This is a genomic window from Burkholderia reimsis (assembly GCF_003294055.1).
In the GTDB taxonomy this organism is placed as follows: domain Bacteria; phylum Pseudomonadota; class Gammaproteobacteria; order Burkholderiales; family Burkholderiaceae; genus Burkholderia; species Burkholderia cepacia.
Genome location: NZ_QMFZ01000047.1, coordinates 1 through 56,829 on the forward strand (window position 1 = coordinate 1; position 56,829 = coordinate 56,829).

Sequence of the window (56,829 nt, forward strand, 5' to 3'; positions counted from 1 at the left end):
GCTGAGCGGCTGAGCGGCTGAGCGGCGGTTCGGCGGTTCGGCGGTTCGGCGGTTCGGCGGTTCGGCGGTTCGGCGGTTCGGCGGTTCGGCGGTTCGGCGGTTCGGCGGTTCGGCGGTTCGGCGGTTCGGCGGTTCGGCGGTTCGGCAGTCGATACCCCGACTTGTCACCGACTGCGCGACCGATCGGCACCGGACCAAGCTCCAGGATCCGATGTCGCCGACGCTTCGCCAAATCCCCCGGCCCTGACGGCACCACACCGCCCGTTCCTGCCGCGCACCGCGCAATACCCGCGCCTACGCGGCCTCGGCCTCTTCCCCGCCCGCCGCCGCGCGCTGCTGCTGCAGCGCCCACATCTGCGCATACAACCCGTCGGCGCGCACGAGTTCGTCGTGCGTGCCGCGCTCGACGATCCGCCCGTGATCCATCACGAGGATCTGCTGCGCGTGCACGACCGTCGACAGCCGGTGCGCGATCACGAGCGTCGTGCGATGCCGCGCGATCTGGTCGAGCTCGTGCTGGATCGCCCGCTCCGAGCGCGAATCGAGCGCCGAAGTCGCCTCGTCGAACAGCAGCACCGGCGGATCCTTCAACAGCGTGCGCGCGATCGCGACGCGCTGCTTCTCGCCGCCCGACAACTTCAGCCCGCGCTCGCCGACCGGCGTGTCATAACCCTTCGGCAAGCTTTCGATGAAATCGTGGATGTGCGCGGCGCGCGCGGCCGCGATCACCTCGTCGCGGGTCGCGCTCGGCCGGCCGTACGCGATGTTGTAGTAGATCGAGTCGTTGAACAGCACGGTGTCCTGCGGCACGATCCCGATCGACGCACGCAGCGAATCCTGCGTGACGTCGCGGATGTCCTGGCCGTCGATCAAGATCGCGCCGCCCGCCTGCCGGTCGAGATCGTAGAAACGGAACAGCAGCCGCGACAGCGTCGACTTCCCGGAGCCGCTGTGGCCGACCACCGCGGTCGTCGTGCCCGCATCGATCGTGAAGGAGACGTCGTGCAGGATCGGCCGCGCCGGCTCGTACGCGAAATTCACGTGCTCGAAGCGCACCTGCGCGCCGGCGACCGCGAGCGGCCGCGCATCGGGCAGGTCGGCCACTTCCTTCGCGGCCGACAGCAACCCGAACATCCGGTCCATGTCGGTGAGGCTCTGCTTCAGCTCGCGATAGACGACGCCGAGAAAGTTCAGCGGAATGTACAGCTGCAGCATGAACGTGTTGATCAGCACGAGATCGCCGAGCGTCAGCTTGCCCGCGAGCACGCCCTGCGTCGCACGCCACAGGATGAACACGAGCCCCGTGCCGATGATCGCCTGCTGGCCGAAGTTCAGCACCGACAACGAATTCTGCGAACGGATCGCAGCCTTCCGGTAGCGCTTCAGGTTCTCGTCGTAGCGCTGCGCTTCCCACTCCTCGTTGCCGAAGTACTTCACCGTCTCGTAGTTGATCAGCGAATCGATCGCCCGTGAGTTCGCGCGCGAATCGAGTTCGTTCATCGTGCGGCGGAAATGCGTGCGCCAGTTGGTGACCTTCACCGTGAACACGATGTACGTGACCAGCGCCGCAAACGTCACGTACGCGTAATAGGCCTCGTACTTGACCACGAAGAAGCCGAGCACGAGCCCGACCTCGACGAGCGTCGGCAGGATGCTGTACAGCGAATACGAGATCAGCTGCTGGATGCCACGCGTTCCGCGCTCGATGTCGCGCGACATGCCGCCCGTCTGGCGTTCGAGATGGAACCGCAGCGACAGCCCGTGCAGGTGCCGGAACACCTGCAGCGCGAGCTGGCGCACCGCGCTCTCGGTGACCTTCGAGAACAGGATCTCGCGCAGCTCGGTGAACAGCGACGTCGACAGCCGCACGAGCGCATACGCGACGACCAGCAACCCGACGCCGCCCGCGAGCACGATGCCGGCCGACTGTTCGGCGCGGCCGAGCGCGGTGATCTGCTGCACGTAGGACAGGTGGTCGACGATGCGCTTCATCACGACCGGCACGCCGAGGTTCGCGACCTTCGCGCCGATCAGGCAGGCGAGCGCGAGCGCGACGCGCCATTTGTAGGTGGTCAGGTACGGCAGCAGCGACCGGATGGTCTGCCAGTCGTTGCGGGGCCCGGTCGAAGCCGGCGCGGGCTCGCCGGAAGCGGGAAATCGGCGCATGGGGGAAGTCTCTGTGGCGGTGCACGACGCGTGTATCGGCGGCCGGCTTGCGCACTTTCTCGTACAATTTGCGAACGTTGTATTGTCGCAGAAGCCGCTTCGCGCCGCTGCCGGCGCCCTCGCCGGCCGGCCTGCGCACGGCGGCATGTTTCTTACAGGATGAAAGCACCCGCCATGACCGATTCGACCCTCGAACTCCCGCAAAAGCAGCCCGCGCTGCGCGTCGTCCCGCAACCGCACGACGCGAACGTCCACGGCGACGTGTTCGGCGGCTGGATCATGTCGCAGGTCGACATCGCCGGCTCGATCCCCGCGAGCCAGCGCGCGAACGGTCGCGTCGCGACGGTCGCGGTCAACTCGTTCGTGTTCAAGCAGCCGGTGTTCGTCGGCGACCTGCTGAGCTTCTACGCGACCATCATGCGCACCGGCAACACGTCGATCACGGTCGACGTCGAGGTGTACGCGCAGCGCATGCGCCTGATGGGCGAAATCGTGAAGGTCACCGAAGCGACGCTCACCTATGTCGCAACCGGCCCCGACCGCAAGCCGCGGCAACTGCCGCCGCTCTGACCGGCGAGCGCCGCGACCGTGCGGCGCACGGCCACCTCAGTGCGTGGCCGTCAGCCCGAACTCCCGCATCGCGGGCAGGAAATCGTGGTTCAGCTTCGGCTTGCGCGACAGCTTCACCAGCACGTAGCGCTGGAACGGCGCAAGCTGCTGCCACTGCGCGAGCCCGGGCGCCGTCAGCCCGGCCAGCGCGCTCTGCTGCACGAGCGACTCCGGCACGATGTCGGTGGCACGCCAGGCCGGCTGCTGGTCCGGCTGGAACCACGAGGGTTCCAGATCCGCGTGCGTGCGCAGCATTTCGAACAGCGCGTGATCGAAGTTGGGCTCGATCGCGGTGTCATCGTCGGCCGGAAAGCGTGCGAGCAGCTTGCGGTCCTCGAGCGGCAGCAGTTGCCACTGCTCCAGCGAAATCCGCAGACCGAAACGGTCGAGATTGAAACGCACGATCATCGGGATGTACGTGAAGTTTTCCGACGATTCGTGTTCGAAGGCGAATAACAGTGGAGCGTCGCTGAGTCCCATGGTCGTTACCTGATGTGGCGGATGCCGGCGCGGCCGGCTTGCCTGGGGTATTTTAGAACCTCTGCGCGCGGGCGGCGGATACGAATGCCGCCGCCCGCGCGCCGAATCAACGGGAGTGCTCGTGAATCCGACCGAATCCGGTGAAATGCGCGACGAACCGCGCGGCGCGATCGAACTGTCCGTGCGCCGCACGCGCGGGGGCGCCGTCGAAACCGCGCACGACTACGTGGGCCAGGAATGGCCCGTCGCACTCGTCTTCAACGGCATCTCGCACGCGGTGATGATGTGTACGCCGTGCGACCTCGAAGCGTTCGCGGTCGGTTTCGCGATCTCGGAAGGGATCGTCGCGCGCGGCAGCGACATCAAGGACATCGAGGTGATCCTGCACGCCGACGCCCCGCTGCCGCATGCGGAGGTCCACCTGGAGGTCGTCCAGCAGGCGTTCGCCGCGCTGAAGGACCGGCGCCGCGCGCTCGCGGGGCGCACCGGCTGCGGCGTATGCGGGATCGAAAGCATCGACCTGCTCGACCTCGCGCCCGAGCGCGTGCCCGATACCGGCTTTCTCGCGCGCCTCGCCCCCGACGCGCTGACGCGCGCGGCGCAGGCGCTGCCGACGCATCAGGCGCTCACGCGGCTCACGGGCGGCCTGCACGCGGCCGCGTGGTGCGACGCAACAGGCGCGATCCGGAAGGCGTTCGAGGACGTCGGCCGCCACAACGCGCTCGACAAGCTGATCGGCTCGCTCGTGCTGTCGCGCGCCGACCCGACCGATGGCTTCGTGTTCCTGTCGAGCCGCGCGAGCTACGAGCTCGTGCGCAAGGCCGCCCGCGTCGGCATTCCGATGGTCGCAACGATCTCCGCGCCGTCGTCGCTCGCGATCGAAATCGCGAAAGCGGCCGGCTTGCGGCTCGTCAGCTTCTGCCGCGAAACCGGCCACGTCGACTACGGCACGGCCTGATCGCGTTCGCGGCGGCGCGCCGGCGAGCCATCGCCGGCGCGGCCTGCTCCGTCAGTCGAACTGACGGAAATCCGGCTTGCGCTTCTCGAAGAACGCCGTCATCGCCTCGCGCGCTTCGGGCGCGCGCAGCATCGCGGCGAAGTGGCCCGCCTCCTCGGCCATCCGCGCGGACGTCGCCACACCGCCCGTATCCTTCAGCAGCGCCTTCGTCACGCGCAGCGATGCCGCCGGCAGCGCCGCGAGCTTCGCCGCCTGCTTCGCCGCGAACGCGTCGAGCTCGGCCGCCGGCAGCACGCGGTTGACGATGCCGATCCGGTGCGCTTCCAGCGCATCGAACGCCTCGCCGAGCAGCAGCTTCTCGGCGGCGACCTGATGGCCGGCCAGGCGCGGCAGCAGCACGCTCGACGCGGCTTCCGGGCACAGGCCGAGCTGCGCGAACGGCAGCGAGAACGTCGCGGTGTCGGCTGCGTACACCAGATCGCAGTGCAGCAGCATCGTCACGCCGACGCCGATCGCCAGGCCCGGCACGGCGGCCACGATCGGCTTGCTCGCGGTGCTGATCCGTGCAAGGAACTGGAACACCGGGGCGGTGTCGTCCTTCGGCGGCGCCTTCAGGAAATCCTCGAGATCGTTCCCCGCGGTGAAATTGCCGTCGCTGCCGCGCAGCAGGATCACGCGGATCGCCTTGTCTTCCTGCGCGTCGGCGAGTGCATCGGCCATCGTCTGGTACATCGCCGCCGTCAGCGCATTCTTCTTCGCCGGGCGTGCGATCGTGATCGTCATCACGCCTTCGGCGCGTTCCACTTGAATTTCGGCCACAACCGTCTCCTTGACTTTCCTCTATCGGAATGAAAAAACGGTGCGCGAGCTTGTGGCCCGCGCACCGTCGTCGCTTTGCGTCGCGTCCTGCTTACAGGCGTTCGATGATGCCCGCGGCACCCATGCCGGTGCCGACGCACATCGTGACCATCCCGTACTTAAGGTTACGGCGGCGCAGGCCGTGCACGACGGTCGCCGCGCGGATCGCGCCGGTCGCGCCGAGCGGGTGGCCGAGTGCGATCGCGCCGCCCATCGGGTTGACCTTCGACGGGTCGAGGCCGAGGTCGCGCATCACCGCCAGCGATTGCGCGGCGAACGCTTCGTTCAGCTCGATCCAGTCGAGATCGTCCTGCTTCAGGCCAGCGGCCTTCAGCGCGGCCGGAATCGCTTCCTTCGGGCCGATGCCCATGATTTCCGGCGGCACGCCGCGCACCGCGAAGCTCACGAAGCGCGCGAGCGGCGTCAGGTTGAATTCCTTCAGCACCTTCTCCGACACGACGAGCAGCGCGCCCGCGCCGTCCGACGTCTGCGAGCTGTTGCCGGCCGTGACCGAGCCCTTGTTGGCGAACACCGTGCGCAGCTTCGCGAGGCCTTCGATCGACGTATCCGCGCGCGGACCTTCGTCGAGCTTGATCTCGCGCGTCTTCACGTCGACTTCGCCGGTCGCGAGGTTCGGGAAACGCTCGGTGATCGTGTAAGCGGCGATCTCGTCGTTGAACTCGCCGGCCTGCTGTGCGGCAAGCGCCTTGCGGTGCGACTCGACCGAGAACGCGTCCTGGTCGTCGCGGCTCACCTTCCACTGCTCGGCGACGCGCTCGGCCGTCAGGCCCATCCCGTACGCGATGCCGAAGTCTTCATTGCGATCGAAGATGTGCGGCGACATCGACGGCTTGTTGCCCATCATCGGCACCATGCTCATCGATTCGCAGCCGCCCGCGAAGATCGCGTCCGATTCGCCGACGCGGATGCGGTCGGCCGCCATCGCGAGCGCCGTGATGCCCGACGCGCAGAAGCGGTTGACCGTCACGCCGCCGACCGTCTGCGGCAGGCCCGCGAGCAGCGCGCCCATCCGCGCGACGTTCAGGCCCTGTTCGGCTTCCGGAATCGCGCAGCCGATGATCGCGTCCTCGATCAGCTTCGTGTCGAAGCCCGGCACCTGCGCAACCGCCGACTTGATCGCGTGGACCAGCAGCTCGTCCGGGCGCGTGTTCTTGAAGACACCGCGCGGGGCCTTGCCGATCGGCGTGCGGCTGGCGGCGACGATGTATGCGTCTTGCAATTGTTTGCTCATTTGAGACTCCTTGCCTTATCGCTCGCTCAGTTACGCACCGGCTTGCCGGTCTGCAACATACCCATGATCCGTTCCTGCGTCTTCTGCGTGCCGAGCAGCTCGACGAACGCACGGCGCTCGAGCGCGAGCAGCCACTGCTCGTCGACGAGGCTGCCGGCTTCGACGTCGCCGCCGCACACGGCTTCGGCGATGCGGCTCGCGATCAGGTAGTCGTGGTCGCTGATGAAGCGTCCGTCACGCATGTTGACGAGCGATGCCTTGATCGTCGCGATCGCCGAGCGGCCCGCGACCGGCACGTCCTTCGCACGCAGCGGTGCGCGGTAACCGGTGGCGGCCAGCGCACGCGCTTCCTTCTTCGCGGCGTCGAGCAGTTCGAACACGTTGAAGACGATCGTGTCGGACGGCTTCACGTAGCCCATCGCACGTGCATCGTGCGCGGACGCCGAGACCTTCGCCATCGCCGCGTTCTCGAACGACTTCGTGACGAACTTCAGGATGTCGGTGGTCGCGTTCGCGGCCGTCGCGGCGTCCGCCGCGCGCAGCGCCGCTTCCTTCAGGCCGCCGCCCGCCGGCACGAGGCCGACACCCACTTCGACGAGGCCGATGTAGCTCTCGACGTGCACGACGCGCTTCGCGCTGTGCAGCATCAGCTCGCACCCGCCGCCGAGCGCGATGCCCGACACGGCCGCGACGACCGGCACGTTCGCGTACTTCACGCGCAGCATGCCTTCCTGGAACTTCTTCACGAACGGCTCGATACCCTTCGCGCCGCCCATCATGAACGCGGGCATCGCCTCTTCGAGGTTCGCGCCGGCCGAGAACGGGCCGCCCGGCGTGCCGAGCTTCAGCGACGTCGGCTGCCAGATCACCACGCCCTTGTAGTCCTTCTCCGCGAGTTCGATCGCCTGCACGAGGCCGTCGATCACGCTCGGTCCGATCGTGTTCATCTTCGACTTGAACGACACGATCACGACGTCGTCTTCACCCGCACGATCGTCGACCCATGCGCGCACCGCGTCGGTTTCGAACAGTGTCTTGCCGTACGTCTTCGGATCGGCGCCCGCTTCGCCGAGCAGCGGCGCGCGGAATACCTGCTTGTCGTAGACCGCGAGGTCCGAACGCGGCACGAAGCGCTTCGCAGCCGGTGCCCACGAGCCTTCGGCCGTGTGCACGCCGCCCTTCTCGGCAACCGCGCCTTCGAGCACCCACGACGGCAGCGGCACGTTCGCGAGCGCCTTGCCGGCCGCGATGTCTTCCTGCACCCACTCGGCGACCTGCTTCCAGCCGGCGGCCTGCCAGCCTTCGAACGGGCCTTCGTTCCAGCCGAAGCCCCAGCGGATCGCGAGGTCGACGTCGCGCGCGTTGTCGGCGATCGACTCGAGATGCACGCCGATGTAGTGGAACACGTCGCGGAAGATCGACCACAGGAACTGCGCGTGCGGATGGTCCGTCTCGCGCAGCAGCTTCAGGCGTTCCGCCGGCGGGCGCTTCAGGATGCGGCCGACCGTTTCGTCAGCCTTCGCGCCCGAGTCGACATAGGTGCCCGTCTTCGCGTCGAGCACCTTGATCGCCTTGCCTTCCTTCTTGTAGAAACCGCCGCCCGTCTTCTGGCCGAGCGCGCCCTGCTTCACCAGTTCGGCGAGCACGGCGGGCGTCTGGTAGACCGGGAAGAACGGATCGTCGGCGAGGTTGTCCTGCATCGTCTTGATCACGTGCGCCATCGTGTCGAGGCCGACCACGTCCGCGGTGCGGAACGTCGCCGACTTCGCGCGGCCGAGGCGGCTGCCCGTCAGGTCGTCGACTTCGTCGAAGCGCAGGCCGAACTTCGCGGCCTCGGTGATCACCGCGAGGATCGAGAAGATGCCGACGCGGTTCGCGATGAAGTTCGGCGTGTCCTTCGCGCGCACGACGCCCTTGCCGACGATGCTCGTCAGGAAGGTTTCGAGCTGGTCGAGGATCTCCGGGCGCGTATGCGCGGTCGGGATCAGCTCGACGAGGTGCATGTAGCGCGGCGGGTTGAAGAAATGCACGCCGCAGAAGCGCGACTTCAGCTCGTCCGAGAAACCTTCGGACAGCTTCGTGATCGACAGGCCCGACGTGTTGGTCGCGAAGATCGCGTTCGGCGCGATGTGCGGCGCGACCTTCTTGTACAGGTCGTGCTTCCAGTCCATCCGCTCGGCGATCGCTTCGATCACGACGTCGCACTCGGCGAGCTTCGCGATGTCGTCTTCGTAGTTCGCGGCCTCGAGGTATTTCGCGTCGTCCTTCACGCCGAACGGCGCGGGCGACAGCTTCTTCAGGTTCTCGATCGCCTTCAGCGCGATCGCGTTTTTCGGGCCTTCCTTGGCCGGCAGGTCGAACAGCAGCACCGGCACGCGCGCGTTGATGAGGTGCGCGGCGATCTGCGCGCCCATCACGCCGGCGCCCAGCACGGCGACCTTGCGAATCAGGAAATTGCTCACGGGATGTCTCCGGATAGTGTCGTGCAGCGCGGAGGTTGGGGCTGCACGGAGAAGTGAGTACCAGGAACCGATGCATCCGGGCGGCGCGCCTCGCGCCCCGCCCGGACTCGCGTCAGAACAGCGATTCGTCGACTTCCATCATCGTCTTCGAACCGGCGCGCGCGGCGCGGATCGTCGACGCCGTCTCGGGCAGCAGGCGCGCGAAGTAGAAGCGTGCCGTCGCGAGCTTCGACTTGTAGAACGGATCGCCCGACGCTTCGTTGTCGAGGGCGAGGCGTGCCATGCGCGCCCAGAAGTACGAGAACACCAGGTGGCCGACGGTGCGCAGGTACGGCACGGCGGCGGCACCGACTTCGTCGGGGTTCTGCATCGCCTTCATGCCGATTTCCATCGTCAGCTTCTGCACCTTGTCGCCGATGTCGGCGAGCGGGTTGATGAACTCGGCCATTTCCGGCTTCACGCCTTCGGCTTCCGCGAATTCCGTCACGAGCTTGCCGAACTTCTTCAGCTTCGCGCCCATGTCGCCGAGCACCTTGCGGCCCAGCAGGTCGAGCGACTGGATCGAGTTCGTGCCTTCATAGATCATGTTGATCCGCGCGTCGCGCACGTACTGCTCCATGCCCCACTCGGAGATGAAGCCGTGGCCGCCGTAGATCTGCATCGCGTGGTTGGTCGACTCGAACGCGTTGTCGGTCAGGAACGCCTTGATGATCGGCGTGAGCAGCGCGACGAGATCGGCCGCTTCCTTGCGCACCGCTTCGTCGGCGTGCGACAGCTCCTTGTCGATCTGCAGCGCGGACCAGTACGTGAACGGGCGCGCGCCTTCGGCATAGGCCTTCTGCGTGAGCAGCATGCGACGCACGTCCGGGTGCACGATGATCGGGTCGGCCGGCTTGTCCGGTGCCTTCGGGCCCGTCAGCGAACGCATCTGCAGGCGTTCCTTCGCGTACGTGAGCGAGTTCTGGTACGCGACTTCCGTGAGGCCGAGGCCCTGCATGCCGACGCCGAGACGCGCGGCATTCATCATCACGAACATCGCGTTCAAGCCCTTGTTCGGCTCGCCGACCATCCAGCCCTTCGCGCCGTCGAGGTTCATCACGCACGTCGAGTTGCCGTGGATGCCCATCTTGTGCTCGATCGAGCCGCACTTGATGCCGTTGCGCTCGCCCGGCTCGCCCGACGCGTCCGGAATGAACTTCGGCACGATGAACAGCGAGATCCCCTTCGTGCCCTGCGGCGCGTCCGGCAGGCGCGCGAGCACGAGGTGGATGATGTTCTTCGACATGTCGTGCTCGCCGCTCGAGATGAAGATCTTCGTGCCGCTGATCGAGTACGAGCCGTCGCCGTTCGGTTCGGCCTTGGTGCGCAGGATGCCGAGGTCGGTGCCGCAGTGCGGCTCGGTCAGGCACATCGTGCCCGTCCATTCGCCCGACACGAGCTTCGGCAGGTATTGCTTCTGGAGTTCCGGCGCGCCGTGCGCGTGCAGGCATTCGTACGCGCCGTGCGACAGGCCCGGATACATCGTCCATGCCTGGTTCGCCGAGTTCAGCATTTCGTAGAGCGCGTTGTTCACGAACGCGGGCAGGCCCTGGCCGCCGTAGTCCGGATCGCAGCCGAGCGCCGGCCAGCCGGCCTCGACGTATTGCTGGTAGGCCTCCTTGAAGCCGGTCGGGGTCTTCACGACGCCGTCGCCTTCATACGTGCAGCCTTCGCGGTCGCCAACCTGGTTCAGCGGGAACAGTACCTCGGAGCAGAACTTGCCCGCTTCCTCGAGGACCTGGTTGATCGTGTCGGCGTCGAGGTCCGCATGCTTGGGCATTTGCTTGACTTCGGCTTCGACGTTCAGAAGCTCGTGCAACACGAATTGCATGTCGCGCAGCGGCGCGGCGTACTGTCCCATGACTCTCTCCAAAGGTGGGCAAAACGGCTCGAGCTCCTGGCGGGCGGATCACGCGCCGCTAACGGCTCTCGCTCTGATACGAAACAATCGTCTTTTCCAGCGCGGCCCACGTGAGGCGCACCGCATCCGGCGAATGCAGGAAACGTGCGTCGTGATGCAGGCCGAGCGTGAAGCTGTACAACTCGAAGAGCATGAGGTCCGGATCGGTATCCGCACGCAGATGGCCTTCTTCCTTCGCCTGCGAAATGGCACGCAGCATCGCGGCACGCCAGGCCGTCACGCTCGCGATCAACTGCTCGCGCACGGGGCTGTCAGGCCGGTCGTCGTACTCGACGGCCCCGCTGATGTAGATGCATCCGGTCGTCACCTCCTGGATGCGCTTCTCCGTCCAGCGGGCCAGCATCGCCCGAAGGCGCGGCAAGCCTCGCGGCTCGCGCAGGCTCGGAAAGAACACCTCGTTTTCGAAACGATGGTGATACTCGCGGACGACCTCGACCTGCAGGTCCTCGCGCGATCCGAAGTGCGCGAACACGCCGCTCTTGCTCATCTGCATGCGCTCGGCCAGCAGGCCGATCGTCAGCCCCTCCAGCCCGTCACGGCTGGCGAGGTCCAAAGCAGCTTCAAGTATCGCGGCACGCGTCTGTTCGCCTTTTCGCATAGCTATTTCTGTAACCGTTCGGGGGTTCGAATAAAATCGAACGGCCGTACTATTATTGAGTGCGGCCGCTCGCGAAACAAGGAAATTATTAGAAACCGGTGTCTAACCGAGCCGCTATTTTGCGCGATTCCGGCGGGACCGGAGCGGCTTTTCCGCACGAACGTGCGGACAGATTTTTGAAGCGAACGCTTAGTCTGCGTCAGTCGTAACCGCCGACCGTCAGCGCCTTCATCACGACGCGATACGCCGTATAGGCGAGCCAGTTCAGCATGCGCTCGATGCGCGGGCGCGCGGCGAATCGGGCGGGGTCGATTTCGCGGCCGTCGGCGAACGCGGCCGCGATCGCGTCGCGCAGTTCGTTCGTGACAGCATCGTAGCGCACCAGCACGACATTCGCCTCATTGTTCAACATCAGGCTCAGCGCGTCCAGATTCGACGAACCGACCGTCGCCCAGTTGTCATCGATCACGGCCACCTTGCCGTGCAGCATCGTCCTGTCGTACTCGGCCACGCGCACGCCCGCGCGCAGCAGCGCGTGATACAGGAACGGCACGGCCGTATCGAGTGCCGCGAATTCCTTGCGGCCGATCAGGATCCGCACGTCGACGCCACGCCGCGCGGCGCCCGTCAGCGCTCGGCGCAGCTTGCGCCCCGGCATGAAGTACGGATTGGCCAGCAGGATCCGCTGGCGCGCCTGGCCGATCGCCGCGAGATACGCCTTCTCGATCGCGCGACGGTTCACGACGTTGTCGCGCGCGACGAACGCGACGCTCGGCTCCGTCACGACCCGCAGCGCGCCGGCCTTGATCCAGCGATGGCTGCGCATCCAGCGCCGGAACATGTCGGGGAACGCTTCCCCGCCATGCAGCCCAGCCGCGTATTGCGCATAGGGCTTGTGGCCGAACATGATCCGGTGCCACTGCAATTCGAACGCGGCGCGCACGTCCGACACCGCGGGGCCCGCCATCTCGACCGCGAAATCCCAGCGCGGAAACGGCAGCGTCGTGCCGCCCTGCGCGTAGTCGTCGACGATATTGATGCCGCCGCAGAATGCAACCGCGTGATCGATCACCGCGAGCTTGCGATGCGTGCGCGAGAAACCGAAGCGGCCGAACAGGAAACGGTTGTAGATGCAGTGCTCGACGCCGGCCGCCACCCACGTGTCGAACAGCGGCAGGCGCGCGGTGCCGATGCCGTCGGTGATCACGCGCACGCGCACGCCGCGCTGCGCCGCGCGGATCAGCGCGTCCGACACCGGCCGGCCGGCCGCGTCGTCGCAGAAGATGTAGGTTTCGAGCATCACCTGCTCGCGGGCGGCATCGATCCGCTCGATCAGTGCCCGAAAGAATGCGCCGCCGCCCTCGCACAGCCGCACGGTGTTGCCCGACGTAAAGGCGAGCCGCGACGCGGAACCGCGTTCCTGCAGGAACATCTGCCGCAATTGCGCGAAGCGCTTGCGGGCCTCCGCCGTCATGCGGACGAGCCGTGCGGCGCGCGCGACAGTGCCACGCGCGCGGGCAATTGCAGGATCGCCTCGGCATTCGACGGCGAGAAGCAGCGCGCGGCCGCCTCGCGGAACGGCAGCCACGCATGGTCGACGTGCTCGCGCGGCGACAGCGTCACGTCGACGCGATGCGGCACGCACAGGCCGAACCAGTGCTCGGTGTTGCGCGTGACGCCCGGTGCATAGCGGTGCAGGTATTGCGGATAGATCGTGTACTCGATCCGGTGGCGCCAGTCGACGAGCGCGCTGGCCGGCACATCCGCGGTGCCGATCGCGATGCCGGTTTCCTCGGCCACTTCGCGCGCGGCGGTGACCGCGAGCGGCTCGTCGAGCGCGTCCTTCGAGCCGGTCACCGATTGCCAGAAATCGGGCTGGTCGGCACGCTTGATCACGAGCACATCGAGGTCGGGCGTGTAGATCACGACAAGAACGGATTCGGGGATTTTCGGCGGCTTCGTCATCTTTGTTTCATGCAGCACAGGGCCGCGCGACGGGCACAGGCTCCGAACGGACGGCAAGTGCTGCGACTGTACCGCAAAAAACGAAAAAGGCGCATCGCTGCGCCTTTTTCATGAGCGTCGTGTGCGCGCGAACGCACACACGACCGGATGCGAAGCGCGTTACGCCTTCGGTTGTTCCGGCTGACGCAGGCGGATGTGCAGTTCGCGCAGCTGACGCTCGTCGACCGGGCTCGGTGCCTGCGTGAGCAGATCCTGCGCACGCTGCGTCTTCGGGAACGCGATCACGTCGCGGATCGAATCGGCGCCGGCCATCATCGTGACGATGCGGTCGAGACCGAACGCGATACCGCCGTGCGGCGGCGCGCCGTACTGCAGTGCATCCAGCAGGAAGCCGAACTTGAGCTGAGCCTCTTCCGCGCCGATCTTCAGCGCACGGAACACCTTGCTCTGCACTTCCTCCTGATAGATACGCACCGAGCCGCCGCCGATTTCCCACCCGTTCAGCACCATGTCGTAGGCCTTCGCGAGGCAGCGGCCCGGGTCGGTCTCGAGGTACTCGAGGTGCTCGTCCTTCGGGCTCGTGAACGGGTGGTGCGCAGCGACGTAGCGCGCATCTTCGTCGTCGTATTCGAACATCGGGAAGTCGACGACCCACAGCGGCTTCCAGCCGGCCTGGACCAGACCGTTCGCCTTGCCGAATTCCGAATGGCCGATCTTCAGGCGCAGCGCGCCGAGGCTGTCGTTGACGACCTTCGCGCGGTCGGCCGCGAAGAAGATGATGTCGCCGTCTTCGGCGCCGGTGCGCTCGAGGATCGCCGCGATCGACGCGTCGTGCAGGTTCTTGACGATCGGGCTCTGCAGGCCGTCGCGGCCCTTCGCCTTCTCGTTGACCTTGATCCATGCGAGGCCCTTCGCGCCGTAGATGCGCACGAATTCGGTGTAGCCGTCGATGTCGCCGCGCGACAGCTCGCCGCCCTTCGGCACGCGCAGCGCCGCGACACGGCCGTCCTTCGCGTTGGCCGGCGTGCTGAACACCTTGAAGTCGACGTCCTTCATCGCGTCGGTCAGCTCGGTGAATTCGAGCTGCACGCGCAGGTCCGGCTTGTCCGAACCGAAACGCGCCATCGCTTCCGAGTACGGCATCACCGGGAATTTCGCGTCAAGCTCGACATCGATCGTCGTCTTGAAGATGTGACGGATCATGTCTTCGAACAGGTCACGGATTTCCTGCTCGCCGAGGAACGACGTTTCGCAGTCGATCTGCGTGAATTCCGGCTGACGGTCGGCACGGAGGTCTTCGTCGCGGAAGCACTTGGTGATCTGGTAGTAACGGTCGAAGTTCGCGACCATCAGCAGCTGCTTGAACAGCTGCGGCGACTGCGGCAGCGCAAAGAACTGGCCCGCGTTCACGCGCGACGGCACGAGGTAGTCGCGCGCGCCTTCCGGCGTGCTCTTCGTCAGCATCGGCGTTTCGATGTCGATGAAGCCCTGCTCGTCGAGGTACTTGCGCGCTTCGATCGCGACGCGGTAGCGCAGGCGCAGGTTGTGCTGCATCTGCGGGCGGCGCAGGTCGAGCACGCGGTGCGTGAGGCGCGTCGTTTCCGACAGGTTGTCGTCGTCGAGCTGGAACGGCGGCGTGACCGACGCGTTCAGCACGTTCAGTTCGTGACAGAGCACTTCGATCTTGCCGCTCTTCAGGCCGGCGTTGACCGTGCCGTCCGGACGGTTGCGCACGAGGCCCTTGATCTGCACGCAGAACTCGTTGCGCACGCCTTCGGCGGTCGCGAACATTTCCGCGCGATCCGGGTCGCACACCACCTGCACGAGGCCTTCACGATCGCGCAGGTCGATGAAGATCACACCGCCGTGATCGCGGCGGCGCTGCACCCAGCCGCACAGCGACACGGTTTGGCCCAGCAGGTGTTCGGTCACGAGACCGCAGTATTCAGTACGCATCGACATGATGTTTGCTTTCGTTCGGTTTGATCAACGGGCGCCGCAACGCGCGGCCCGGGCGATGATTCTTTACTTACAGCGGCGGCTCGACGGGGCGGCGCGCAGGCGCCGGAACCGGCGCCGGGGGCGCCACCACGCCCATCGAGACGATGTACTTGAGCGCGGCATCGACCGACATGTCGAGTTCGATGACTTCGCTCTTCGGCAGCATCAGGAAGAAGCCCGACGTCGGGTTCGGCGTCGTCGGAATATAGACGCTCACGTATTCTTCCGTCAGATGATTGAGCACGTCGCCGCCCGGCGTGCCGGTCAGAAACGCGATCGTATACGAGCCGCGACGCGGGTATTCGATCAGCAGCGCCTTGCGGAACGCATTGCCGCTGCTCGACAGCAGCGTGTCCGACACCTGCTTGACGCTCGTGTAGATCGGCCCGACGACCGGGATGTGACGCACCACGGCGTTCCACCACGTGACGAGCTTCTGGCCGATGAAGTTCCGCGTGGCCAGCCCGACGACGAAGATGAACGCGAGCGTCAGCACCGCGCCGATCCCCGGCAAGTGGAAGCCGAGCATCCGCTCGGGCTGCCACGATTCGGGCAGCAGCAGCAGTGTCTGGTCCATCGTGCCGATGATGAGACCGAGCACCCACAGCGTGATCGCGAGCGGGACGAGAACCAGCAGGCCGGTCAGAAACACCGATTTCAGGGTCGTCTTTTTCATCATCTGCCGTCAATGAACCGCGCCGGCGGCGCGGGTTGGTCGCAGCCCGGCCGGGCCGCGACGGTCAACTGCTGGCGGCGGGCGTGGCTGCCGGGGCAGGCGCAGCGCTCGTCGTCGTGCTTTCGGAACTGCTCGATGCAGCCGGCGCGGCCGCGGCGGGCGCGGCTTCCGCCGGTGCGGCCGGCGCTGCGTCGCCCGACGCCGTCGCCGGCGCGCTGGTGCCGCCCGAACCGCCGCGGAAATCGGTGACATACCAACCCGAACCCTTCAGCTGGAAGCCCGCCGCGGTGACCTGCTTGCGAAATGCATCCTTCCCGCATTCCGGGCACTGTGACAGCGGCGCATCGCTCATCTTCTGGAGCACGTCCTTCGCGAAACCACACGCTTCGCATCGATAGGCGTAGATCGGCATGATATTTTTCCCGCGGAAACTGGAAACGGCTTGCAAAACCTTGAATTATAGCCGAAACCCTGCTGCGCTCCGGCAATGTCCGCGACACCCGCGCATCAGCGGCGGCGCCACGTGAGCCAGCGCTCGTGACCTTCGAACACGGGCAGCGAATCGGTTACCGGCAAATCCTCGATCAGTTCGAAGTGCGGCGTGAGCAGCGCATCGAGTTCGGCACGCTCGATTCCGAACGGCGGCCCCTTCGGTTTCGCCATCAGGAAAAAATAGCCGGCCAGCAATCCGTCCACGGGCAGCAGCTCGGCCATGCGCGCCGCGTAGCCGGCGCGCATGGCCGGCGGCAGCGCGCACAGGAACGCACGCTCGTACACCCACTGCACGTCGAACGGCGGCCGGTACGAAAAGAAATCGGCCTGCTCGACGACTTCCGCGTGCACGCCGAGCTGCGCTTTCGCAACTGCCACTGCCTGCGCGGAGAAATCGATCGCACGCACGGGCCAGCCGGCCTGCGCGAGCCACCCGGCCTCCTGCGCACTGCCACAGCCGGGAATCAGCACCGCGCACGGCTCGAGCCGGTGCGCGAACACGCGAAACCCGTCGGGCACGCCACCGAATTCCCACGGCGTCACGCCACGCGCGAAACGTTCGTCCCAGAACGATGCGTTACCGGGATCGCGCGTCGCGAAATCGGCGGCTGCCGGTGTGGACGGTTGCTTCGGATCGGACATCGCCCTGCTCCTTTCGGTCATGTGCCGTACGCGAGCGCGAGCAGCACGCGCGCAACGAGCGCCCCGACGCCGACGGCGAGACCGAAGATCAGCAGCGCCTGCAGCAGCCGGTTCGTCCGCTTCTGCTCGACGAGAATCTGGCGCATCAGGTCCTCGCTCGCCGCGCGCGGCGCGTCGTGGCGCGCCGCCATCGCATGATGGATCAGGCGCGGCAGTTGCGGCAGCGTCTTGCTCCACTGCGGCGCTTCGACCTTGAAGCGCTCGTACCAGCCGCGCAGGCCGATCTGCTCGGTCATCCAGCGCTCGAGGTACGGCTTCGCGGTCTTCCACAGGTCGAGCTCGGGGTCGAGCGAGCGGCCGAGCCCCTCGACGTTCAGCATCGTCTTCTGCAGCAGCACGAGCTGCGGCTGGATCTCGACGTTGAAGCGGCGCGACGTCGAGAACAGGCGCATCAGCACCTGGCCGAGCGAGATGTCCTTCAGCGCACGATCGAAATACGGCTCGCACACCGCTCGAATCGCGCTTTCGAGCTCCTCGACGCGCGTCTCGGGCGGCACCCAGCCCGATTCGAGGTGGAGCGTCGCGACGCGGTGGTAGTCGCGCTTGAAGAACGCCAGGAAGTTCTGCGCGAGGTAGTTCTTGTCGAAATCGGACAGCGCGCCGACGATCCCGAAATCGAGCGCGACGTAGCGGCCGAAGGTGTTCGGATCGAGGCTCACCTGGATGTTGCCCGGGTGCATGTCCGCATGGAAGAAGCCGTCGCGGAACACCTGCGTGAAGAAGATCTCGACGCCTTCGCGCGCGAGCTTCTTGATGTCGACACCGGCCGAACGCAGCGTCTCGACCTGGCTGATCGGCACGCCGGTCATGCGCTCCATCACGAGCACCTGCGACGTCGAGAAATCCCAGAACATCTCGGGCACGAGCAGCAGGTCGAGGCCCGCGAAGTTGCGGCGCAGCTGGCTGCCGTTGGCGGCCTCGCGCATCAGGTCGAGCTCGTCGTGCAGGTACTTGTCGAACTCGGCGACGACTTCGCGCGGCTTCAGGCGCCGGCCGTCGGCCCACATGCGCTCGGTCCAGATCGCGATGTCGCGCATCAGCGCGAGGTCGGAATCGATCACGGACAGCATGTTCGGGCGCAGCACCTTGACGGCGACGGCCTTGCCCGCGTGCTGGCCCTGTTTGAGCTTCGCGAAATGCACCTGCGCGATCGACGCGCTCGCGACCGGCTCGCGCTCGAATTCGTCGAACAGCTCGTCGACCGGCGCACCGAGCGACTTCTCGATGATCCCGATCGCGACCGCCGAATCGAACGGCGGCACCTGGTCCTGCAGCTTCGCGAGTTCGTTCGCGAAATCGACCGACAGCAGGTCGCGGCGCGTCGACAGCACCTGGCCGAACTTGACGAAGATCGGGCCGAGGCTTTCGAGCGCGTGGCGCAGCCGCACCGCAGGCGGATCGGAATAACGGCGGCCGATCGTCGTGATCCGCAGCAGCAGCTTCACGCGCCGGTCGTCGATCCGGGACAGCATCACTTCGTCGAGACCAAAGCGGATGACGGTGTAGACAATCTTGATGAAACGGAAAATGCGCATGCCCTGCGGCCCTCAGTGCGCGCCGCGCGGGCCGGAACCCGTGCGCGCGCCGATTTTTTGTTCGAGTCGCTCGACCCGCTTTTCGACCCGCGCGAGCGCATCGCGTGCGCGCGCCAGTTCGGCGTCGAAGCCGCCGAGCGACGCGCGCCGGACGACTTGCGGGTTCTCGTCGAGCCAGTATTCGGCAACGGAATCGAGCACGTTGCGGCCGGTACGTCGCGCGCGCGCACCGGCGTCGCGCACGACCGTCGCGATCCGGTATGCCGCCGCGTCGCCGACCAGCTTCGCGAGATCTTCTTCAGGTTCCCAGCGCAGGTGCTCGGCCAGCTTCGCGATCTGCGTCGCGAACTCCGCATCGCCCTCGATCTTCACGTGCTTCATCACGGCCGCCTGGCCGCCCTGCAGGAACGCGGCGACCGTGTCGCCCGCGAGCGCGATCGACACGTCGACCTGTTGCGCATCGTGCGCGTCGACGGCCGACAGATAGCCGTCGGGCTGCACCAGCAGCGTGAGCGTAACGGGAGGCACGTCGATCCGGGCAGTCTTGCCCGCATACGGAATCAGGCGGTCGCGCGCCCACGATTCGCGGGCGAGCAGGTGATTGACGGCAGCAGCAAAAGGCTTGGCGGCAAAGGTCATCGGGCTGGGAAAGAAAAAACCCGCGCAGGCCGGGCGCCCACGCGGGTTTCTATTGTAACGTCGGATCGTCGGCAGGCCGTACCTGACCGCACACCCGGGTGGCAAGCGGTCGCACTGCGACGGCCGTTGCCCGGATGTCCGGCGGTGTGGCCGCCGGACACGCTCAGTGCGTGTTGATCTGCTGGATGCCCGCGAGCAGCCAGCCCTGACTGCCCGACTTCGACAGGTTCCACACCTCGTCGAACGGCGCGGCCGACGCATTCGCCGATTCGCGGATCAGGCCGTGGAAACGCACGCTCGCCGACTGCTCGATGCCGCGATCCTCGATCGCGACCAGTTCCGCGTCGAGCTGCACGACGTCGGTCTGGTTCGACTCGTTGCCGCGCGAATCGAGGTCGATCTTGATCTCGGCGAACATTTCGGGCGTCGTGAACTCGCGGATGTCGGCCAGGTTGCCCTGGTCCCACGCGGCCTGCAGGCGCACGAAATAAACCTTCGAGCTGCGCAGGAACGCTTCGGTGTCGAAGCCGGCCGGCACCTGGAGCGGTGCTGCCGCCGCCGCTGCCGCGCCTGCGCCCACGGCACCGCCGCCGAACACGCCTTGTGCTTCGTTCGCGTAGCTGCTGCCGCTACCCGCATAGTTGCTGCCGGTGCCGCCCTGCTGGAACGACGGGCTCTGCGAGTAGCCGCCCGACGACGACGCCGAGCCGCCGACCGAGTATGCCGGCTCCTGCGGACGACGGCGGTTCATGAACTTGCGGATCAGCCAGATGCCGACCATCGCGAGCAGCGCGATCACGATGACGTTCGCCATCATGCTCGCGAATGCGCCGCCCAGGCCGAAGTGCGACAGCAGCGCCGCGATGCCGAGGCCGGCCGCGAGGCCGGCGATCGGCCCGAGCCAGCGCGAGCGGTTGGGCTGCGCGGCCGGCGCGGGCGCGGCCGGGTTCGCACGCTGCGCCTGCGACGGCGCGGCCTGCTGCATCGGCTGCTGCGCAGGCGGCGTGGCCTGGCGCTGCGTGACGGTGGAATTCTGGCGGCCGATGCTGCGCCCGCCGCCCATGCGCTTGGCTTCAGCGTCGAGCGATGCGAACGTGCCGGCCGTGAGCAGGCCGACCATCAGCAGTGTGCCGACTCGTCGAGCCCACGGCTTCGACGGCTTGCTACGGTTGAACAACGAACGCGTTTCGGACATCAGCTTCTCCAGATGTAAGACAAATGTATGGAAAGAGCCCCTTAGTACTTGGCTCCCATGTGTAAAGCTACCACGCCACCTGACAAATTGTAATATTTGACGGCATCGAGGCCCGCTTGTTCCATCATCGTCTTCAGCGTGTCCTGATCGGGGTGCATCCGGATAGATTCAGCAAGATACCGGTAACTTTCAGCATCTTTCGCGAACTTGTCGCCAAGCCACGGTAATACTTTGAAAGAATACAGATCGTACGCCTTTTTCAGCGGATCCCAGACTTTCGAGAATTCCAGCACCATCACGCGGCCGCCGGGCTTCGTCACGCGGCGCATCTCCGCCAGCGCGGCATCCTTGTGCGTCATGTTGCGCAGCCCGAACGCGACCGTGACCAGATCGAAGTAGTTGTCCGGGAAGGGAATTTTCTCCGCGTCGCACAGCAGCGACGGCGTCACGATGCCCTTGTCGAGCAGCCGGTCGCGACCGACGCGCAGCATCGATTCGTTGATGTCCGTGTGCCAGACCTCGCCCGTCGGCCCGGCTGCCTTCGCGAACGCCTTGGTCAGGTCGCCGGTGCCGGCCGCGATGTCGAGCACCTTGAAGCCGGGACGTACGTTCGCCTGCGCGATCGTGAACGCCTTCCACGCGCGGTGCATGCCCGCCGACATCAGGTCGTTCATCAGATCGTAGTTGCTCGCGACCGAATGGAACACACCCGCCACTTTCTTCGCTTTTTCGTTTTCCTCGACGCTTTCGAAGCCGAAGTGGGTTTTGCTCATCGCGTTGATCCTCAGTAAATGGCAAGACGGCGCCGAGCGGGCGCCGTCGAATTTCAGTGGCAGTGGCCGTGCGACGCGGAGGCCGCCTGCATCGGGGCGTCGCGCTCGACGCCTGCCGCCTTCAGTTTGTCGAAATAGTCGCGCCACAGCGCGTCCTGCTGCGTGGCCAGCTCGTACAGCAGGTCCCACGAGTAGATGCCGGTCGAATGGCCGTCGGAAAACGTCGGCTGCAGCGCATAGTTGCCGACGCCCTCGAGCGCGGTGATCGTCACCTCGCGCTTGCCGGTCTGCAGCGTCTCCTGGCCGGGCCCGTGGCCGCGCACCTCGGCCGACGGCGAATACACGCGCATCAGCTCGTACGGAATCCGGTAGCTTTCACCGTTCGGGTACTGCAATTCGAGCACGCGCGATACCGCGTGCACGACGACGCCGGACGGAATCGGCGTCGTGGAAGTCAAACCGCTCATGGCTGCCTCGAATCGGTCATGCGTTGAATTTCCTCGCGCACCGCATTGTGCAGCAGCGAGGCCTGCGCCGCGCGCGTGCGCAGCAGCGCCTCGGACACGCTGCGCTGGCGCGGCGCCCAGACGGGCTGCGGGAAGTGGGCATCGTTGGAAAAGCGCGGGATCACGTGCCAGTGCACGTGCGGCACCATGTTGCCGAGGCTCGCGAGATTCACCTTGTTCGGCTGCATCACGCGGCGCACGGCCCGCTCGACCGCGTAGACCACGCGCATCAGGTGGGCCCGCTCGGGCTCGCCGAGATCGGAGAATTCCGCTACGTGCGTGCCCCAGATCACCCGGCAGAAGCCCGGATACTCGTGCTCGCCCGTCGCGAGGACGACGCGCAGCGCATCGTCCTGCCAGAGCACCTCGCCGCCGTCTTCACGGCAAAACACGCATTCCATCGTCGCTCCCATGTGGACGGGCGCCGGCATTGCCGCGCCGGCGCCCGCTCATCCCCAGCCCGGTCGGGCGGTCGTCATGCCCGCATTAGACCAGCACGCGCTCGATCCCGCCATTGTTCGCGCGTGCGACATAATCGGCCATCCAGTTCTCGCCGAGCACCTGGCGCGCGATTTCGACCACGATGTAGTCGGCTTCGAGGTTCGCATCCTCGCTGTAGCGCGACAGGCCCTGCAGGCACGACGGGCAGCTCGTCAGGATCTTCACGTCCGGGCCGTTCGCGGCCGCGGCGGCCGGCGCCGGCGCGTTGCCGGCCACGACCGGGATGCTGCGCAGCTTCGCGGCGCCCTTGCGGATCTCCTCTTCCTTGCGGAAGCGGACCTGCGTGGACACGTCCGGGCGCGTGACCGCGAGCGTGCCCGATTCGCCGCAGCAACGATCGTTCTTCTCGATCTTGTAGCCGTCCTTCTCCGCGCCCATCAGCTCGTTCACGAGCTTCACCGGGTCCATCGTCTTGATCGGCGTATGGCACGGGTCGTGATACATGTAGCGCGTACCCGTCACGCCGTCGAGCTTCATCCCCTTCTCGAGCAGGAACTCGTGGATGTCGATGATCCGGCAGCCCGGGAAGATCTTGTCGAATTCGTAACCGGCGAGCTGGTCGTAGCAGGTGCCGCACGACACGACCACCGTCTTGATATCGAGGTAGTTCAGCGTGTTAGCGACGCGGTGGAACAGCACGCGGTTGTCGGTGACGATCTTCTCGGCCTTGTCGTACTGGCCCGAGCCGCGCTGCGGATAGCCGCAGCACAGGTAGCCCGGCGGCAGCACGGTCTGCACGCCCGCCTCCCACAGCATCGCCTGCGTCGCGAGGCCGACCTGCGAGAACAAACGCTCGGAGCCGCAGCCCGGGAAGTAGAACACCGCTTCCGAATCGACGGTCGTCGACTTCGGGTTGCGGATGATCGGCACGATCTTGTTGTCCTCGATGTCGAGCAGCGCGCGTGCCGTCTTCTTCGGCAGGTTGCCCGGCATCTTCTTGTTGACGAAGTGGATCACCTGCTCGACGACGGGCGGCTTGCCCACCGTCGCCGGCGGGTGCTGCGTCTGCTTCTTCACGACGTTCTTCAGCATGTCGTTCGCGAAGCGCTGCACCTTGTAGCCGACGCCCATCATCACGCTGCGCGCGGCGTTGATAGTCTGCGGGTTGGTCGCGTTCAGGAAGAACATGCCCGCCGCATTGCCGGCGTTGAATTTCTTCTTGCCCATCTTGCGCAACAAGTTGCGCATGTTCATCGTGACGTCGCCGAAATCGATCTTCACCGGGCACGGGGTCGCGCACTTGTGGCACACCGTGCAGTGGTCGGCCACGTCGTTGAACTCGTCCCAGTGCTTGATCGACACGCCGCGGCGCGTCTGTTCCTCATACAGGAACGCCTCGACCAGCAACGACGTCGCGAGGATCTTGTTGCGCGGGCTGTACAGCAGGTTCGCGCGCGGCACGTGCGTCGCGCACACCGGCTTGCACTTGCCGCAGCGCAGGCAGTCCTTCACCGAATCGGCGATCGCGCCGATGTCGGACTGCTTCATGATCAGCGACTCGTATCCCATCAGCCCGAAGCTCGGCGTATAGGCGTTGCGCAGATCGGCGCCTTCGAGCAGCTTGCCCTTGTTGAAGCGGCCGTTCGGGTCGACACGCTGCTTGTACGCGCGGAATTCGGCGATCTCGTCGTCGGTCAGGAACTCGAGCTTCGTGATGCCGATGCCGTGCTCGCCGGAAATCACGCCGTCGAGCGAACGCGCGAGCGTCATGATGCGCGCGACCGCCGCGTGGGCGTCCTGCAGCATCTCGTAGTTGTCGGAGTTGACCGGCAGGTTGGTGTGGACGTTGCCGTCGCCCGCGTGCATGTGCAGCGCGACGAACACGCGGCCGCGCAGCACCTGCTTGTGGATCGCCTGCGCTTCGTCGAGGATCTGCTTGAACGCGCCGCCGTTGAAGATCGCGCGCAGCTCCGCGCGGATCTCCTGCTTCCACGAGATGCGCACCGTGCGGTCCTGCGTGACGTGGAACACGGTCGCGCCCGGCTGCTCGTCCGCGCGATCGGCGAACTTCTCGGCGAGCGCCTCGTAACCGAGCTGCACGAGGTAGTGCTGCGCCTCGCGCAGCGGCTGGTCGAGCCGGTCGCGCACGAATTCCCAGCGTGCGCGCACGCGCTTGAGCAGCTCCAGTGCCTGCTGGACGCGATCCTCGAGCAGTTCGGCGCTCGGGATCTCGTTCGCGTCGTCGGTCTTGCCGAGCGGCAGGTTGCCGGCACGGAAGAACGCTTCCAGCGCGTCGACCAGCTGCAGCTTGTTCTTCAGCGACAGCTCGATGTTGATCCGCTCGATGCCGTCGGTGTACTCGCCCATCCGGTTCAGCGGGATCACGACGTCTTCGTTGATCTTGAACGCGTTCGTGTGCTTCGCGATCGCGGCCGTGCGGCTGCGGTCGAGCCAGAAGCGCTTGCGCGCCTCCGCGCTGATCGCGACGAAACCTTCGCCGCTCTTGCCGTTCGCCATCCGGATCACTTCGGACGTCGCGTGCGCGACCGCGTCGGCGTCATCGCCGACGATGTCGCCGATCAGGACCATCTTGGGGAATGCGTTGCGCTTGCTCTTGGTCGCGTAGCCGACCGCGCGCAGGTAGCGCTCGTCGAGGTGCTCGAGGCCCGCGAGGATCGCGCCGCCCTGCTTCGACGTCTCAAACAGGTAATCCTTGATCTCGACGATGCTCGGGATCGCCTCGCGCGCCTGGCCGAAGAATTCCAGGCAGACGGTGCGCGTGTGCGCGGGCATCTTGTGCAGCACCCAGCGCGCGGACGTGATGAGCCCGTCGCAACCTTCCTTCTGCACGCCCGGCAGGCCGGCGAGGAACTTGTCGGTCACGTCCTTGCCGAGACCTTCCTTGCGGAACCGGCGGCCCTCGATCTCGAGCATCTCGCTCTTCAGCAGCTTCTCGCCCGGCGCATATGCGCCGTCGAACCACTTCAGCTCGAAACGCGCGACCGCGATGTCGTGGATCTTGCCCTGGTTGTGCTCGTGGCGCGTGACTTCGAGCCAGTTGCCGTCCGGGTCGACCATCCGCCACCAGGCCAGGTTGTCGAGCGCGGTGCCCCACAGCACGGCCTTCTTGCCGCCCGCGTTCATCGCGACGTTGCCGCCGATGCACGATGCGTCGAGCGAGGTCGGATCGACCGCGAACACGTAGCCGGCCGCTTCCGCGGCTTCCGTCACGCGACGCGTGACGACGCCCGCGCCGGAGAAGATCGTCGGCACCTTGTGCGCGACGCCCGGCAGCTCGGTCAGCTCGACCGCGCCGAGCTGTTCGAGCTTCTCGGTGTTGATCACCGCGGAGAACGGCGTGAGCGGCACCGCGCCGCCCGTGTAGCCGGTGCCGCCGCCGCGCGGGATCACGGTCAGGCCGAGTTCGAAGCAGGCCTTGATGAGGCCGGCGATCTCGGCTTCGGTATCGGGGGTGAGCACGACGAATGGGTATTCGACCCGCCAGTCGGTCGCGTCGGTCACGTGCGACACGCGCGACAGCCCGTCGAAACGGATGTTGTCCTTCTGCGTGCAGCGGCCGAGCGCCTTGGTCGCGCGGCGGCGCAGGTCGGCCATCTTCTCGAATTCGTCGGCGAACTCGTCGACCGCGCGCTGCGCGGCGGTTTCGAGCATCTCGACGCGCGATGCGCGTTCGCGGCCCGCGTCGTCGCGGTGCTCGGTGAGATCCGCGCTGCGGCGCTTGCCGATTTCGGTCAGCCGGTGGTTCAGCGCCTCGATCAGCAGCGCGCGGCGCTTCGGGTTGTCGAGCAGGTCGTCCTGCAGGTACGGGTTGCGGCGCACGACCCAGATGTCGCCGAGCACCTCATACAGCATCCGTGCCGAGCGGCCCGTACGGCGCTCGGCACGCAGCTCGTCGAGCACCGACCACGCCTCTTCGCCGAGCAGGCGGATCACGATCTCGCGATCCGAGAAGGACGTGTAGTTGTAGGGAATCTCGCGCAAACGGGGCGCGGGGTCGGCGGCGACGGCGGCGGCCGCGCCATGCGGATCGAAAACTTGTGGTGCGTTCATGTTCGGACGACTCGGAGGGCCGATACACCGTGCACGGGCGTCGGCAAGCGCGTGGGCGCAATCTTGGGGAAATCTGTTCTGTTACCAGGCGCGCAGCTGTCCTTCATGGGGCCGGAGCGGGCGGCGATTCGCTCCTCCTGGCCGGCGACAGGGCCTGGCGGCACTCGATCATCGGCACGATCGCGCGCGGCGCGCATGCCGTTCCGCCGCGGGGCTGGCTGCGCGCGGCGTCGGCTTCAACGGTGCGATCCGAGGGTGCCTCTGCATCTTCCGAATCCTTGATTCAAAACGGAATTCTAACCCATGATCGGGCCACGCGTGACACGTCGGACAGGTCGTGGGGCTATCGCCGCGAGCCGCGCCAGGCCTGGCTCGGCGCGATTTCACGCGGCCATTCGCCGTCCGTCCGGTCGGTAACCACGCGGTTAAGCCGGCAAAAGAGGCCGCGCAACGTCGCCGATGCACCGCCTGCACGGCCCCGCGAGCGTACACCCGGCATGCCGCTTGCATACGGGCGGACCCTTGGCGCTATCATTGACCTTTTACCGTCTGCTACCGCACTGCACGCGAGCGCCCATGGCATCCCACGATTACCTGAAGAAAATCCTCACCGCGCGCGTCTACGACGTCGCGATCGAGACGGAACTCGAATCCGCCCGCAACCTGTCCGCCCGGCTGCGCAACGCCGTCTACCTCAAGCGCGAGGACAACCAGCCGGTGTTCTCGTTCAAGCTGCGCGGCGCGTACAACAAGATGGCGCACATTCCGGCGGACGCGCTCGCGCGCGGCGTGATTACGGCATCGGCCGGCAACCACGCACAGGGTGTCGCGTTCTCGGCGGCCCGGATGGGCGTCAAGGCGGTGATCGTCGTGCCCGTCACGACGCCGCAGGTGAAGGTCGATGCGGTGCGCGCGCACGGCGGCCCGAGCGTCGAGGTGATCCAGGCCGGGGAGTCGTACAGCGACGCGTATGCACACGCGGTCAAGGTGCAGGAGGAGCGCGGCCTCACGTTCGTCCATCCGTTCGACGATCCGTACGTGATCGCCGGCCAGGGCACGATCGCGATGGAGATCCTGCGCCAGCACCAGGGCCCGATCCACGCGATCTTCGTGCCGATCGGCGGCGGCGGGCTCGCGTCCGGCGTCGCGGCCTACGTGAAGGCGGTGCGACCGGAGATCAAGGTGATCGGCGTGCAGGCCGAGGATTCGTGCGCGATGGCGCAGTCGCTCGACGCGGGCAAGCGCGTCGAGCTGAGCGAGGTCGGCCTGTTCGCGGACGGTACCGCCGTGAAGCTGGTCGGCGAGGAAACCTTCCGGCTCTGCAGCGAATACCTCGACGGCGTCCTGACGGTGAACACCGACGCGCTGTGCGCGGCGATCAAGGACGTCTTCCAGGACACGCGCAGCGTGCTCGAGCCGTCCGGCGCGCTCGCGGTCGCGGGCGCGAAGCTCTACGCGGAACGCGAAGGCATCGAGAACCAGACGCTCGTCGCGGTCACGTCCGGCGCGAACATGAACTTCGACCGGATGCGCTTCGTCGCCGAGCGCGCGGAAGTGGGTGAAGCGCGCGAAGCCGTGTTCGCGGTCACGATCCCCGAGGAACGCGGCAGCTTCAAGCGGTTCTGCTCGCTCGTCGGCGACCGCAACGTCACCGAGTTCAACTACCGGATCGCCGATGCGCAGGCCGCGCACATCTTCGTCGGCGTGCAGATCAAGCGCCGCGGCGAATCGGCCGAGATCGCCGCGAACTTCGAATCGCACGGCTTCAAGTCCGTCGACCTGACGCACGACGAGCTGTCGAAGGAACACATCCGCTACATGGTGGGCGGCCGTTCGCCGCTCGCGCTCGACGAGCGCCTGTTCCGCTTCGAATTCCCGGAACGGCCGGGCGCGCTGATGAAGTTCCTGTCGTCGATGGCGCCGGACTGGAACATCAGCCTGTTCCATTACCGTAACCAGGGCGCGGACTACAGCTCGATCCTCGTCGGGCTGCAGGTGCCGCAGGCCGATCGCGCCGAATTCGAACGCTTCCTCGCGGCACTCGGCTACCCGTATGTCGAGGAGAGCGCCAACCCGGCTTACCGCCTCTTCCTGTCGTAAAGGCGTCACGCATGAATCCCGAACATTCCCCGCTCGGCAAGGCCACCGTCTACGCGGCCCAGTACGACGCGTCGCTGCTGTTCCCGATCCCGCGCGCCGGCGCGCGCGAGCAGCTCGGCATCGCGTCGGCGCTGCCGTTCTTCGGCACCGACATCTGGAACGCCTACGAGCTGTCCTGGCTCAACGCGCGCGGCAAGCCGCAGATCGCGGTTGCGACCTTCTACGTGCCGGCCGAATCGCCGAACATCGTCGAATCGAAGTCGTTCAAGCTGTATCTCGGCTCGTTCGCGCAGACGAAATTCGACTCGATCGACGCGGTGCGCGACACGCTGAAGCGCGACGTGTCGGCCGCGTGCGGTGCGAGCGTCGCCGTGCAGCTCGTGTCGCCGCACGATTTCGGCAAGCTCGAAATGGACGAACTCGACGGGCTGTCGCTCGACCGGCTCGACCTCGACACCGACGTGTACGAACCCGATCCGTCGCTGCTGTCGGCGGCCGTCGATGAAGCGCCGGTCGAGGAGACGCTCGTGTCCGACCTGCTGCGCTCGAACTGCCCGGTCACCGGCCAGCCCGACTGGGGCAGCGTGCAGATTCACTACGTCGGGCCGCAGATCGACCACGCGGGCCTGCTGCGCTACATCATCTCGTTCCGCAACCACACGGGCTTTCACGAGCAGTGCGTCGAGCGGATCTTCCTCGACATCCTGCACGCATGCAAACCGGTGAAGCTCGCGGTGTATGCACGCTATACGCGCCGCGGCGGGCTCGACATCAACCCGTTCCGCACGAACTACAACCAGCCGATGCCGGACAACGCGCGCAACGCGCGGCAGTGACGGCGGCGGGTGGCCGCCGCGGTTTTTCGTTTGCCGTCTGCCTTTTGCCTTTTGCTTTTTGCCGCCGGCGACGCGCGGCCGCCTCCCCAAATACAACAGCCCGACCGGAATCAACCGGCCGGGCTGTTTTTTATTGAACGAGAAACACGTGAATGCGCCGGGCCCGTTCTGGAGCGGCTCGCCGTTGCGGCGTTACTTCGCCGGTGCCCTGTACGCGATGCAGTCGATGACCATGCTCGACTGCACGCACGCGCGTGCCGGCGGATGCTCGCCGAAGTACGACACGAACACCTTGTTGAACGACGCGAAATCGCGTGCGTCGTCGAGCCACACGCCGCAGCGCACGACGTGCTAGAGACGGCGGCCGGCTTCCCTCAGAAAATGACGGGTACCGGCGGGTGTTTTGGGTCCACCATCGATCCCGATCCCGTTCATTGAATTCGGATCGACCCGCGTGGAAAACCGGCCTTTCACGGCAGTGCGGTCAATCGAGCGGCGTCCCATGCTCTGTCGCTGGCCGCACGATGCAGCATCGCGAGCGTAATCGGTTCCCGCTTGAAGTCGTGCGGCTTTCGAAGTACCCATCGCCGAAATAGCGAGTAAAGCAGCCCCTCGCCTTCCATCAGAAAATATCGGTGGAAATCGAAATCGCCCGTATCGACGGCGAAGCGTTCAAAAAAATGGCCCATGAAATCGTTGGCTTCGTCTCCGGTTTGGCCCAGATCTTCCCAGAGCCGCGTGCTGGCAAAGAGCGGCTTCGATTGGCCGAGCCCCACCTCCGACCTGACAAAAGCTTCGATCTCGTCCCAACTCACGTTTTCCATTAGAACACCTTATCCTCCGGTTTAACGCAGTTGTTGTATCTGGTGACGGTGCCGCTTACGATCCGGAACACGTCGCGCGCAAGCAGCGCCCACCCCAAGCCTGGAACCGCACGCCCGACGAATACGCTCAGCTTCCCGGTCAAAATGATCCGGAACGACTTGATGCTTTGAAGCGTCACGGTTGGCAATATCCTCCTGTTGAGCTGGTAGCGAAAGATCGAACGGGCCATCACGGATGCAATAGACGTCCCTTTCGTCGCCCCGCCAAATTTTTGTCGGGTCGGCAAAATGGGCCATCCGGTCAAAATCAGGATCACGGCTTCGACATCGTCAATCCCGACCTGCGCGCACGTCTCCTCAACTGCGATAAAGAAGAAAAGCTCGGCGGGCGTGAGATCCGCGTGAACGCCATAGCGGTATGTATTGGTCGCCATGAATCGACTTCATGAATTCGTTGATCGGAATGGTGACCATACCGAGCAATTCACTTCATTGGCCCTATCGAGATTCATCGACGCCACGTGCATATTGCACGCCCATCACCGCCGCCGCCCGCCAGACGCGGCATATCGTGCCGCCCTGCCATCGAAAGAGTTTCATTCAAAGTGTCAAGGTTCGATACCGCCCGCATCCACCGCGGCCGGACTCCCACTCGAATGATCTCGACTCCCCCAAGACGGGCACGCATGCTGCCAGCCGCCGGAGACTCATTGACTCCGCATAACGCAAGAAGGCCGGCGCATGCTACCGCGCCGGCCTTCTTACACAAGACTTGTCGCCGCCGTGTTACTTCGCCGGTGCCTTGTACGCGATGCAGTCGACCTCGACCTTGCAGTCGATGACCATGCTCGACTGCACGCACGCGCGTGCCGGCGGATGCTCGCCGAAGTACGACACGAACACCTTGTTGAACGACGCGAAATCGCGTGCGTCGTCGAGCCACACGCCGCAGCGCACGACGTGCTCGAGGCCGTAGCCGGCTTCCTTCAGGATCGCGATCACGTTCTCGATCGTCTGCTTCGACTGCGTGACGATCCCGCCTTCGACGACCTCGCCGTTCACCATCGGCGTCTGGCCCGACACGTACAGCCAGCCGTCGGCCTCGACCGCGCGTGCGAACGGCATCACCTGGCCGCCCGTCCCCTTCGCTTCGCCTACGCCATATCGCTTCATCGTTTCACTCCTTGTTTGTCGACCGCCTCGACGCTTCAGCGCCGGCGCCGGTCCCATGCAACGCACGGTTGCGGATGCGCGCGCCGACGATGGCGCGCGCGGCAGATCGGAACAACAACCGCGTTCAGAACGCGGCGTCGGCACTCGCCGGCACGCGCTCGCCGCGTGCGACGAAGCCGCCGGCGCGCTCGCCGGTCGGCTGGCCGTTTTCGTAGGTCAGCACGCCGTTCACCCACACGGCGTCGATTCCGTGCGCGGGCTGCTGCGGCTTCTCGAACGTCGCGGCGTCGATCACGCGCGCCGGGTCGAACAGCACGAGGTCGGCGTGGTAGCCCACATGCACCTCGCCGCGCCGCGCGATGCCGTAGCGGCGCGCAGACAGCGACGTCATCTTGCGGATCGCCTCCTCGAGCGGCAGCAGGTTCGTGTCGCGCACGTAATGGCCGAGCACGCGCGGGAACGCGCCCCACAGCCGCGGGTGCGGCAGCGGATCGTTCGGCAGGCCGTCGGAGCCCACCATCGTCGCCGGGTGCGACAGGATCCGGCGCACGTCCTCCTCGGACATGTTGTGGTACACGGCGCCCGCCGGGCGGATGCGCTGCGCGGCTTCCTGCTCGGTCACGCCCCAGTCGGCCGCGATCGCCTTCAGCAGCTTGCCCGCCACTTCCGGGTGCGGCTCCGACCAGGTGATCGTGATGTCGATGTCGCCCGTCACCTGCTTCAGGTCGAGCGTCGACGAGCTGCGGCTGTACGGATAGCAGTCGCAGCCGACCGGCTGGTAGCGGCGCGCGCCTTCGAGCGACGCGAGCACTTCGGTGCTGCGCCCCCAGTTCGACGGGCCCGCGCACTTCAGGTGCGAGATCACGACCGGCACGCGCGCATGACGGCCCACCTGGTACGCCTCTTCCATCGCATCGAGGATCGCGTCGAATTCGGTGCGCATGTGCGTCGTGTACAACGCGCCGGCGTTCGCAAGCGGCTCGGCGAGCGCCATCACCTCTTCGGTCGGCGCCGCGAACGCGGAGCCGTACGCGAGGCCCGACGACAGGCCGAGCGCGCCGTTCGCGAGCGCCTCCTCGAGCTGCGCGCGCATCCCGGCGATCTCGCCGTCGGTCGCCGCGCGGTCGAGGCGGTCCATCTGGTTGTTGCGCAGCGCCGTGTGACCGACGAGCGCCGCGACGTTCACGGCCGGACGCGCGTCGTTGACGGCCGCGACGTAGTCGGCGAAGGTCGGGTACTGGAACGCGCCGCGCTCGCCGAGCAGGTTCATCGGATCGGGCGGATCGCCCGCGAGCGTCACCGGCGACGCGCTGATCCCGCAGTTGCCGACGATCACGGTCGTCACGCCCTGCGAGATCTTCGGCACCATCTGCGGCGCGCGGATCACGTGCGTGTCGTCGTGCGTGTGCACGTCGACGAAGCCCGGCGCGAGCGCGCGGCCGTTCGCATCGACGACGGTTTCGGCGAGCCAGTTCGACAGGTTGCCGATCGCCGCGATCACGCCGTTGCGGATCGCGACGTCGCGCGTGACGGGCGGCGCGCCGGTACCGTCGTAAAGCTGCGCGCCGACGATCAGCGTATCGGCGGCTTCGGGATGCGAATGCATGGTCAGTCTCCTACCGGTTGACGGTCTCCGCCGCCGCGGTGCGCATCGAGCGCGTGCTTGATGCGACGCAGCGATTCCCGGCCCGCATCGCCGAGCCGCAACGCGACTCCGGTGACGAGCACGTCGATCGCCATCATCATCGCGTAGCGCGATGTCGACGGCTTGTAAATGAAATCGGTTTCGAAGGCGACGACCGGGATCAGGTGGTCGGCCAGCTTCGCGAGCGGCGAGGCCGGCGCGGTGATCGCGATCAGCTTCGCGCCGTAGCGCTTCGCGAGCCGGCAGCTCTCGAGCAGCTCGGGCACGCGCCCGCTCACCGACAGCGCGACGACGACGGTGTCGCGCGACAACGTCGCGGCCACCATCCGCTGCAGCAGGCTGTCCTGGTAGCTCGCGACCGGCCGGCCGAAGCGCACGAGCCGGAAACGCAGCTCGTCGGCGAGCGCGGTCGAGCCGCCGCCCTGCCCGTACACATAGGTCATCTTCGCGCCGGCGAGCAGGTCGGCGGCTTCCTCGAACGACGTATTGCGCAGCAACTGGTGGTTGTGCGCGAGCGCCACGCGGATCTCGTCGTAGACCATCGACGCGGGGCTCGTATCGTCGGCCGGCGCGTCGTCGGACGGCACGAGAAAGCGCTGGCCGACCGCCGCCGCCTGCGCGACCAGCACCTTCAGTTCGCGCACGTCGCGGCAGCCGACGGCCTTCGCGAAACGCGTGACCGTCGCGACACTGACCTCCGCATCGCGCGCGAGCGCGCCGATGCTCGCATGTGCGGCGCGCGCGAGATCGGCGAGGATGAACGCGGCGACCTTGCGCTCGGCTTCGCGCAGCTCGGGCGCGCATTCGGCGATCCGCGCGACGATGTCGAGGACCGGCGGGGCGGCCGGTGCCGGATAGGGTTCGGCCACTTGCGGAGCGGACGGGTTGGCGGGCGTATTCATCTGCGGAAAAGGGTGCGAAGCTCGATGTTACTAAATAACATCACCGCGCAGATGCTACTTTCTGTACCATCTGCGTGTCAACTTCAGTGCAATGCATAGTGATGATGGAGCGGGATGACATGAAAGTTACAAACTATCAGGAAGCGACGATTGATCCGTTCGGCAAGGGCCTCGGCAATCTGCCGAGCGCGAGCGTGCCGCTCGGCGACGCGGGCCGCCTCGAGTGGAACCTGCTCGCGGAAGACGTCAGCCTGCCGGCCGCCGTGCTTTACGAGGATCGCATCGAACACAACCTGAACTGGATGCAGGCATTCGTCCAGAAGTACGGCGTCAAGTTTGCGCCGCACGGCAAGACGACGATGGCGCCGCAACTGTTCCGCCGCCAGCTCGACGCCGGCGCGTGGGGCATCACGCTCGCGACCGCGCACCAGACGCAAGCCGCGTATCACGGCGGCGTGCGGCGCGTGCTGCTCGCGAACCAGCTGGTCGGCCGCCAGAACATGACGATCATCGCGGGCCTGCTGTCCGATCCCGACTTCGAATTCTTCTGCCTCGTCGATTCCGCGGAGAGCGTCGACCAGCTCGGCCGCTTCTTCGGCGCACTGAAGAAGCCGCTGAACGTGCTGCTCGAGCTCGGCGTGCCGGGCGGCCGCGCGGGTGTGCGCGATGCCGCGCAGCGCGAGGCCGTGCTCGCCGCAATCGCGCGCTATCCGGACACGCTGAAGCTGGCCGGCATCGAACTCTACGAAGGCGTGCTGAAGGAGGAAGGCGAGATCCGCACGTTCCTGCAGGAAGCGGTCGCGCTCACGCGCGAACTGGCCGAGGCAGGCCGCTTCGCGCGTACGCCGGCGATCCTGTCCGGCGCCGGTTCGGCGTGGTACGACGTGGTCGCGGAAGAATTCGCGAAGGCGTCCGACGCGGGCTTCGCGGAAGTCGTGCTGCGTCCGGGCTGCTACCTGACGCACGATGTCGGCATCTACAAGAAGGCGCAGACCGACGTGTTCGCGCGCAACCCGATCGCACGCACGATGGGCGAAGGGCTGCTGCCCGCGCTGCAGTTGTGGGCCTACGTGCAGTCGGTGCCCGAGGCCGACCGTGCGATCGTCGCGCTCGGCAAGCGCGACGCGGCGTTCGACGCTGGGCTGCCGGAGCCGGCGCGCCACTTCCGCCCGGGCCGCGACACCGCCCCGCGCGACGTCGCCGCCGCCGAAGGCTGGGCCGTCACCGGGATGATGGACCAGCACGCGTACCTGCAGATCCCGCCGGGCGCGGACGTGAAGGTCGGCGACATGGTCGCGTTCGACATCTCGCACCCGTGCCTGACGTTCGACAAGTGGCGCCAGGTGCTCGTGCTCGATCCGCAGTTCCGCGTGACGGAAGTCGTCGAAACCTTCTTCTGACGCACGTCGCGCGCACCGCCCCGCCGCGCGCGCGGGGCGGCCGTCACGCGCGCTTCAAGCGGCCGGAGTACACTGCGCTTTCGTCCTCGGGGCCCCGGGCGGGCATAACAATCGTCTGCCGCGGCGGGCCCTCAACGCAGCTCCACTGGAGAAAGCCATGGCCGCGAAGAAGATCCTGTTCCTGACCGGCGATTTCGCCGAAGACTACGAAACGATGGTGCCGTTCCAGGCGCTGCAGGCGGTCGGCCACCACGTCGATGCAGTCTGCCCGGGCAAACGCGCGGGCGACAAGATCAAGACCGCGATCCACGATTTCGAAGGCGACCAGACCTACACCGAGAAGCCCGGCCACCAGTTCACGCTGAACGCGGCATTCGACGACGTCGACGCCTCGCGCTACGACGCGCTCGCGATCGCGGGCGGCCGTGCCCCCGAATACCTGCGACTCGATCCGAAGGTAATCTCGCTCGTGCGCGAGTTCGCCGAAGCCGGCAAGCCGATTGCCGCGATCTGCCACGCGGCGCAACTGCTCGCGGCCGCCGACGTGATCCGCGGCAAGCGCATCTCGGCCTACCCGGCCTGCGCGCCCGAGGTGAAGCTCGCGGGCGGCGAATATGCGGACATTCCGGTCGACGCGGCCGTGACCGACGCGCCGTTCGTCACCGCGCCCGCATGGCCCGCGCATCCGGCCTGGCTCGCGCAGTTCCTCGCGCTGCTGGGCACGCGCATCGAGCTTTGAACCCGCAGGGAATCGAAATGAGATGAAGTGCCGGGCCGGCGCGGCGTACTCACGCCGGCCCGCGCCGCCCTGCCCCGTGCTTCAACGCGCGGCCGGCGTCGAGCCGACGTCCGCGATCCGCGATTCCAGCATCGCCAGCGCGCCCGACAGCGCATTCAGCACGTCGTCCGGCAATTGCGCCATCGTCTGTTCGAGAAACGCCTTGCGGCGCGGCAGGCATGCGTCGAACGCGGCGCGGCCGGCGTCCGTCAGCGTCACGTTGGTCACGCGATTGTCGCGTGCGTCGGATTCGCGCTCGATCCAGCCGAGCGCGTCGAGCGACTTCAACTGGCGCGTGAGCGCGCCCGGATCGATGCGCAGCACTTCGACGAGCTTCTTCTGCGACGAATGCCCGCCCATCGTGTGCAACGCGACCATGATGCGCCAGCGCGGCATCGGTTGCCCGACGTGCGTCTCGAATGCGGTCATGAACGCGCGATACGTCCGTCCGAATTGCTGCAAGATCGCGACGCGGTCCTGTTCTTCCATGCGCTCAGTTCTACTCGTTCAATCGTTCAATCGGCCGCGACATGCGGTTCGATCTTGCGCCGCAGCGCGATCGGCGGCACGCGGCGGCACTGCCACACCGACACCACGGCGACGACGGCCGCCATCGCGACGCCCACGTGAATCGCGCCGACGAGCGATTCGCGGGCCGCTTCCAGCAGCAGCGCGCCATTATGCCCGGCACGGGTCAGCTCCGCGACAAGGCCGCCCTGCGCGGCGCGATCGATCAGGATCTGCGGATCGGCGAGCTGTGCGTGCCACTGCATCGCGTGATCGGCCGACAGCGCATCGCGCACGCCGCCCGAGTACATCTGGTTGACGAGCGTGCCGGTCAGCGCGGTGCCGATCATCCCGCCGACCATCCGCAGCGACTGCAGCAGCGCCGTGGCGATGCCGAGGTGCTCGCGGCCGGCCGTCTGCTGCGCGAATACGGTGAGGTTCGGCAGCACGAAGCCGAGCCCGATGCCGCCCGCGACCATCAGCGCCATCAGCAGCCATTTCGGCGTCGTGTGGGTCGACACGACGACGCCCGCGCAGGTGATCGCGAACAGCACGAAACCGACGTGCAGCATCGCGTTCGGATTGCGGATACGCGTGACGACACGGCCGTTCATGATGCTGCCGATCGTGATGAACACGACGAGCGGCGTGATCACGAGCCCCGCCTCCTTCGGCGACATCCCGAAGCCGCCCTGGAACAGCAGCGGCGCGTAGAACAGCAGCGAGAACATCGAGAAGCCGGCGAGGATCGCCAGCACGAAGAGCGCCGACAGCGCGCGGTTGCCGAACATGTCGAACGGCAGGATCGGCTGCGCGCAGCGCTTCTCCCAGTGCCACAAGCCGAAACCGGCCGCGACCGCGACGACGAGCAGCAGCGACGCCCAGCTCGCGACGCCGTACTTCGGCAGCCATTCGACGAACAGTTGCAGCGCGCCGAGCGACAGCGCGATCAGCAGCGCGCCCGGCCAGTCGAGCCGCATCTTGCGATCGTGCTCGACGTGGCGCAGGTGCGGCAGGTAACGCCACACGAACAGCAGCGACAGCAGGCCGATCGGCAGGTTCACGTAGAACACCGAGCGCCAGCCGAACGACTGGGTCAGCACGCCGCCGAGCGACGGACCGACCGCGTTCGCGATGCCGAACGCGGAGCTCATCAGCACCTGCCAGCGCAACCGCACGACGGAATCGGGGAACAGGTCGGGGATGCACGCGAACGCGGTGCCGACCAGCATCCCGCCGCCGATCCCCTGCAGCCCGCGCGCGAGCACGAGCATCAGCATGTCGTTCGCCATTCCGCACAGCACGGACGCGCCGGTGAACACGACGATCGACACGATGACGAACGGCTTGCGCCCGTAATAGTCGCCGAGCCGGCCAAAGATCGGCACCGTGATCACGGAACTGAGCAGGTACGAGGTCGCGACCCACGCGTACAGGTCGAACCCCCGAAGCTCGGCGACGATGGTCGGCAACGCGGTGCCGACGACGGTCTGGTCGAGCGCGACGAGCATGGTGACGAACGAGATTCCGATCATCGCCAGCAGCGATTCGCGGAACGGCAGGACTTGCCCGCTCGAATGGTGGGCGGCTGTATGGACGGCCATTTTTTGTTGGCGCAACTTTTGACGAGTCAAACAATCTCGAAATTCTAGCATGCGGGAGTAATCTAGGCTGGCGACGGTCAAACCGTTCCAGACCGCCAAGGAGAAAGATGGAACCGATTTCAATCCCCCCCGCCACCACGCTGTCGCAGGACGATCGGGACGCGCTGTGGCGCGCGAAGCAGGTGCTGGAAAGCCCGTCGCTGACGATGAAGCTGACGGGCATGCTGGGCGCACCGGTCGAGAAAATGATCGCCCGGCTGCCGGATTTCGCGACCGGCAAGATCAACGACGCGACGCAGCTCGCGCTGCGCAAGTGCCTGAACATCGCGCTGCGCACGCTCGGCAAGCCGCCCGCGCCGGACGCCGAGCCCGACAAGCCGAGCAACCTGCTGCACAAGCTCGCGGTCGCGACGACCGGCGCGGCGGGCGGCGCGTTCGGCTTTCTCGCGCTGCCGGTCGAGCTCCCGGTGACGACGACGCTGATCTTCCGCTCCGTGTGCGACATCGCGCGCAGCGAGGGTGAAGACCTGGGCTCGGTCGATACGCAGCTGCAATGCCTGGCCGTGCTCGGCATGGGCGGCAACCCGGACAAGCAGGAAGAGGACGCCGATCTCGGTTATTTCGTGCTGCGCGGCGCGCTCGCGCAGGCGATCTCGAAGGCGTCGTCCGACATCACGACGAAGGGCATCGCCGCGCACAGCTCGGCGGCCGTGTTCAAGCTCGTGCAGACGGTGGCGTCGCGCTTCTCGGTGCAGGTGACCGAGCAGATGGCCGCGAAGTCGATTCCGGCGATCGGCGCCGTGCTCGGCGCGACCGTCAATACGCTGTTCATCGACCACTTCCAGCAGATGGCGCACGGCCACTTCACCGTGCGCCGACTCGAGCGCAAGTACGGCCCGGCGGCCGTCAAGGCCGCCTATCAGGCAATCGACGTCTCGCCGGCGCGCTGAACCGCGCGCTCGACCGCGACGCGACGCAGGAACGCGGCCGCGCGGTCGAGCGCGTCGCGTGCTTCCGGCACCATCGGCGCGTACAGCTGCCACACGTGCGGCATGTCCGGCCACACCTCGATCTCCACCGCCACCCCGGCGGCCTTCGCCTTCTCGGCGACGCGGCGCGAATCGTCGAGCAGCACCTCGGTGCTGCCGACCTGGATATACAGCGGCGGCAGGCCCGCGAAATCCGCATAGAGCGGCGACGCGTACGGATTCGTCCCCGGCTCGTCGCCGAGGTACAGCTTCGCGGCCTTCGGCAGCGCCGCGCCCGCGAACATCGGATCGGCGCCGTCGTTCGTGCGCAGCGTGACGCCGGTGGCGGCCAGGTCGGTCCATGGCGAGAACAGGATCGCGCCGGCCGGCAGCGGCTCGCCGCGATCGCGCAGCGCGACGAGCGTCGCGAGCGCGAGGCCGCCGCCCGCCGAATCGCCGCCGAACACGATCGACTCGGGCGGCGTGCCGAGCGCCAGCAGCTGCCGGTACGCGGCCAGCGCGTCGTCGAGCGCGGCCGGGAAACGGTTTTCGGGCGCAAGCCGGTAGTCGAGCGAGAACGAGCGCACGCCCGCGCGCTTCGTCAGGCCGAACACCAGCGGCCGATGGGTCTTCGTCGAACAGAAGTAATAGCCGCCGCCATGGAAGTACAGCAGCGTGCGGCCCGACCCGCGCCCCGCGCCCGCGTCGGTGCGCTCGAGCCATTCGCCGCGCAGCGGCGCGTCGCCCGCGCCGTAGCACTGGCGCAACCGGTAGCCCGACGGCGCGCGGCGCGGCACCATCATCCGCAGGTCGGTAAAGCGCCGTGCGCGGGCGGGATCGAGCACCTCGCGCGTGGTCTCGGGACGGAACTGCCAGCGCAGCAGCCAGCAGGCGAACTTGCTTTGCCAACTCATCGGACGCACTCCGTATTCGCAGTGTGACGATGGTACGTGCGATCGTTCCCGCACCGCTCGACAGGTGCCTCCATATCAAACGCCGGCGCTCAGTTCGCCGGCATCACCTGGCCGCGGATCTCGCCGGCCGGGTGCTCCTTCGTATGGACGTTGAAATACCACTTGCCGCCCATCAGGTCGGTGACCTGCGCGTCGGTGAGTGCCTTCGAACCCTTGATCGGGCTCGCCAGCTCGTCCTTTGGAATCGGCACCTGCACGCCCGCGTTCTGGCCGACCGGCGCGGGCCCGTGGAAATGCGCGGCGGTGGCCGGGCCGGTGAGGTGTTCGTAACGGACCGTCCACTGCAGCATGTGCGTTGCCGTGTCGTAGGTGGCCTCGACGTCGCCCGAGCCCTTGGTCGCCGTCGGCGGCACCTCGCTCGACGGCTGGAGATTGGCGGACAGGCGCACCGTTTCGGCGGCGGCGGTGCCGGCGGCCAGCACACCCGCGAGTAACGCGACCTGGAGCAAACGCAGCTTGAGCATGGACTCTCCTTGTACGACGTTGTACGCCGACCGAACGGCGGCGCCACACATGATGGTAGTCGATTGCCGCCGATCCGGGAGCCCGCCGAACGGCCATGCCGCAAAACGCCGCAGCGCGCTCGGCAGGCCAGTCTGCCTCAGGCTGGAAGGGACCTTTGCAGCCTGATGGCTGAATCCGCGTGCGGCCTTTCGCTACACTTCATCTCACAGTTGCTTGTTTCCTTCGTCCGAAGGAGTCTGCGAGTATTCACGCGGCCACCCGGCCGCGTTTTTTTTGCCCGCCGCCAGATTCGGGACCTGCCGCATCGAGCCTCACGAAGCGATCACGCCGCCCCGCGTCACGCCCGATAACCGGGATCGATGCGATCGACGATACGCTGCAGTGCGTCGAACGCATCCTGCCCCGCGCCATGCTTCGGATCGAAATTCAGCGAATCGCGCACGCACCCTTCGAGCACGGGCGGCGCGATCGCCAGTGCGTCGCCGATCGCATGCGTGGCGACCTGCACCTCGCACGCGCGATTGAGCAGCCACATCAGCGAGAACGTCTGCGCGAGCGTCGCGCCGATCGTCACGGGCCCATGGTTGCGCAGCAGCAGCACGGGCCGCCCGCCCGCGCTCTCGACGATGCGCCGCCCCTCCTCCAGATGCACGGTGATGCCCTCGAAGTCGTGATACGCGATCTTCCCGTACAGTTGCGCCGAATAGAAATTCGAGAACGACAGCCCGTCGCGCGAACAGCACACGGCCATCGTCGGCGTCGTGTGCACGTGCATCACGCAGTGCGCATCGGGCAGCGCCGCATGGATCGCACTGTGGAACGTGAAGCCGGCCGGATTGATCGGCCAGTCGGAATGACCGATCACGTTGCCGTCGATGTCGATCTTCACGAGGTTCGACGCGCACACCTCGCGGTAATGGAGCCCGAACGGGTTGATCAGGAAGTGCCCGTCCTCGCCCGGCACGCGCAGCGAGATATGGTTGTAGATCAGCTCGGTCCAGCCGAGATGGTCAAAGATGCGGTAAGCCGCCGCGAGCTGCACGCGCGCCTGCCATTCGGCTTCGGAGAAACGGGCGGGACGCGTGAACGGCTGGTTCGGGACACGTTGCATGGGGGGAACTCCGGTTGCGGATGTGCGCGGCACGCGTGGCGCGGGCCGCCCGGCGGCGCCGGCCGGCGCGCCACACTCGTTGCGCGCACAACCATATCACCTTTGCCCGCGCACCGGAAACGCGGGTTTAGCCGGAGCGCTTCCGTCCCCTAAAGCTGGTCGTCGACCGGCAGCAGCATGAAGACGCCGGTCATCAGGTTGCGCAGCAGCCCCGCGTGCGGATCGACGTGATAGACGGCCGGCTTGCCGTCGTCCGTGCCCGTCCATTCGAGTTCGGGCGTGCTGCCGCCCGCCGGCGTCACGAGGCTCACGCGGTAGCTTTCGTCCGGCTGCGCCGCGCGCGCGAAGATCTGCGCGACCTGCTCGGCGAGCGCCGGGCTATGGATCACCAGCGCCAGTTCGGTGTTCAGGTGCGCGGAACGCGGATCGAGGTTCATCGAGCCGATCACGAGGATCTTCCGGTCGATCACGTACGCCTTCGCGTGCAGGCTCGCGCGCGAACGCGACCCGAACAGGCGCGGACGCTGGCGACCCGGCTGCGCCTTGAACTCGTACAGCTCGACGCCGTGTTGCAGCAGCGGCACGCGGTACGGCCCGTAGCCGGCCTGCACGGCGACCGCGTCGGTCGCGGCGAGCGAATTGGTCAGGATCGCGACGCGCACGCCGCGCGCGGTCGTGTCGCCGAGGATCTTCACGCCCGCGTCGTGCGGCACGAAATACGGCGAGAACGCGAGGAATTCCCGCTGCGCGCCGCGCGTCAGCTCGACGAGGCGCTGCATCGGCGGGCTCACGTACGCGTCGGTCGGCTGCGCGACCTTGTCGGGCGCGTCGACCTTGAACTCCGCCGGCGCCCACACGAGCCCGAGCTCGTCGCGCGCGATCTGCTGCGCGAGCGGCGTCGCGTTCAGCGGCTTCGCGTTGTACGGATCGGCATTCTTGCGCCAGTGCTCGCGCAGCTCGTCGCGCATCGCGTCGAGCTCCTTCGGATCGAACGACTGATGATTCAGCACGCGCAGCGGATAGCTGCTCGCGCTCGACCAGTAGGTGTCGAAGCTCGCCGAGGCGTCGTTCGTCACGGGGCCCGCGGCGAGCACGTCGAGATCGCGGAACTGCAGCGTCGGGCTCGCGCTGAAGTATTCGTCGCCGAGGTTGCGGCCGCCGACGATCGCGATCTGGTTGTCCGCGATCATCGCCTTGTTGTGCATCCGGCGCGTGAAGCTGTCGATGCGCGTGAAGAAGTTGGCCGTGCGCTCGACCATCCCCTGCGATGCGCCGAACGGGTTGAACACGCGGATCTCGATGTTCGGGTGCGTGTTCAGCGCGGCCATCACGCGATCGATGTCGCGGAAATTCAGGTCGTCGACCAGCATCCGCACGCGCACGCCGCGATCGGCCGCGTAGAGCGCTGCGGCGAGCAGCAGCTTGCCGGTCGTGTCCTCGGTCGCGATGTAGTACTGCATGTCGAGCGTCTTCGTCGCGGCGCGCGCGAGCGCGATGCGCATCTGCAACGCCTGCGCGCCGTCGGCCAGCAGCCGGAAACCCGACTGGCCCGGATGCGCGGCCTCGGGCGCGGCCAGCGCATCGCGCAACGGCGTCGCGGTATCGGGCGGCAACGCATGGGAGACCGGGCGATCGAGCGTGGTGGCGGGCGGATGCGTCGCGCACGCGGCGACGAGCGACAGGAGTACGCAGGCGGCCAGCGCGCGGGCCGGGCGGCATGCGGCGCGCCACGACAGCGCGGCCGGTGCGCGCCGGATCAGGGACGTGAACACGAAGACTTCCTCGACTGGCGGAACACAGGGCCCGCATGCGCCGCGGCGCGCGGCTGGCGCACGGTTCCGGCCGATTCTAGTAGGCGCCCGATGAACCGGTCAATCGCGCGGGCGGCACCGACGGCCTCGAACCGCGGGCGTGCGCGCGCGTGCCGGGCATCGAGGCCCGCCGCACCGAAGGTGCCCGCCGGGCGGGCCTCGCACCGAAGTAGTCCGACCAATCTCAGGCCTCGTCGCCGCTGCGCTCGAAATGGCTGCGCACGTAGTCGATATGGGTCTGCATCGCAGTGCGCGCCTCTTCGGGCCGTTGCGCGCAGATCGCGTCGCACACGACGCGGTGCTGCAGCAGCAGGAGTTCGGACGCGTGCTCGTCGTGCGTCGTCATGCCCGCCACGTTGATCGAGATGTGCTCACGCAGCATCCCGATCACGCTCGTATGCAGGTGCAGGAACATCGTGTTGTGCGACGCGAGCGCGATTGCCTCGTGCAGCTTCGCGTCGGTCGCGGCTTCGACGGCTGCCGCGCCGTTCGCGTGCGCGGTTTCGAGCTCGCGCAGCAGCGCACGGATCCGGCGCCGGTCGTGCGCGTCGGCGCGCAGCGCGGCGAAATACGCGGTCGCGCCTTCGAGCACGCGCCGGAATTCGAGGATGTCGTCGCGCAGCGCGGGGTGATCGGCGACCAGTTGCCCCCACGGCGACGCGATGCCGGCGCGCAACTGGTCCGTCACGTAGACGCCCGCGCCGCGCCGGCTCTGCAGCAGCCCGCGCGCGACGAGCCGCTGGGTCGCCTCGCGCACCGTATTGCGCGCAACCCCGTACTGCTGCGCAAGCACGCGCTCGGCCGGCAGGCGTGCGCCGGCCGGCCACGTGCCGTCGAGCAGTGCCGTCTCGATCTTGCGCATCACCCCTTCGGTCCGGCCCCGTGCCGTCATCGCTGCCATCGTCGCGTCTCCCCGCTCAATGCGTGCCGCGCCGATTGGCCCAACCAATTTGAGCCGCAGCGCCGTCGCGGGAATTATGCAGCGAAATCGTCGTCCCGCATCCGCATGCCGGGCCGTCGCCACTGGAGCGAGACATGAACGAAAGGCAATACCCCGCCGCCGCCCCCGCGCACGTCTATCTGTTCGCGACCTGCCTGGTCGACCTGTTCGTCCCCGAAGCCGGGCTCGACGCGGTCCGCCTGCTGGAACGCGAAGGCCTGACCGTCCACTATCCGCGCGGCCAGAGCTGCTGCGGGCAGCCGGCCTACAGCAGCGGCAATCCCGACGAAGCGCGCCGCGTCGCGGCCGCGCAGCTCGACGTGTTCGCGCAACCGTGGCCCGTGATCGTGCCCTCCGGCTCGTGCGCGGGGATGATCCGCCACCATTGGCCGGCGCTGTTCGCCGACGATCCCGTGTACGGCCCGCAAGCCCGCGCGATCGCGGAGCGGACCTATGAACTCGCCGAATTCCTCGTCCACGTGCTCGACGTGCGGCTCGACGCGGCGACGGCCGGCGCCGGGCCCGACGAACGCGTCGTGCTGCACACGTCGTGCGCGGCGCGCCGCGAGATGGGCACGCGTGGGCACGGCGTCGCGCTCGTCGATGCGCTGCCGGGCGTGACACGGATCGAACACGAACGCGAATCCGAATGCTGCGGCTTCGGCGGCACGTTCTCGCTGAAGCATCCCGACATCTCCGGCGCGATGGTGCGCGACAAGGTCGCGTCGGCCTGCGCGACGGGCTGCGACCGGCTCGTGTCCGCCGACTGCGGCTGCCTGCTGAACATCGGCCACGCGGCGGCCAAAGCCGGCGCGGCGCTGCAGGTCGAACACCTCGCCAGCTTCCTGTGGCGGCGCACCGCGAGCGCCGCGTCGCTGCGCGGAGACCAGCGATGAGCGCGCGCGACGCGATCCTCGCGCGGCTGCGCGCCACCGCGCCGGGCGTCGCCGCAACGTCCGACCGCGCGCTCGACGCACGCATCGACACGCATTACGACACGCGCCGCTCGCAGGCCGGGACCGCACACGATCCGCACACGCTCGCCCACACGATGCAGGCCGCGCTCACCGCGTCGCACGCGGACGTCTGGTGCGCGACCGGCGACGCATGGCCCGCGCAGCTCGCCGCGCGGCTCGCCGAAGCCGGCGTGCGCCGGCTGCTGCTCGATCCGGCCCGCGCCGAATCCGCTGCACTCGCCCGCGCGCTGCCCGACACGGTTGCGCCCGTGCCGTTCGACCGGCCGATCGACGCGTGGAAGGCCGAGCTGTTCGACACGATCGACGCGGGCTTCACCGTCGCGCGTTCGGGCATCGCGGCCACCGGCACCGTCGTGCTCGCCCCCGATGCCGGCACGCCGCGCACGGTGTCGCTGGTGCCGCCGCTGCATGTCGCGCTCGTCCATGCGAGCACGCTGCATCCCGACCTGCACGCGGCCGTCCACGCGGAGCGCTGGCACGCCGGCATGCCGACCAACCTGGTGCTGGTGTCGGGCCCGTCGAAGACGTCCGACATCCAGCAGACGCTCGCCTATGGCGCACACGGCCCGCGCCGCCTGTGGGTCGTGATCGTCACCGATTCCGCCGCCCGGCCGGCTGCAACCGCCCGCGAGGACCTCCCGCAATGAGCGACCACACGCTGCAATTCGTCGCCCCCGGCGACTTCAAGGCCCGCGCGCGCGCCGCGCTCGACGACCCCGCATTGCGCCGGAGCTTTCGCGGCGCGATGGACTTCCTGCAGGGCAAGCGCGCGACGCAGTTCCCAGACGACGCCGAGCTGCAGCAGCTGCGCGACCTCGGCGAAGCGGTGCGGCAACACGCGCTCGCGCAGTTGCCCGCGCTGCTCGAACGGCTGGAGACGAAGCTCACCGAGGCCGGCGTGCACGTGCACTGGGCCGAGACGGCCGCCGACGCGAACGCGATCGTGCTCGGCATCGCACAGGCGAAGAAGGCGCGCCGCGTGATCAAGGGCAAGTCGATGGCGAGCGAGGAAATCGAGCTGAACCATTACCTCGCGGAGCACGGCGTCGACTGCATCGAATCCGACATGGGCGAATTCATCGTGCAGCTCGCGGGCGAGAAGCCGTCGCATATCGTGATGCCGGCGATCCACAAGACGCGCGGCGACATCGCCCAACTGTTCGAGGAGCACATCCCCGGCACGCGCTACACGGAAGACGTCGACGAACTGATCCAGACCGGCCGGCGCGCCCTGCGGCGCGCTTTCGCCGATGCGGACATCGGCCTGTCCGGCGTGAACTTCGCGGCGGCCGACACGGGCACGCTGTGGCTCGTCGAGAACGAAGGCAACGGCCGCCTGTCGACGACGGTGCCCGACACGCACGTCGCGATCATGGGAATCGAGAAGGTCGTCGAGAAACTCGAGCACATCGTGCCGCTGTCGAGCCTGCTCACGCGCTCGGCCACCGGCCAGGCGATCACGACCTACTTCAACCTGATCTCGGGCCCGCGCCGCGACGGCGAACGCGACGGCCCGCGCGAGCTGCATCTCGTGCTGCTCGACAACGGCCGCACGCAGGCCTATGCGGACGAACAGCTGCGCGCGACGCTGCAGTGCATCCGCTGCGGCGCGTGCATGAACCACTGCCCCGTCTACACGCGCATCGGCGGCCACGCGTACGGCACGACCTATCCGGGCCCGATCGGCAAGATCATCTCGCCGCACCTGCTCGGCCTCGACGCGACGGCCGACCTGCCGACCGCGTCGACGCTGTGCGGCGCATGCGGCGAGGTGTGCCCGGTGCGGATCCCGATCCCGCAACTGCTCGTGCGGCTGCGTACCGAGGCGAACCGCAAGCCCGACGAACCCGTCGCGCATCCGCTGCGCGGCCAGGGCGCGAACTACACCCGCGCGGAAGACCTCGTGTGGCGCTTCTGGTCGGGCGCGTTCGCGCATCCGCGCGCGTACCGCGCGTTCCGCTGGACCGCGACGCGCCTGCGTGCGCTGACACCCGCGAAACAGATGGGCTGGACGCAGCACCGCACGCCGCTCGAACCGGCACCGCGCAGCCTGTCCGACCTGCTGCGCGCACGCGGCCAGCCCGAGTAGCCCCCGCTTTACCCACCCATACCCATAGATAGACAGACACAGATGGAGGAGACACCCATGCAGGTTTGGCACCAGATCTATACGCCGCTCGGCAGCCTCGGGCTGTCGGCGTTCGTCGCCGCAATCCCGATCATTTTCTTTTTCGTCGCGCTGGCCGCGCTGCGGCTCAAGGGCCACGTCGCCGCGGCGATCACGCTGCTGCTGTCGCTCGGCGTCGCGATCCTCGCATACGGGATGCCCGTGCCGCAGGCGCTCGCGGCGGCCGGTTTCGGCTTCGCATACGGCCTGTGGCCGATCGCGTGGATCATCGTCGCGGCCGTGTTCCTGTACAAGATCGTCGTGAAGACCGGCCAGTTCGACATCATCCGCGCGTCCGTGCTGTCGATCACCGACGACCAGCGCCTGCAGATGCTGCTGATCGGCTTCTCGTTCGGCGCGTTCCTCGAAGGCGCGGCCGGCTTCGGCGCACCCGTCGCGATCACGGCCGCGCTGCTCGTCGGGCTCGGCTTCAAGCCGCTGCACGCGGCTGGACTGTGTCTGATTGCAAACACCGCGCCGGTCGCGTTCGGTGCGATGGGGATCCCGATCATCGTCGCCGGACAGGTGACGGGCATCGACCCGTTCCATATCGGCGCGATGGCCGGCCGCCAGTTGCCGCTGCTGTCGCTCGCGGTGCCGTTCTGGCTCGTGTTCATGATGGACGGGCTGCGCGGCGTGCGGCAGACCTGGCCCGCCGCGCTCGTCGCGGGCGGCAGCTTCGCGGTGACGCAATACTTCACGTCGAACCACATCGGGCCCGAGCTGCCGGACATCACGTCGTCGCTCGTCAGCCTCGTCGCGCTCGCCGCGTTCCTGAAGGTCTGGCAGCCGCGCACCGCGAAGCAGGCGGCCGGCAGCGTCGTTGCGTCGGGCGGCGGCGCCGCGCTCGCGGGCTTCGGCGGCGCGGGCTCGCGCAACGGCTCCGGCGCGGGCACCAGCCGGCAGGCATCGCCGTACACGCTCGCGCAGACCGTGCGCGCATGGTCGCCGTTCCTGATCCTGACGGCCGTCGTCACCGTGTGGAGCATCGCGCCGTTCAAGGCGCTGTTCGCCGCCCACGGCGCGCTCGCGTCGACCGTGCTGAAATTCCACGTGGCGGGGCTCGACCAGCTCGTCGTGAAGACCGCACCGATCGCCGCGACGCCGAAGGCGCTCGACGCCGTGCTGAAGATCGATCTCGTGTCGGCAGTGGGCAGCGCGATCCTCGTGACCGCGCTGATCTCGATGGTGCTGCTGCGGATGAAGCCGCGCGATGCGCTCGTCACATTCGGCGAGACGCTGAAGGAACTGACCCGCCCGATCCTGTCGATCGGCCTCGTGCTCGCATTCGCGTTCGTCGCGAACTATTCGGGGATGTCGTCGACGCTCGCGCTGATGCTGGCCGCGACCGGCGCCGCGTTCCCGTTCTTCTCGCCGTTCCTCGGCTGGCTCGGGGTGTTCCTGACGGGCTCGGACACGTCGTCGAATGCGCTGTTCTGCTCGCTGCAGCAGGCCACGGCCCATCAGCTCGGCGTACCCGAGACGCTCGCGGTGGCCGCGAACACGACGGGCGGCGTGACCGCGAAGATGATCTCGCCGCAGTCGATCGCGGTGGCCTGCGCGGCAACGGGCCTCGTCGGCAAGGAGTCGGAGCTGTTCCGCTTCACGGTAAGGCACAGCCTGCTGTTCGCGGTGATCGTCGGCCTGATCACGCTCGTGCAGGCGTATGTGTTGCCGGGGATGGTGCCATAAGCAAGCGGCCAGCCGTTTCCGGTCCCCCGAAAAACAAAAACCCCACGCCGCGAAGCGTGGGGTTTCGTTCATCCAGGGCGCCGGACGGAGCCGGCGCATCGGGCGGCGATCAGCTGCCCTTCGCGATGCGATCCTGGATGTGCTGCGCCCGGCTCGACGACGACGGGTGCGAGCTCATCATCGAGCTCTTGCCGCCATCGAGCTGCGCGAGTTTCTGGAACGCGGTCACGAGGCCCTTCTGGTTCATGTTCTTCTGCTTCATCAGGTCGAACGAGTAGTCGTCGGCCGCGCTTTCCTGCGTCTGCGAGAACTGCGCGTTGATGAACTTCTCGGTGATGTCGCCGAGCTGCGAGCTCGTCAGCGCCGCCACGCCCGGCGATGCCGCGCCGGCCGCGGTGCGCGCCGCGCTGACCGCGTAGGCCGTCTGCATCGCCTTCTTCGAGTGACCCAGCGCGACGTGGCCCATTTCATGGCCGATCACGCCGCGCAGCTCGTCGTCGTTCATCATGTCCATCAGGCCGCTGTACACGCGCACGCAGCCGTTGCCCATCGCCCACGCGTTGACGTCCTTGGTCATGTAGACCTTGTAGTTGATCTTCTGGCCGTTCAGCGTCATGTCGCCGAAGCCCTTCATCACTTTCGTCAGACGCTTCGAGTACGCGCTGTTCGCCGGCGCGACCTTCGATTCCGCATCGCTCGACTTGCACGAATCGTTCGACAGCGCGGCGATGTCGGCATCCGACAACGTCGCTGCCTTGTACAGGCTCGTCCCCGCCGACGTCAGGCTGTTCGCGTCAAGGCTCTGTACCCCGCCGCACGCGCTCAACAGAAACGCCACGCCACACGCTGCCACCGCTTTCTTGAGTTGCATCCCGGATCCCTCGATAGTTTTATTTGGGAGCGGCGATTTTGCATAATCCGGCAGAAAATTACCAGATGTTTACATCGGATGACACGTTCATTACTCGGCAAACTGGAACGAAGCGGTGCACCGGCGCGGGATTGATGACAAAAAGCGGGGCAATCGCCGCGACCGGGCGACGATCGGCATGAAAATCGGGTGTGCTCAGGCGGTCTGATCGTGGCGTCGCGCCAACCGCCGCGCGACCAGCATCGGCAGCCGCGCCACGAAGCCGGTGAAAAGGCGCAGGTGCATCCACGCGAGCAGCGCGTTGTCGCGGCCGTAGTGGAAGTGCGAGACGCCGCCCTCGTGACGGCCGAAATAGCGCACCGGCGCGTCGATGCGGATCGGACGCACGCCGGCCCAGCACAGCCGCACGGCCGCCTCGGGATCGAAGTCGAAGCCGCGCATCCACGGCTGGCGGCGCATGATCGCGGCCAGCGGCGCGACCGGGTACACGCGAAACCCGTACAGCGAATCGCCGATTCCGGCCCACAGCGTCTCGAGGTCGGCCCACGCGTTCGACAGCCGGCGGCCCTGCACGCGCAACTGCGGCGCGCTCGCGTCGAACTTCGGCACGCCCAGCACCATCGCGTCGCGGGCGGCCTGCGACGCGGCCATGAACGCGGGAATCAGGTCGGCCGGATGCTGGCCGTCGGAATCCATCGTCAATACATGCGTGAAGCCGCTCGCGGCTGCCGCGTCGAGCCCGGCAAGCACCGCGGCGCCCTTGCCGCGGTTCTCGGGCAGCACGATCACGCGCAACCCCGGGTCGCGTTCGGCCATGGCCTGCAGCCGTTCGGCGCTGCCGTCGGTGCTGCCGTCGACGACGACCCACACCGGATTCCACTGCGCTCGCGCATTGCGCACGGTCGCGTCGACCTTGGTGCCCGGGTTGTAGCTCGGAATCAGGACGAGATGGGTGGACGAGGCGTGCTGCTTGGACATGGAAACGGCCGATTGCGAAGACGGGGATCCTGACAAAAGTTTATGACTTGCCGGCGAACGCCGGCAGGCTTCGTCGGCGCCGCCCGAATGCGGAGCCGGTTGCCGGATCGTGAGGCTCTCACGCTTCATGACAGCCACGCCTCCTCATGACCCGCGCTGGCCTCGATCTCGACCAGCAGGTCGTCGCGGCACACGTCCGCATGGACGACGAGCGGCCGCACGCCGGGGCCGGCCGCGTCGTGCAGCACCTGCCCGATCGCGGCCAGCGCCGCGGCATCGCCGGCGTCGCGCACGTAGACGCGATAGCTCAGGTCGGCGAGCGTGAACGGGCCGTGCCCCTGGCGCGCGGCCTGCTCGAGCACGGCCGCGAGGTTCGCGACCGTCTCGCGCGTTTGCGCGACGACGTCGCCGAAATGCACGGTGCGATGCCCGACGATGCTCGCGGTGCCCGACACGAACAGCACCGGCGCGGCATCGCCCGCCGGCCATGCGGCTGCGCGCGCGAACGTCGGTGCCCGCGGGCCGTACTGCGCCGGATAGTGATACGCGCTGACCTGGCGCGGGTTCTCAATCGGATCGGCCGGCGTGCGGCTCGCGAGGAAATGGATCGCGAGCGGCGCGGCCGGCGATGCATCGCCCGCGACCGGCACGACCGAACCGAGCGCGCACGCGGCCGGCACGCCGCCCGTCAGCGCGCGCCGGCACGCGTCGAACGCATGCTGGCGGCCGATATTGAACTGACGATAGCGCTCGATCCCGAACTGCACCGCATTGATCGCCGGCACCGTATTCCAGATGCGCAGCGGATGCGGCATGCCGAGCGAATCGAGTACGTCGAACAGCGTGCGGTACGCATCGTGCGTCGCGCGTTCGAGCGGCGTGCCGCCGTCGCGATGCGCGTCGGGCGTGTCGCGCTCGTGCACGACGATGCTGCCGAACACGAGACCCGCCGCCTCGCTGTAGCGATAGTGCAGCGCGCCGTGTCGTTCGCTGCGCAGGTCGCGCGCATGGCATTGCCAGATTTCGCAGACGGCGTCGTCCGGCGCGATGCCCGCGCCGAGCAGCGCCATCGGCACCGGCGCGACCGGCAGGTCGGGCACGACTTCGGCCAGCATCCGCGCCGCCGCGGCCGCGTGCGATCCGGTTCGGGATGCGCGCTGCAGGTCGCCCGCGCCGATGCACACCGCGCCCAGTGCGCCGGGCAACACGTGGTCGAATCCGTCGTCACGGCTGCGTGCGTCGTGCAGCAACGCGGCGAGCCGGGCATCGCTCATCCGGACGAGCCGCAGCACGCGGCCCTCGTCGTGCGCGAGCGGCACGCCCGGTCGCGATGCGGCCGGCCCGGCCGCCGCCTGCCCGCGCGCGAGCGGCGCAGCGGAGGACGACAGGGAACACGGGCGCCGTTCGGCGTCGACTGGATGCACGGACACTTCGATTTCCTCACTATGCGGCGCTGGCCGCGCAACCTCTCGGCATGCGCTGCGCTGCGTTGCGTTATGCCGCGTTGCGTTACGTCGCGCCGACGCCGCGCCCTTCGTCATGCGAGCCCGCCGTTGACGGACAGCACCTGTCCCGTCACATAGGCCGCGGCGTCGGACACCAGGTACGCGACCATCGCCGCGACTTCGTCGGGCCGGCCCGCGCGCTGCGCGGGCACGAGCTGCTTGATGCGTTCGGCGGGAAACGCCTGTTCGGCCATCGGCGATTCGATGATGCCGGGCGCGACCGCGTTCACGGTGATGCCGCGCGACGCGAGCTCCAGCGACAGCGACTTCGTCGCGCCGATCAGCCCCGCCTTCGCGGCCGCGTAGTTGACCTGCCCGCGATTGCCGGTCACGCCGGCCACCGACGCGATGTTGACGATCCGTCCGCGCCGCGTGCGGATCATCGGCAGCAACAGCGGCTGCGTGACGTTGAAGAAGCCGTTGAGCGTCACGTCGATCACGCTGTGCCACTGCCGGCGCGACATGCCGGCCATCGGTGCATCGTCGTGAATGCCCGCGTTGTTGACGAGGATCTGCACCGGCGCATCGTCGGCCAGCGGCGCCAGCGCGGCGAGCGTCGCATCGGCGTCGGTCACGTCGAACGCGATTGCGCGCGCGGTGCCGCCGGCCGCGACGATCTGCTGCGCGACCGCCTCCGCCTGCGCGAGATGGCGGTTCGCATGCACCCACACTTCATGGCCGGCCTGCGCGAGCGCCGTGCAGATCGCCTGCCCGAGTGCGCCGCTGCCGCCCGTCACGAGCGCCCGCATCGAATTGCTCCGTTCATCGCGTTCCACCTCGATCGACGCGGTCGCGTATCGTCTGCCGATCGCGGCCGCGTGCCGTCATCATCTGCGCGCCGCGCCCGTGCGCGACGCCGTCACTTCGTGCGGTGCGCGGCGACGTACGCAGCCAGTGCACCGAGCGTCGCGAAGATCTTCTGGTTGTCCGGATTGTCCGAACGCAGCTCGAAGCCGTATTTCTTCGAGATCAGCAGCGCGATTTCCAGGATGTCGATGGAGTCGAGCCCGAAACCCTCGCCGTACAGCGGGGTGTCGGCCGTCACTGTTTCGAGCGGGACGTCTTCGAGATTCAGTTCGCCGATGATCAGCGTGGCGAGCTCTTGTTCCAGTGCGTTCATCATGCGTGCGGGCAGGCGGCCCGTGGCAGCGGAAGGCGCCCGGAAACGGCAATCGCCAAGCACGCCCGGCGCGTGCGAATCTCCGTCCCTCCGGCGTCTGCCGGCTTCCCCGCCTGCGTTTTTGGGGATCGTTTGTAAAAGTTACGCGGATTCTAGACGAACGGGTATCGGGCCGTATACCGCCAATGGTTACAGACTGGCGAGCCGGCGCCGCGCCCCGTTGCGGGCCCCGGATGCAGCAGATGCTTGAGCCGCTTTGGATGGAAATGGACCGACCCCGCGAAACCGTTCGTCCGGCGCCATACAATCGGTTACAAAACCCGTTCGCGCCCGCTCCGAACACGCGGTGCCGCGGCCCTAAAATGAGCGTGCCCGACCACCGGCCCGGACCCGTCCCGGCCGCCTTTCATATGATGTTTGACGGCCCGACCCTCGCGTCCGGCCACGATCCGCCCGATGTCGCCAGCCATGCCGCGCCCGTCCTTCCGCTCCGTTCCGGTTCGCCCGTCCGTCCGCCGCCGCCCGGCCGCCGGTGACGGGTATTCGCGCCGCGCGCACGGAGGCCGTCGATGAGCCGGCTGATGCCTGTCGCACGCGGCATCGCCGCGGTCGGCGCCGTCGCGGCATACCAGGCCGGTGCGCACTACGCGGCCGCGACGCCCGGCGCGCACGGCCTCGGCCTCGCGATGGCGCTCGTGCCGCCGCTGCTGCTCGCGCTCGGCGCGGCGCTGCGCTCGCCGCATCGCATCGGGTTCGTGTCCGCATGGCTGCTTGCCGCCGCCGCGCTGTGGGCCACGCGCGTGCCGCTCGCGCGGCACTTCGAATGGGGCCTGTACCTGGAACACGCGAGTTTCAACCTCGCGATGGCGCTGCTGTTCGGCCGCACGCTCGCGGCCGGCAAGGTGCCGCTGTGCACGCATTTCGCGACGATGATCCATGGCGCGATCACGCCGGCCGTCGCGCACTACACGCGGCAGATCACACTCGCGTGGACGCTGTTCTTCGTCGCGATCGCCGCCGTGTCGACGCTGCTGTTCGCGACCGCGCCGATCGTCACGTGGTCGACGTTCGCGAACTACCTGTCGCTGCCGCTCGTCGCCGTGATGTTCGCGGCCGAGCACGCGTGCCGACGCTTCGCCCTGCCGCACGAACCGCGACCGCGCATGGTCGACGCGGTGCGCGCGTATCGCGCGACGACACACGCGTCGCAGGCATCACGATGAATTCACGGCCGGCGCGGCGCCGCAACGCGGCCGCGCCGGCCTTCGCTCCTGTTTCGACCGATTTATGCCGACTCACCCGCTGGTTTTCCATTCGTCGCCCGACCAGACGATCGCCTGGCGCGACGGCGCGCCCGTCACCGTGCGCACGTTCGTCGCCGACGTCGCGCGCGTGGCCGCCGCGCTGCCCGCCGGCGCGCACGTGTTCAACGTGTGCCGCGACCGCTACCGCTTCGCGGTCAGCCTGTGCGCCGCGCTCGTCGCCGGTAAGGTCAGCCTGCTGCCGTCGACGCATACGCCGGAAATGGTCCGCCAGCTCGCGTCGTTCGCGCCCGACGCGTTCTGCCTGCACGATGCGCCCGACTGCACGATCGACCTGCCGCGCTTCGCGTACCCCGATGCCGCCCCCGGCGCGCTCGCGGACGACACGCCGTTCGCCGTGCCGCAGATCGATGCGGCGCGGATCATGGCCTACGTGTTCACGTCCGGCTCGACCGGCGCGCCGGTGCCGCACCGCAAGACCTGGGGCTTCCTGGTCGGCTGCGTGCGCGCGGCGGCCGACCGCCTCGGGCTGCTCGACGGCCGCGCGGCCACGCTGATCGGCACGGTGCCCGCGCAGCACATGTACGGCTTCGAGTCGACGGTGCTGCTCGCGCTGATCGGCGGCCTCGCGTTCAGCAACCGCCAGCCGTTCTACCCGGTCGACATTCGCGACGAACTCGACGCGATCCCTCAGCCGCGCGTGCTCGTCACGTCGCCGATCCACCTGCGTGCGCTGCTGGCGGCCGGCCATGCGCTGCCGCGCGCGGCGCTCGTGCTGTCGGCCACCGCGCCGCTGTCGGAAAAGCTCGCGTGCGAAGCCGAGGCCGCGCTCGACGCGCCGCTCGTCGAGATCTACGGCAGCACCGAGACCGGCCAGATCGCCACCCGCCGTACGTCGCAGGGCGCGGCATGGGAACTGTTCCCGGACATCTGTCTCGACGCGCGCGCCGAACCGGACGACGACGACAGCGGCCCGACCGTGTGGGTGTCGGGCGGACATGTGGAGGCCCCCGTGCCGATGGGCGATGCACTCGAACTGCTCGGCGACGGCCGGTTCCTGCTGCACGGCCGCAAGGCCGACCTCGTCAACATCGCCGGCAAGCGCACGTCGCTCGCGTACCTGAACCATCAGCTCAACGCGATTCCGCAGGTGCTCGACGGCGTATTCTTCATGCCCGACGAAGCCGCGGCGGCACACGACGACACCCGCCCCGAGCCGGTCACGCGCCTCGTCGCGCTCGTCGTCGCGCCGACGCTCACCGCAGCCGGCCTGCAGCGCGCGCTACGCGAACGGATCGATCCTGCGTTCATGCCGCGCCCGCTCGTGTTCGTCGACGCGCTGCCGCGCAACGAAACCGGCAAGCTGCCGCGCGACGTGCTCGCCGCACTCGTTGCGCAACATGCGCGCCCCGCGGCCGTGCCCGTGCCCGTGCCCGTGCCCGTGCCCGATCCGGCCGGCACGCCCGCACTCGGGTTCACGATCCCCGCCGATCACCCGGCACTCCCCGGCCACTTCCCCGGCCATCCGGTCGTGCCGGGCGTCGTGCTGCTCGATCACGCGATCCATGCGCTCGGCACCGCGCTGAACCGCCCGCTGCACGCGTGGCGGCTCGGGTCCGCGAAATTCCTGAGCCCGGTCGCGCCCGGCGAGCCGCTCGATCTCGCGTACGACGCCGCGGCCAGCGGTGCGATCCGCTTCACGCTGCGCGCCGGGGCGCGCGACGTCGCGAGCGGCGTGCTGTCCGCGCCGCCGGCCGGGCAGGACGGTGCGCAGCCATGAAGCGCACCACGTGGGCCGAACGCCAGGAGCGCAGCAATGCGGGCTTGCTGCGCGCGATGACGTGGATCTCGCTGCGCTTCGGCCGGCCGCGCGCGCGCGT

General features: G+C 67.6%; 51 protein-coding genes and 1 pseudogene (1 of these 52 only partly in view). 14 read left to right on the plus strand and 38 right to left on the minus strand.

The window, feature by feature from the left end; translation table 11 throughout:
- Positions 1–294: 294 nt before the first annotated feature.
- Positions 295–2,166, minus strand: a complete 1,872-nt coding sequence (locus DPV79_RS35560; RefSeq protein WP_113047605.1) for an ABCB family ABC transporter ATP-binding protein/permease — start codon at positions 2,164–2,166, stop codon at positions 295–297.
- Between the two features lie 174 nt (positions 2,167–2,340).
- Between DPV79_RS35560 and DPV79_RS35570 the strand changes: the two genes are divergently transcribed.
- Complete coding sequence (locus DPV79_RS35570; protein ID WP_027789162.1) at positions 2,341–2,736, plus strand: acyl-CoA thioesterase; 396 nt, start codon at positions 2,341–2,343, stop codon at positions 2,734–2,736.
- Positions 2,737–2,772: 36 nt separating this feature from the next.
- Here DPV79_RS35570 and DPV79_RS35575 read toward each other — a convergent pair whose 3' ends face one another.
- The gene (locus DPV79_RS35575) at positions 2,773–3,255 is read right to left on the minus strand and encodes a nitrate reductase associated protein (RefSeq protein ID WP_113047606.1); all 483 of its coding nucleotides are present in this window, start codon (positions 3,253–3,255) and stop codon (positions 2,773–2,775) included.
- 115 nt (positions 3,256–3,370) lie between these two features.
- Between DPV79_RS35575 and fdhD the strand changes: the two genes are divergently transcribed.
- Entirely contained in the window at positions 3,371–4,213 is an 843-nt protein-coding gene (gene fdhD / locus DPV79_RS35580) for a formate dehydrogenase accessory sulfurtransferase FdhD (protein ID WP_425267371.1), read from the plus strand.
- 51 nt (positions 4,214–4,264) lie between these two features.
- Here the strand turns inward: fdhD and DPV79_RS35585 are convergent, their stop codons facing one another.
- From DPV79_RS35585 to DPV79_RS35670, 18 genes are all read right to left on the minus strand, one after another.
- On the minus strand, positions 4,265–5,032 hold the full coding sequence (locus tag DPV79_RS35585; protein WP_021158423.1) for an enoyl-CoA hydratase: 768 nt from the start codon (positions 5,030–5,032) through the stop codon (positions 4,265–4,267).
- 91 nt (positions 5,033–5,123) lie between these two features.
- Complete coding sequence (locus DPV79_RS35590) at positions 5,124–6,323, minus strand: acetyl-CoA C-acyltransferase (protein ID WP_021158422.1); 1,200 nt, start codon at positions 6,321–6,323, stop codon at positions 5,124–5,126.
- Positions 6,324–6,349: 26 nt separating this feature from the next.
- On the minus strand, positions 6,350–8,785 hold the full coding sequence (locus DPV79_RS35595) for a 3-hydroxyacyl-CoA dehydrogenase/enoyl-CoA hydratase family protein (protein ID WP_113047607.1): 2,436 nt from the start codon (positions 8,783–8,785) through the stop codon (positions 6,350–6,352).
- Positions 8,786–8,897: 112 nt separating this feature from the next.
- The gene (locus tag DPV79_RS35600; RefSeq protein ID WP_113047608.1) at positions 8,898–10,685 is read right to left on the minus strand and encodes an acyl-CoA dehydrogenase C-terminal domain-containing protein; all 1,788 of its coding nucleotides are present in this window, start codon (positions 10,683–10,685) and stop codon (positions 8,898–8,900) included.
- Between the two features lie 58 nt (positions 10,686–10,743).
- Positions 10,744–11,343, minus strand: coding sequence for a TetR/AcrR family transcriptional regulator (locus DPV79_RS35605; protein ID WP_006751498.1), 600 nt, complete (start codon positions 11,341–11,343; stop codon positions 10,744–10,746).
- A 199-nt stretch (positions 11,344–11,542) separates the two neighbouring features.
- Positions 11,543–12,817 carry a cardiolipin synthase ClsB gene (clsB, locus tag DPV79_RS35610; RefSeq protein ID WP_059649750.1) on the minus strand — a complete coding sequence of 425 codons (1,275 nt, stop codon included), beginning with the start codon at positions 12,815–12,817 and terminating at the stop codon, positions 11,543–11,545.
- A complete protein-coding gene (nudB, locus tag DPV79_RS35615; protein WP_021158417.1) occupies positions 12,814–13,308 on the minus strand; it encodes a dihydroneopterin triphosphate diphosphatase in 495 nt (164 codons plus the stop codon). The genes clsB and nudB overlap by 4 nt, the downstream gene beginning before the upstream one ends.
- Before the next feature lie 159 nt (positions 13,309–13,467).
- Positions 13,468–15,270, minus strand: a complete 1,803-nt coding sequence (gene aspS / locus DPV79_RS35620) for an aspartate--tRNA ligase (RefSeq protein WP_021158416.1) — start codon at positions 15,268–15,270, stop codon at positions 13,468–13,470.
- A 67-nt stretch (positions 15,271–15,337) separates the two neighbouring features.
- Positions 15,338–15,988 (minus strand): DUF502 domain-containing protein, encoded by a 651-nt coding sequence (locus DPV79_RS35625; protein ID WP_027789155.1) that lies wholly within the window; start codon positions 15,986–15,988, stop codon positions 15,338–15,340.
- Positions 15,989–16,049: 61 nt separating this feature from the next.
- The gene (locus DPV79_RS35630; protein WP_113047609.1) at positions 16,050–16,397 is read right to left on the minus strand and encodes an FmdB family zinc ribbon protein; all 348 of its coding nucleotides are present in this window, start codon (positions 16,395–16,397) and stop codon (positions 16,050–16,052) included.
- Positions 16,398–16,492: 95 nt separating this feature from the next.
- On the minus strand, positions 16,493–17,119 hold the full coding sequence (locus tag DPV79_RS35635) for a methyltransferase domain-containing protein (RefSeq protein WP_021161318.1): 627 nt from the start codon (positions 17,117–17,119) through the stop codon (positions 16,493–16,495).
- Between the two features lie 17 nt (positions 17,120–17,136).
- A complete protein-coding gene (ubiB, locus tag DPV79_RS35640; protein ID WP_027789152.1) occupies positions 17,137–18,714 on the minus strand; it encodes a ubiquinone biosynthesis regulatory protein kinase UbiB in 1,578 nt (525 codons plus the stop codon).
- Positions 18,715–18,726: 12 nt separating this feature from the next.
- Positions 18,727–19,353 (minus strand): ubiquinone biosynthesis accessory factor UbiJ, encoded by a 627-nt coding sequence (locus DPV79_RS35645; protein WP_006487883.1) that lies wholly within the window; start codon positions 19,351–19,353, stop codon positions 18,727–18,729.
- 163 nt (positions 19,354–19,516) lie between these two features.
- On the minus strand, positions 19,517–20,548 hold the full coding sequence (locus DPV79_RS35650) for a Tim44 domain-containing protein (RefSeq protein WP_113047610.1): 1,032 nt from the start codon (positions 20,546–20,548) through the stop codon (positions 19,517–19,519).
- A 41-nt stretch (positions 20,549–20,589) separates the two neighbouring features.
- Positions 20,590–21,321 carry a bifunctional demethylmenaquinone methyltransferase/2-methoxy-6-polyprenyl-1,4-benzoquinol methylase UbiE gene (gene ubiE, locus DPV79_RS35655; RefSeq protein ID WP_027789150.1) on the minus strand — a complete coding sequence of 244 codons (732 nt, stop codon included), beginning with the start codon at positions 21,319–21,321 and terminating at the stop codon, positions 20,590–20,592.
- Positions 21,322–21,374: 53 nt separating this feature from the next.
- Positions 21,375–21,788 (minus strand): gamma-butyrobetaine hydroxylase family protein, encoded by a 414-nt coding sequence (locus tag DPV79_RS35660; protein ID WP_113047611.1) that lies wholly within the window; start codon positions 21,786–21,788, stop codon positions 21,375–21,377.
- Positions 21,785–22,228 (minus strand): HIT family protein, encoded by a 444-nt coding sequence (locus tag DPV79_RS35665; protein ID WP_021161324.1) that lies wholly within the window; start codon positions 22,226–22,228, stop codon positions 21,785–21,787. Before DPV79_RS35665 ends, DPV79_RS35660 begins: the two co-directional genes overlap by 4 nt.
- Before the next feature lie 85 nt (positions 22,229–22,313).
- A complete protein-coding gene (locus tag DPV79_RS35670; protein WP_113047612.1) occupies positions 22,314–26,339 on the minus strand; it encodes a DUF3683 domain-containing protein in 4,026 nt (1,341 codons plus the stop codon).
- A 576-nt stretch (positions 26,340–26,915) separates the two neighbouring features.
- Between DPV79_RS35670 and ilvA the strand changes: the two genes are divergently transcribed.
- Together ilvA and queF are read left to right on the plus strand one after the other, a co-directional pair.
- Positions 26,916–28,439 (plus strand): threonine ammonia-lyase, biosynthetic, encoded by a 1,524-nt coding sequence (gene ilvA / locus DPV79_RS35680; protein ID WP_021161327.1) that lies wholly within the window; start codon positions 26,916–26,918, stop codon positions 28,437–28,439.
- A gap of 11 nt (positions 28,440–28,450) precedes the next feature.
- Complete coding sequence (gene queF, locus DPV79_RS35685) at positions 28,451–29,275, plus strand: NADPH-dependent 7-cyano-7-deazaguanine reductase QueF (protein WP_027789146.1); 825 nt, start codon at positions 28,451–28,453, stop codon at positions 29,273–29,275.
- Positions 29,276–29,467: 192 nt separating this feature from the next.
- On the opposite strand, the pseudogene DPV79_RS35690 reads toward queF, so the two are convergent.
- From DPV79_RS35690 to DPV79_RS35715, 6 genes and pseudogenes are all read right to left on the minus strand, one after another.
- Positions 29,468–29,653 (minus strand): annotated as a pseudogene (locus DPV79_RS35690) (RidA family protein); the annotation flags it as partial.
- Between the two features lie 92 nt (positions 29,654–29,745).
- Positions 29,746–30,099, minus strand: a complete 354-nt coding sequence (locus tag DPV79_RS35695) for a DUF1493 family protein (RefSeq protein ID WP_060219613.1) — start codon at positions 30,097–30,099, stop codon at positions 29,746–29,748.
- A complete protein-coding gene (locus DPV79_RS35700; RefSeq protein ID WP_113047613.1) occupies positions 30,099–30,533 on the minus strand; it encodes an STM2901 family protein in 435 nt (144 codons plus the stop codon). The genes DPV79_RS35695 and DPV79_RS35700 overlap by 1 nt, the downstream gene beginning before the upstream one ends.
- Positions 30,534–30,885: 352 nt before the next feature.
- Positions 30,886–31,272 (minus strand): RidA family protein, encoded by a 387-nt coding sequence (locus DPV79_RS35705; protein ID WP_006751946.1) that lies wholly within the window; start codon positions 31,270–31,272, stop codon positions 30,886–30,888.
- 124 nt (positions 31,273–31,396) lie between these two features.
- Positions 31,397–32,878, minus strand: coding sequence for an N-acyl-D-amino-acid deacylase family protein (locus DPV79_RS35710; RefSeq protein ID WP_059688762.1), 1,482 nt, complete (start codon positions 32,876–32,878; stop codon positions 31,397–31,399).
- 2 nt (positions 32,879–32,880) lie between these two features.
- Complete coding sequence (locus DPV79_RS35715; RefSeq protein ID WP_113047614.1) at positions 32,881–33,819, minus strand: MurR/RpiR family transcriptional regulator; 939 nt, start codon at positions 33,817–33,819, stop codon at positions 32,881–32,883.
- Positions 33,820–33,938: 119 nt separating this feature from the next.
- Here DPV79_RS35715 and DPV79_RS35720 point away from each other — a divergent pair, with 119 nt between their 5' ends.
- Both DPV79_RS35720 and DPV79_RS35725 read left to right on the plus strand, forming a co-directional pair.
- Positions 33,939–35,219 (plus strand): amino acid deaminase, encoded by a 1,281-nt coding sequence (locus DPV79_RS35720; protein WP_048023194.1) that lies wholly within the window; start codon positions 33,939–33,941, stop codon positions 35,217–35,219.
- A gap of 157 nt (positions 35,220–35,376) precedes the next feature.
- Positions 35,377–35,958, plus strand: coding sequence for a DJ-1/PfpI family protein (locus DPV79_RS35725; protein ID WP_021161332.1), 582 nt, complete (start codon positions 35,377–35,379; stop codon positions 35,956–35,958).
- A gap of 81 nt (positions 35,959–36,039) precedes the next feature.
- Here DPV79_RS35725 and DPV79_RS35730 read toward each other — a convergent pair whose 3' ends face one another.
- Entirely contained in the window at positions 36,040–36,486 is a 447-nt protein-coding gene (locus DPV79_RS35730) for a MarR family winged helix-turn-helix transcriptional regulator (RefSeq protein WP_021161333.1), read from the minus strand.
- A gap of 26 nt (positions 36,487–36,512) precedes the next feature.
- Positions 36,513–38,108, minus strand: coding sequence for an MDR family MFS transporter (locus tag DPV79_RS35735; RefSeq protein WP_021161334.1), 1,596 nt, complete (start codon positions 38,106–38,108; stop codon positions 36,513–36,515).
- A gap of 107 nt (positions 38,109–38,215) precedes the next feature.
- On the opposite strand from DPV79_RS35735, the gene DPV79_RS35740 reads away from it, so the two are divergent.
- On the plus strand, positions 38,216–39,058 hold the full coding sequence (locus DPV79_RS35740) for an EcsC family protein (RefSeq protein WP_021161335.1): 843 nt from the start codon (positions 38,216–38,218) through the stop codon (positions 39,056–39,058).
- Here DPV79_RS35740 and DPV79_RS35745 read toward each other — a convergent pair.
- From DPV79_RS35745 to DPV79_RS35765, 5 genes are all read right to left on the minus strand, one after another.
- Positions 39,028–39,990 (minus strand): alpha/beta hydrolase, encoded by a 963-nt coding sequence (locus tag DPV79_RS35745; RefSeq protein WP_113047615.1) that lies wholly within the window; start codon positions 39,988–39,990, stop codon positions 39,028–39,030. The two genes, DPV79_RS35740 and DPV79_RS35745, sit on opposite strands and share 31 nt — an antisense overlap.
- An 89-nt stretch (positions 39,991–40,079) precedes the next feature.
- Positions 40,080–40,514, minus strand: a complete 435-nt coding sequence (locus tag DPV79_RS35750) for a CHRD domain-containing protein (RefSeq protein ID WP_021161337.1) — start codon at positions 40,512–40,514, stop codon at positions 40,080–40,082.
- Positions 40,515–40,852: 338 nt separating this feature from the next.
- The gene (locus DPV79_RS35755) at positions 40,853–41,626 is read right to left on the minus strand and encodes a class II aldolase/adducin family protein (RefSeq protein WP_021161338.1); all 774 of its coding nucleotides are present in this window, start codon (positions 41,624–41,626) and stop codon (positions 40,853–40,855) included.
- A 149-nt stretch (positions 41,627–41,775) separates the two neighbouring features.
- Positions 41,776–43,398: a phospholipase D family protein gene (locus DPV79_RS35760; protein WP_113047616.1), complete on the minus strand. Its 1,623-nt coding sequence runs from the start codon at positions 43,396–43,398 to the stop codon at positions 41,776–41,778.
- 223 nt (positions 43,399–43,621) lie between these two features.
- Entirely contained in the window at positions 43,622–44,338 is a 717-nt protein-coding gene (locus DPV79_RS35765; protein WP_027789137.1) for a FadR/GntR family transcriptional regulator, read from the minus strand.
- A 134-nt stretch (positions 44,339–44,472) separates the two neighbouring features.
- Here DPV79_RS35765 and DPV79_RS35770 point away from each other — a divergent pair, with 134 nt between their 5' ends.
- From DPV79_RS35770 to DPV79_RS35785, 4 genes are read left to right on the plus strand one after another with little or no spacing between them, the layout of a single operon-like run.
- Positions 44,473–45,273 carry a (Fe-S)-binding protein gene (locus DPV79_RS35770; protein ID WP_113047617.1) on the plus strand — a complete coding sequence of 267 codons (801 nt, stop codon included), beginning with the start codon at positions 44,473–44,475 and terminating at the stop codon, positions 45,271–45,273.
- Entirely contained in the window at positions 45,270–46,001 is a 732-nt protein-coding gene (locus DPV79_RS35775) for a LutC/YkgG family protein (RefSeq protein ID WP_113047618.1), read from the plus strand. The genes DPV79_RS35770 and DPV79_RS35775 overlap by 4 nt, the downstream gene beginning before the upstream one ends.
- Complete coding sequence (locus tag DPV79_RS35780; protein ID WP_113047619.1) at positions 45,998–47,443, plus strand: LutB/LldF family L-lactate oxidation iron-sulfur protein; 1,446 nt, start codon at positions 45,998–46,000, stop codon at positions 47,441–47,443. Before DPV79_RS35775 ends, DPV79_RS35780 begins: the two co-directional genes overlap by 4 nt.
- Before the next feature lie 57 nt (positions 47,444–47,500).
- Entirely contained in the window at positions 47,501–49,213 is a 1,713-nt protein-coding gene (locus tag DPV79_RS35785; protein ID WP_113047627.1) for a lactate permease LctP family transporter, read from the plus strand.
- 109 nt (positions 49,214–49,322) lie between these two features.
- Here the strand turns inward: DPV79_RS35785 and loiP are convergent, their stop codons facing one another.
- The 5 genes from loiP to DPV79_RS35810 all read right to left on the minus strand — a co-directional run bounded on the left by loiP (position 49,323) and on the right by DPV79_RS35810 (position 53,687).
- A complete protein-coding gene (gene loiP, locus DPV79_RS35790) occupies positions 49,323–50,084 on the minus strand; it encodes a metalloprotease LoiP (protein WP_021160648.1) in 762 nt (253 codons plus the stop codon).
- A 195-nt stretch (positions 50,085–50,279) separates the two neighbouring features.
- On the minus strand, positions 50,280–51,062 hold the full coding sequence (locus tag DPV79_RS35795; protein ID WP_113047620.1) for a glycosyltransferase family 2 protein: 783 nt from the start codon (positions 51,060–51,062) through the stop codon (positions 50,280–50,282).
- Between the two features lie 125 nt (positions 51,063–51,187).
- On the minus strand, positions 51,188–52,492 hold the full coding sequence (locus tag DPV79_RS35800; protein ID WP_113047621.1) for a chorismate transformation FkbO/Hyg5 family protein: 1,305 nt from the start codon (positions 52,490–52,492) through the stop codon (positions 51,188–51,190).
- Positions 52,493–52,599: 107 nt separating this feature from the next.
- On the minus strand, positions 52,600–53,316 hold the full coding sequence (gene fabG, locus DPV79_RS35805) for a 3-oxoacyl-ACP reductase FabG (RefSeq protein ID WP_021160651.1): 717 nt from the start codon (positions 53,314–53,316) through the stop codon (positions 52,600–52,602).
- A 110-nt stretch (positions 53,317–53,426) separates the two neighbouring features.
- Positions 53,427–53,687 carry a phosphopantetheine-binding protein gene (locus DPV79_RS35810; RefSeq protein ID WP_042975727.1) on the minus strand — a complete coding sequence of 87 codons (261 nt, stop codon included), beginning with the start codon at positions 53,685–53,687 and terminating at the stop codon, positions 53,427–53,429.
- Positions 53,688–54,256: 569 nt separating this feature from the next.
- Between DPV79_RS35810 and DPV79_RS35815 the strand changes: the two genes are divergently transcribed.
- The 3 genes from DPV79_RS35815 to DPV79_RS35825 all read left to right on the plus strand — a co-directional run.
- A complete protein-coding gene (locus DPV79_RS35815) occupies positions 54,257–54,910 on the plus strand; it encodes a COG4648 family protein (RefSeq protein WP_059620555.1) in 654 nt (217 codons plus the stop codon).
- Positions 54,911–54,974: 64 nt separating this feature from the next.
- Positions 54,975–56,729: an acyl-CoA synthetase family protein gene (locus tag DPV79_RS35820; protein ID WP_113047622.1), complete on the plus strand. Its 1,755-nt coding sequence runs from the start codon at positions 54,975–54,977 to the stop codon at positions 56,727–56,729.
- A protein-coding gene (locus DPV79_RS35825; protein ID WP_113047623.1) for an LpxL/LpxP family acyltransferase crosses the window boundary here: on the plus strand, positions 56,726–56,829 show its beginning. It continues 880 nt past the right edge of the window; the window shows 104 of its 984 coding nt (coding positions 1–104); its start codon is at positions 56,726–56,728; its stop codon lies beyond the right edge, outside the window. The genes DPV79_RS35820 and DPV79_RS35825 overlap by 4 nt, the downstream gene beginning before the upstream one ends.

What these genes read in the sequence shown, in the direction of transcription:
- DPV79_RS35720 (WP_048023194.1), top strand. Translation starts at nt 33,939, where the DNA reads ATGAAAGTTACAAACTATCAGGAAGCGACGATTGATCCGTTCGGCAAG.
- DPV79_RS35735 (WP_021161334.1), bottom strand. Translation starts at nt 38,108, where the DNA reads ATGGCCGTCCATACAGCCGCCCACCATTCGAGCGGGCAAGTCCTGCCG.
- DPV79_RS35740 (WP_021161335.1), top strand. Translation starts at nt 38,216, where the DNA reads ATGGAACCGATTTCAATCCCCCCCGCCACCACGCTGTCGCAGGACGAT.
- DPV79_RS35710 (WP_059688762.1), bottom strand. Translation starts at nt 32,878, where the DNA reads ATGCATTCGCATCCCGAAGCCGCCGATACGCTGATCGTCGGCGCGCAG.
- DPV79_RS35810 (WP_042975727.1), bottom strand. Translation starts at nt 53,687, where the DNA reads ATGAACGCACTGGAACAAGAGCTCGCCACGCTGATCATCGGCGAACTG.
- DPV79_RS35635 (WP_021161318.1), bottom strand. Translation starts at nt 17,119, where the DNA reads ATGTCCGATCCGAAGCAACCGTCCACACCGGCAGCCGCCGATTTCGCG.
- DPV79_RS35795 (WP_113047620.1), bottom strand. Translation starts at nt 51,062, where the DNA reads ATGTCCAAGCAGCACGCCTCGTCCACCCATCTCGTCCTGATTCCGAGC.
- ilvA (WP_021161327.1), top strand. Translation starts at nt 26,916, where the DNA reads ATGGCATCCCACGATTACCTGAAGAAAATCCTCACCGCGCGCGTCTAC.
- queF (WP_027789146.1), top strand. Translation starts at nt 28,451, where the DNA reads ATGAATCCCGAACATTCCCCGCTCGGCAAGGCCACCGTCTACGCGGCC.
- DPV79_RS35575 (WP_113047606.1), bottom strand. Translation starts at nt 3,255, where the DNA reads ATGGGACTCAGCGACGCTCCACTGTTATTCGCCTTCGAACACGAATCG.
- DPV79_RS35660 (WP_113047611.1), bottom strand. Translation starts at nt 21,788, where the DNA reads ATGAGCGGTTTGACTTCCACGACGCCGATTCCGTCCGGCGTCGTCGTG.
- DPV79_RS35785 (WP_113047627.1), top strand. Translation starts at nt 47,501, where the DNA reads ATGCAGGTTTGGCACCAGATCTATACGCCGCTCGGCAGCCTCGGGCTG.
- DPV79_RS35645 (WP_006487883.1), bottom strand. Translation starts at nt 19,353, where the DNA reads ATGACCTTTGCCGCCAAGCCTTTTGCTGCTGCCGTCAATCACCTGCTC.
- DPV79_RS35820 (WP_113047622.1), top strand. Translation starts at nt 54,975, where the DNA reads ATGCCGACTCACCCGCTGGTTTTCCATTCGTCGCCCGACCAGACGATC.
- nudB (WP_021158417.1), bottom strand. Translation starts at nt 13,308, where the DNA reads ATGACGAAGCCGCCGAAAATCCCCGAATCCGTTCTTGTCGTGATCTAC.
- ubiB (WP_027789152.1), bottom strand. Translation starts at nt 18,714, where the DNA reads ATGCGCATTTTCCGTTTCATCAAGATTGTCTACACCGTCATCCGCTTT.
- DPV79_RS35605 (WP_006751498.1), bottom strand. Translation starts at nt 11,343, where the DNA reads ATGCGAAAAGGCGAACAGACGCGTGCCGCGATACTTGAAGCTGCTTTG.
- fabG (WP_021160651.1), bottom strand. Translation starts at nt 53,316, where the DNA reads ATGCGGGCGCTCGTGACGGGCGGCAGCGGCGCACTCGGGCAGGCGATC.
- DPV79_RS35570 (WP_027789162.1), top strand. Translation starts at nt 2,341, where the DNA reads ATGACCGATTCGACCCTCGAACTCCCGCAAAAGCAGCCCGCGCTGCGC.
- DPV79_RS35670 (WP_113047612.1), bottom strand. Translation starts at nt 26,339, where the DNA reads ATGAACGCACCACAAGTTTTCGATCCGCATGGCGCGGCCGCCGCCGTC.
- DPV79_RS35705 (WP_006751946.1), bottom strand. Translation starts at nt 31,272, where the DNA reads ATGAAGCGATATGGCGTAGGCGAAGCGAAGGGGACGGGCGGCCAGGTG.
- DPV79_RS35780 (WP_113047619.1), top strand. Translation starts at nt 45,998, where the DNA reads ATGAGCGACCACACGCTGCAATTCGTCGCCCCCGGCGACTTCAAGGCC.
- DPV79_RS35725 (WP_021161332.1), top strand. Translation starts at nt 35,377, where the DNA reads ATGGCCGCGAAGAAGATCCTGTTCCTGACCGGCGATTTCGCCGAAGAC.
- DPV79_RS35750 (WP_021161337.1), bottom strand. Translation starts at nt 40,514, where the DNA reads ATGCTCAAGCTGCGTTTGCTCCAGGTCGCGTTACTCGCGGGTGTGCTG.
- DPV79_RS35765 (WP_027789137.1), bottom strand. Translation starts at nt 44,338, where the DNA reads ATGGCAGCGATGACGGCACGGGGCCGGACCGAAGGGGTGATGCGCAAG.
- DPV79_RS35695 (WP_060219613.1), bottom strand. Translation starts at nt 30,099, where the DNA reads ATGGAAAACGTGAGTTGGGACGAGATCGAAGCTTTTGTCAGGTCGGAG.
- DPV79_RS35730 (WP_021161333.1), bottom strand. Translation starts at nt 36,486, where the DNA reads ATGGAAGAACAGGACCGCGTCGCGATCTTGCAGCAATTCGGACGGACG.
- DPV79_RS35625 (WP_027789155.1), bottom strand. Translation starts at nt 15,988, where the DNA reads ATGATGAAAAAGACGACCCTGAAATCGGTGTTTCTGACCGGCCTGCTG.
- DPV79_RS35630 (WP_113047609.1), bottom strand. Translation starts at nt 16,397, where the DNA reads ATGCCGATCTACGCCTATCGATGCGAAGCGTGTGGTTTCGCGAAGGAC.
- aspS (WP_021158416.1), bottom strand. Translation starts at nt 15,270, where the DNA reads ATGTCGATGCGTACTGAATACTGCGGTCTCGTGACCGAACACCTGCTG.
- DPV79_RS35700 (WP_113047613.1), bottom strand. Translation starts at nt 30,533, where the DNA reads ATGGCGACCAATACATACCGCTATGGCGTTCACGCGGATCTCACGCCC.
- DPV79_RS35775 (WP_113047618.1), top strand. Translation starts at nt 45,270, where the DNA reads ATGAGCGCGCGCGACGCGATCCTCGCGCGGCTGCGCGCCACCGCGCCG.
- DPV79_RS35770 (WP_113047617.1), top strand. Translation starts at nt 44,473, where the DNA reads ATGAACGAAAGGCAATACCCCGCCGCCGCCCCCGCGCACGTCTATCTG.
- DPV79_RS35755 (WP_021161338.1), bottom strand. Translation starts at nt 41,626, where the DNA reads ATGCAACGTGTCCCGAACCAGCCGTTCACGCGTCCCGCCCGTTTCTCC.
- DPV79_RS35600 (WP_113047608.1), bottom strand. Translation starts at nt 10,685, where the DNA reads ATGGGACAGTACGCCGCGCCGCTGCGCGACATGCAATTCGTGTTGCAC.
- DPV79_RS35590 (WP_021158422.1), bottom strand. Translation starts at nt 6,323, where the DNA reads ATGAGCAAACAATTGCAAGACGCATACATCGTCGCCGCCAGCCGCACG.
- DPV79_RS35815 (WP_059620555.1), top strand. Translation starts at nt 54,257, where the DNA reads ATGAGCCGGCTGATGCCTGTCGCACGCGGCATCGCCGCGGTCGGCGCC.
- DPV79_RS35745 (WP_113047615.1), bottom strand. Translation starts at nt 39,990, where the DNA reads ATGAGTTGGCAAAGCAAGTTCGCCTGCTGGCTGCTGCGCTGGCAGTTC.
- ubiE (WP_027789150.1), bottom strand. Translation starts at nt 21,321, where the DNA reads ATGAGCAAAACCCACTTCGGCTTCGAAAGCGTCGAGGAAAACGAAAAA.
- DPV79_RS35560 (WP_113047605.1), bottom strand. Translation starts at nt 2,166, where the DNA reads ATGCGCCGATTTCCCGCTTCCGGCGAGCCCGCGCCGGCTTCGACCGGG.
- DPV79_RS35665 (WP_021161324.1), bottom strand. Translation starts at nt 22,228, where the DNA reads ATGGAATGCGTGTTTTGCCGTGAAGACGGCGGCGAGGTGCTCTGGCAG.
- loiP (WP_021160648.1), bottom strand. Translation starts at nt 50,084, where the DNA reads ATGCAACTCAAGAAAGCGGTGGCAGCGTGTGGCGTGGCGTTTCTGTTG.
- clsB (WP_059649750.1), bottom strand. Translation starts at nt 12,817, where the DNA reads ATGACGGCGGAGGCCCGCAAGCGCTTCGCGCAATTGCGGCAGATGTTC.
- DPV79_RS35715 (WP_113047614.1), bottom strand. Translation starts at nt 33,819, where the DNA reads ATGAATACGCCCGCCAACCCGTCCGCTCCGCAAGTGGCCGAACCCTAT.
- DPV79_RS35650 (WP_113047610.1), bottom strand. Translation starts at nt 20,548, where the DNA reads ATGTCCGAAACGCGTTCGTTGTTCAACCGTAGCAAGCCGTCGAAGCCG.